General features: G+C 59.4%; 55 protein-coding genes and 3 pseudogenes (2 of these 58 only partly in view). 26 read left to right on the forward strand and 32 right to left on the reverse strand.

The window, feature by feature from the left end; all coding sequences use genetic code 11:
• From pnp to ISN39_RS36490, 3 genes and pseudogenes are all read left to right on the forward strand, one after another.
• Positions 1–129, forward strand: partial view of a polyribonucleotide nucleotidyltransferase gene (gene pnp, locus ISN39_RS19890; protein WP_074066216.1) — the end only. The gene continues 2,013 nt to the left of window position 1, outside the view; 129 of the gene's 2,142 nt are visible here — the last part of the coding sequence; its start codon lies off the left edge, out of view; its stop codon occupies positions 127–129.
• 73 nt (positions 130–202) lie between these two features.
• Positions 203–1,219 (forward strand): class I SAM-dependent methyltransferase, encoded by a 1,017-nt coding sequence (locus tag ISN39_RS19895; RefSeq protein ID WP_194728611.1) that lies wholly within the window; start codon positions 203–205, stop codon positions 1,217–1,219.
• 11 nt (positions 1,220–1,230) lie between these two features.
• Positions 1,231–1,502, forward strand: a pseudogene (locus ISN39_RS36490) (nucleotidyltransferase); the annotation flags it as partial.
• Positions 1,503–1,621: 119 nt separating this feature from the next.
• Here ISN39_RS36490 and fabI read toward each other — a convergent pair.
• Genes fabI through fabA form a run of 3 tightly spaced genes read right to left on the reverse strand, consistent with a single transcriptional unit; the run spans position 1,622 to position 4,231 of the window.
• On the reverse strand, positions 1,622–2,428 hold the full coding sequence (gene fabI, locus ISN39_RS19900; protein WP_194728612.1) for an enoyl-ACP reductase FabI: 807 nt from the start codon (positions 2,426–2,428) through the stop codon (positions 1,622–1,624).
• A gap of 4 nt (positions 2,429–2,432) precedes the next feature.
• The gene (gene fabB, locus ISN39_RS19905) at positions 2,433–3,656 is read right to left on the reverse strand and encodes a beta-ketoacyl-ACP synthase I (protein WP_074066219.1); all 1,224 of its coding nucleotides are present in this window, start codon (positions 3,654–3,656) and stop codon (positions 2,433–2,435) included.
• A 59-nt stretch (positions 3,657–3,715) separates the two neighbouring features.
• Positions 3,716–4,231 (reverse strand): 3-hydroxyacyl-[acyl-carrier-protein] dehydratase FabA, encoded by a 516-nt coding sequence (gene fabA, locus ISN39_RS19910; RefSeq protein ID WP_194728613.1) that lies wholly within the window; start codon positions 4,229–4,231, stop codon positions 3,716–3,718.
• A gap of 298 nt (positions 4,232–4,529) precedes the next feature.
• On the opposite strand from fabA, the gene irrA reads away from it, so the two are divergent.
• Positions 4,530–4,946, forward strand: coding sequence for an iron response transcriptional regulator IrrA (irrA, locus tag ISN39_RS19915; RefSeq protein ID WP_074066221.1), 417 nt, complete (start codon positions 4,530–4,532; stop codon positions 4,944–4,946).
• A 3-nt stretch (positions 4,947–4,949) separates the two neighbouring features.
• On the opposite strand, the gene ISN39_RS19920 is transcribed toward irrA, so the two are convergent.
• The gene (locus ISN39_RS19920) at positions 4,950–5,585 is read right to left on the reverse strand and encodes a trimeric intracellular cation channel family protein (protein WP_022713243.1); all 636 of its coding nucleotides are present in this window, start codon (positions 5,583–5,585) and stop codon (positions 4,950–4,952) included.
• A 118-nt stretch (positions 5,586–5,703) separates the two neighbouring features.
• On the opposite strand from ISN39_RS19920, the gene ISN39_RS19925 reads away from it, so the two are divergent.
• Positions 5,704–6,171, forward strand: a complete 468-nt coding sequence (locus ISN39_RS19925) for a hypothetical protein (RefSeq protein WP_194728614.1) — start codon at positions 5,704–5,706, stop codon at positions 6,169–6,171.
• A 4-nt stretch (positions 6,172–6,175) separates the two neighbouring features.
• On the opposite strand, the gene ISN39_RS19930 is transcribed toward ISN39_RS19925, so the two are convergent.
• Complete coding sequence (locus ISN39_RS19930) at positions 6,176–6,964, reverse strand: YdcF family protein (protein WP_194728615.1); 789 nt, start codon at positions 6,962–6,964, stop codon at positions 6,176–6,178.
• Positions 6,965–7,183: 219 nt separating this feature from the next.
• Between ISN39_RS19930 and ISN39_RS19935 the strand changes: the two genes are divergently transcribed.
• Together ISN39_RS19935 and ISN39_RS19940 are read left to right on the forward strand one after the other, a co-directional pair.
• Positions 7,184–7,420, forward strand: a complete 237-nt coding sequence (locus ISN39_RS19935) for a DUF2798 domain-containing protein (protein WP_194728616.1) — start codon at positions 7,184–7,186, stop codon at positions 7,418–7,420.
• Between the two features lie 165 nt (positions 7,421–7,585).
• On the forward strand, positions 7,586–8,389 hold the full coding sequence (locus ISN39_RS19940; protein WP_074066225.1) for a helix-turn-helix transcriptional regulator: 804 nt from the start codon (positions 7,586–7,588) through the stop codon (positions 8,387–8,389).
• On the opposite strand, the gene ISN39_RS19945 is transcribed toward ISN39_RS19940, so the two are convergent.
• Positions 8,386–8,604: a hypothetical protein gene (locus ISN39_RS19945; RefSeq protein ID WP_074066226.1), complete on the reverse strand. Its 219-nt coding sequence runs from the start codon at positions 8,602–8,604 to the stop codon at positions 8,386–8,388. The two genes, ISN39_RS19940 and ISN39_RS19945, sit on opposite strands and share 4 nt — an antisense overlap.
• Positions 8,605–9,006: 402 nt before the next feature.
• On the opposite strand from ISN39_RS19945, the gene ISN39_RS19950 reads away from it, so the two are divergent.
• Together ISN39_RS19950 and ISN39_RS19955 are read left to right on the forward strand one after the other, a co-directional pair.
• The gene (locus ISN39_RS19950; RefSeq protein ID WP_194728617.1) at positions 9,007–10,050 is read left to right on the forward strand and encodes a SagB/ThcOx family dehydrogenase; all 1,044 of its coding nucleotides are present in this window, start codon (positions 9,007–9,009) and stop codon (positions 10,048–10,050) included.
• A gap of 103 nt (positions 10,051–10,153) precedes the next feature.
• Entirely contained in the window at positions 10,154–10,510 is a 357-nt protein-coding gene (locus tag ISN39_RS19955; RefSeq protein ID WP_022713250.1) for a helix-turn-helix transcriptional regulator, read from the forward strand.
• Positions 10,511–10,590: 80 nt separating this feature from the next.
• Here ISN39_RS19955 and ISN39_RS19960 read toward each other — a convergent pair whose 3' ends face one another.
• Complete coding sequence (locus ISN39_RS19960; RefSeq protein WP_039843519.1) at positions 10,591–10,797, reverse strand: hypothetical protein; 207 nt, start codon at positions 10,795–10,797, stop codon at positions 10,591–10,593.
• Between ISN39_RS19960 and ISN39_RS19965 the strand changes: the two genes are divergently transcribed.
• The 4 genes and pseudogenes from ISN39_RS19965 (at position 10,796) to ISN39_RS19980 (ending at position 13,346) form a co-directional block, all read left to right on the forward strand.
• A complete protein-coding gene (locus tag ISN39_RS19965) occupies positions 10,796–11,170 on the forward strand; it encodes a hypothetical protein (RefSeq protein ID WP_194728618.1) in 375 nt (124 codons plus the stop codon). The two genes, ISN39_RS19960 and ISN39_RS19965, sit on opposite strands and share 2 nt — an antisense overlap.
• The gene (locus ISN39_RS19970; RefSeq protein ID WP_194728619.1) at positions 11,167–11,559 is read left to right on the forward strand and encodes a DUF2147 domain-containing protein; all 393 of its coding nucleotides are present in this window, start codon (positions 11,167–11,169) and stop codon (positions 11,557–11,559) included. Before ISN39_RS19965 ends, ISN39_RS19970 begins: the two co-directional genes overlap by 4 nt.
• Positions 11,560–11,595: 36 nt before the next feature.
• A pseudogene (locus ISN39_RS19975) lies at positions 11,596–11,815 on the forward strand (isoprenylcysteine carboxylmethyltransferase family protein); the annotation flags it as partial.
• Positions 11,799–13,346, forward strand: a complete 1,548-nt coding sequence (locus ISN39_RS19980; protein WP_194728620.1) for a DHA2 family efflux MFS transporter permease subunit — start codon at positions 11,799–11,801, stop codon at positions 13,344–13,346. The pseudogene ISN39_RS19975 and the gene ISN39_RS19980, both read left to right, overlap by 17 nt.
• A gap of 384 nt (positions 13,347–13,730) precedes the next feature.
• Here the strand turns inward: ISN39_RS19980 and dnaJ are convergent, their stop codons facing one another.
• From dnaJ to ISN39_RS19995, 3 genes are all read right to left on the reverse strand, one after another.
• Positions 13,731–14,873 carry a molecular chaperone DnaJ gene (dnaJ, locus tag ISN39_RS19985; RefSeq protein ID WP_194728621.1) on the reverse strand — a complete coding sequence of 381 codons (1,143 nt, stop codon included), beginning with the start codon at positions 14,871–14,873 and terminating at the stop codon, positions 13,731–13,733.
• Between the two features lie 78 nt (positions 14,874–14,951).
• Complete coding sequence (gene dnaK / locus ISN39_RS19990; RefSeq protein WP_194728622.1) at positions 14,952–16,862, reverse strand: molecular chaperone DnaK; 1,911 nt, start codon at positions 16,860–16,862, stop codon at positions 14,952–14,954.
• 278 nt (positions 16,863–17,140) lie between these two features.
• Entirely contained in the window at positions 17,141–19,426 is a 2,286-nt protein-coding gene (locus tag ISN39_RS19995) for a transglycosylase domain-containing protein (protein ID WP_194728623.1), read from the reverse strand.
• Between the two features lie 234 nt (positions 19,427–19,660).
• Between ISN39_RS19995 and ISN39_RS20000 the strand changes: the two genes are divergently transcribed.
• Positions 19,661–19,843 (forward strand): hypothetical protein, encoded by a 183-nt coding sequence (locus tag ISN39_RS20000; protein ID WP_194728624.1) that lies wholly within the window; start codon positions 19,661–19,663, stop codon positions 19,841–19,843.
• Positions 19,844–20,333: 490 nt separating this feature from the next.
• Here the strand turns inward: ISN39_RS20000 and ISN39_RS20005 are convergent.
• The 4 genes and pseudogenes from ISN39_RS20005 to ISN39_RS20020 form a co-directional block, all read right to left on the reverse strand.
• A pseudogene (locus ISN39_RS20005) lies at positions 20,334–21,050 on the reverse strand (SH3 domain-containing protein); the annotation flags it as partial.
• Positions 21,051–21,529: 479 nt separating this feature from the next.
• Positions 21,530–22,918, reverse strand: a complete 1,389-nt coding sequence (locus ISN39_RS20010) for a M20/M25/M40 family metallo-hydrolase (RefSeq protein ID WP_194728625.1) — start codon at positions 22,916–22,918, stop codon at positions 21,530–21,532.
• A 91-nt stretch (positions 22,919–23,009) separates the two neighbouring features.
• The gene (locus tag ISN39_RS20015; protein ID WP_074066233.1) at positions 23,010–23,426 is read right to left on the reverse strand and encodes a MarR family transcriptional regulator; all 417 of its coding nucleotides are present in this window, start codon (positions 23,424–23,426) and stop codon (positions 23,010–23,012) included.
• Between the two features lie 415 nt (positions 23,427–23,841).
• Positions 23,842–24,255 (reverse strand): hypothetical protein, encoded by a 414-nt coding sequence (locus ISN39_RS20020; RefSeq protein WP_194728626.1) that lies wholly within the window; start codon positions 24,253–24,255, stop codon positions 23,842–23,844.
• Between ISN39_RS20020 and polA the strand changes: the two genes are divergently transcribed.
• Together polA and ISN39_RS20030 are read left to right on the forward strand one after the other, a co-directional pair.
• Entirely contained in the window at positions 24,238–27,228 is a 2,991-nt protein-coding gene (gene polA, locus ISN39_RS20025) for a DNA polymerase I (protein WP_194728627.1), read from the forward strand. The genes ISN39_RS20020 and polA overlap by 18 nt on opposite strands.
• 165 nt (positions 27,229–27,393) lie before the next feature.
• Complete coding sequence (locus ISN39_RS20030; protein ID WP_194728628.1) at positions 27,394–29,673, forward strand: DNA translocase FtsK; 2,280 nt, start codon at positions 27,394–27,396, stop codon at positions 29,671–29,673.
• A gap of 6 nt (positions 29,674–29,679) precedes the next feature.
• Here the strand turns inward: ISN39_RS20030 and phnN are convergent, their stop codons facing one another.
• From phnN to phnG, 10 genes are all read right to left on the reverse strand, one after another.
• A complete protein-coding gene (phnN, locus tag ISN39_RS20035; RefSeq protein ID WP_074066237.1) occupies positions 29,680–30,279 on the reverse strand; it encodes a phosphonate metabolism protein/1,5-bisphosphokinase (PRPP-forming) PhnN in 600 nt (199 codons plus the stop codon).
• On the reverse strand, positions 30,276–31,415 hold the full coding sequence (locus ISN39_RS20040) for an alpha-D-ribose 1-methylphosphonate 5-triphosphate diphosphatase (RefSeq protein WP_194728629.1): 1,140 nt from the start codon (positions 31,413–31,415) through the stop codon (positions 30,276–30,278). Before ISN39_RS20040 ends, phnN begins: the two co-directional genes overlap by 4 nt.
• Before the next feature lie 11 nt (positions 31,416–31,426).
• The gene (locus ISN39_RS20045) at positions 31,427–32,122 is read right to left on the reverse strand and encodes a DUF1045 domain-containing protein (RefSeq protein ID WP_194728630.1); all 696 of its coding nucleotides are present in this window, start codon (positions 32,120–32,122) and stop codon (positions 31,427–31,429) included.
• 164 nt (positions 32,123–32,286) lie between these two features.
• Complete coding sequence (locus ISN39_RS20050) at positions 32,287–32,904, reverse strand: DapH/DapD/GlmU-related protein (RefSeq protein WP_194728631.1); 618 nt, start codon at positions 32,902–32,904, stop codon at positions 32,287–32,289.
• Positions 32,901–33,611, reverse strand: a complete 711-nt coding sequence (phnL, locus tag ISN39_RS20055; RefSeq protein ID WP_194728632.1) for a phosphonate C-P lyase system protein PhnL — start codon at positions 33,609–33,611, stop codon at positions 32,901–32,903. The genes ISN39_RS20050 and phnL overlap by 4 nt, the downstream gene beginning before the upstream one ends.
• A gap of 12 nt (positions 33,612–33,623) precedes the next feature.
• Complete coding sequence (gene phnK / locus ISN39_RS20060) at positions 33,624–34,400, reverse strand: phosphonate C-P lyase system protein PhnK (protein WP_194728633.1); 777 nt, start codon at positions 34,398–34,400, stop codon at positions 33,624–33,626.
• The gene (locus ISN39_RS20065; protein ID WP_074066241.1) at positions 34,397–35,275 is read right to left on the reverse strand and encodes an alpha-D-ribose 1-methylphosphonate 5-phosphate C-P-lyase PhnJ; all 879 of its coding nucleotides are present in this window, start codon (positions 35,273–35,275) and stop codon (positions 34,397–34,399) included. The genes phnK and ISN39_RS20065 overlap by 4 nt, the downstream gene beginning before the upstream one ends.
• Positions 35,272–36,378, reverse strand: a complete 1,107-nt coding sequence (locus ISN39_RS20070; RefSeq protein WP_194728634.1) for a carbon-phosphorus lyase complex subunit PhnI — start codon at positions 36,376–36,378, stop codon at positions 35,272–35,274. Before ISN39_RS20070 ends, ISN39_RS20065 begins: the two co-directional genes overlap by 4 nt.
• A 3-nt stretch (positions 36,379–36,381) precedes the next feature.
• The gene (gene phnH, locus ISN39_RS20075; protein ID WP_194728635.1) at positions 36,382–36,990 is read right to left on the reverse strand and encodes a phosphonate C-P lyase system protein PhnH; all 609 of its coding nucleotides are present in this window, start codon (positions 36,988–36,990) and stop codon (positions 36,382–36,384) included.
• On the reverse strand, positions 36,990–37,466 hold the full coding sequence (phnG, locus tag ISN39_RS20080) for a phosphonate C-P lyase system protein PhnG (RefSeq protein ID WP_194728636.1): 477 nt from the start codon (positions 37,464–37,466) through the stop codon (positions 36,990–36,992). The genes phnH and phnG overlap by 1 nt, the downstream gene beginning before the upstream one ends.
• 115 nt (positions 37,467–37,581) lie before the next feature.
• Here phnG and phnF point away from each other — a divergent pair, with 115 nt between their 5' ends.
• Positions 37,582–38,319 (forward strand): phosphonate metabolism transcriptional regulator PhnF, encoded by a 738-nt coding sequence (gene phnF, locus ISN39_RS20085; protein WP_194728637.1) that lies wholly within the window; start codon positions 37,582–37,584, stop codon positions 38,317–38,319.
• 50 nt (positions 38,320–38,369) lie between these two features.
• Here the strand turns inward: phnF and ISN39_RS20090 are convergent, their stop codons facing one another.
• The 6 genes from ISN39_RS20090 to mepA form a co-directional block, all read right to left on the reverse strand.
• Positions 38,370–39,005, reverse strand: a complete 636-nt coding sequence (locus tag ISN39_RS20090) for a 2,3-bisphosphoglycerate-dependent phosphoglycerate mutase (RefSeq protein ID WP_194728638.1) — start codon at positions 39,003–39,005, stop codon at positions 38,370–38,372.
• Positions 39,006–39,027: 22 nt separating this feature from the next.
• A complete protein-coding gene (gene dapB, locus ISN39_RS20095) occupies positions 39,028–39,852 on the reverse strand; it encodes a 4-hydroxy-tetrahydrodipicolinate reductase (protein WP_074066247.1) in 825 nt (274 codons plus the stop codon).
• An 18-nt stretch (positions 39,853–39,870) separates the two neighbouring features.
• Positions 39,871–41,658 carry an ABC transporter ATP-binding protein gene (locus ISN39_RS20100; RefSeq protein ID WP_194728639.1) on the reverse strand — a complete coding sequence of 596 codons (1,788 nt, stop codon included), beginning with the start codon at positions 41,656–41,658 and terminating at the stop codon, positions 39,871–39,873.
• Positions 41,659–41,753: 95 nt separating this feature from the next.
• On the reverse strand, positions 41,754–42,779 hold the full coding sequence (locus ISN39_RS20105; protein WP_194728640.1) for a glucokinase: 1,026 nt from the start codon (positions 42,777–42,779) through the stop codon (positions 41,754–41,756).
• 14 nt (positions 42,780–42,793) lie between these two features.
• Complete coding sequence (locus ISN39_RS20110; RefSeq protein WP_022713281.1) at positions 42,794–43,174, reverse strand: methylglyoxal synthase; 381 nt, start codon at positions 43,172–43,174, stop codon at positions 42,794–42,796.
• Between the two features lie 85 nt (positions 43,175–43,259).
• Entirely contained in the window at positions 43,260–44,315 is a 1,056-nt protein-coding gene (gene mepA, locus ISN39_RS20115; RefSeq protein WP_194728641.1) for a penicillin-insensitive murein endopeptidase, read from the reverse strand.
• 296 nt (positions 44,316–44,611) lie between these two features.
• Here mepA and ISN39_RS20120 point away from each other — a divergent pair, with 296 nt between their 5' ends.
• The 7 genes from ISN39_RS20120 (at position 44,612) to pncB (ending at position 53,363) form a co-directional block, all read left to right on the forward strand.
• Complete coding sequence (locus tag ISN39_RS20120; protein WP_194728642.1) at positions 44,612–46,447, forward strand: extracellular solute-binding protein; 1,836 nt, start codon at positions 44,612–44,614, stop codon at positions 46,445–46,447.
• Between the two features lie 147 nt (positions 46,448–46,594).
• Positions 46,595–47,680 (forward strand): microcin C ABC transporter permease YejB, encoded by a 1,086-nt coding sequence (locus ISN39_RS20125; protein WP_074066252.1) that lies wholly within the window; start codon positions 46,595–46,597, stop codon positions 47,678–47,680.
• On the forward strand, positions 47,680–48,828 hold the full coding sequence (locus ISN39_RS20130) for an ABC transporter permease (RefSeq protein WP_194728643.1): 1,149 nt from the start codon (positions 47,680–47,682) through the stop codon (positions 48,826–48,828). The genes ISN39_RS20125 and ISN39_RS20130 overlap by 1 nt, the downstream gene beginning before the upstream one ends.
• Positions 48,825–50,462: an ABC transporter ATP-binding protein gene (locus ISN39_RS20135; RefSeq protein ID WP_194728644.1), complete on the forward strand. Its 1,638-nt coding sequence runs from the start codon at positions 48,825–48,827 to the stop codon at positions 50,460–50,462. Before ISN39_RS20130 ends, ISN39_RS20135 begins: the two co-directional genes overlap by 4 nt.
• Positions 50,463–50,470: 8 nt before the next feature.
• A complete protein-coding gene (locus tag ISN39_RS20140) occupies positions 50,471–51,430 on the forward strand; it encodes a glyoxylate/hydroxypyruvate reductase A (protein WP_194728645.1) in 960 nt (319 codons plus the stop codon).
• Between the two features lie 97 nt (positions 51,431–51,527).
• Positions 51,528–51,893: a hypothetical protein gene (locus ISN39_RS20145; RefSeq protein ID WP_194728646.1), complete on the forward strand. Its 366-nt coding sequence runs from the start codon at positions 51,528–51,530 to the stop codon at positions 51,891–51,893.
• A gap of 165 nt (positions 51,894–52,058) precedes the next feature.
• Entirely contained in the window at positions 52,059–53,363 is a 1,305-nt protein-coding gene (gene pncB / locus ISN39_RS20150) for a nicotinate phosphoribosyltransferase (protein ID WP_074066257.1), read from the forward strand.
• A gap of 6 nt (positions 53,364–53,369) precedes the next feature.
• On the opposite strand, the gene ISN39_RS20155 is transcribed toward pncB, so the two are convergent.
• Both ISN39_RS20155 and ISN39_RS20160 read right to left on the reverse strand, forming a co-directional pair.
• Positions 53,370–54,341 (reverse strand): DUF72 domain-containing protein, encoded by a 972-nt coding sequence (locus ISN39_RS20155; RefSeq protein ID WP_194728647.1) that lies wholly within the window; start codon positions 54,339–54,341, stop codon positions 53,370–53,372.
• A 54-nt stretch (positions 54,342–54,395) separates the two neighbouring features.
• Positions 54,396–54,587, reverse strand: a complete 192-nt coding sequence (locus tag ISN39_RS20160; protein ID WP_039846570.1) for a DUF2735 domain-containing protein — start codon at positions 54,585–54,587, stop codon at positions 54,396–54,398.
• 408 nt (positions 54,588–54,995) lie between these two features.
• On the opposite strand from ISN39_RS20160, the gene ISN39_RS20165 reads away from it, so the two are divergent.
• Together ISN39_RS20165 and ISN39_RS20170 are read left to right on the forward strand one after the other, a co-directional pair.
• Positions 54,996–56,036 (forward strand): glutamine synthetase beta-grasp domain-containing protein, encoded by a 1,041-nt coding sequence (locus tag ISN39_RS20165; RefSeq protein WP_074066260.1) that lies wholly within the window; start codon positions 54,996–54,998, stop codon positions 56,034–56,036.
• 115 nt (positions 56,037–56,151) lie between these two features.
• Positions 56,152–56,233, forward strand: the start of a protein-coding gene (locus tag ISN39_RS20170) for a DUF763 domain-containing protein (protein WP_194728648.1). Its footprint extends 1,163 nt past the window's final position; only the first 82 of its 1,245 coding nucleotides appear in the window; it begins with the start codon at positions 56,152–56,154; the stop codon falls past the right edge of the window.

Genomic DNA, 56,233 nt, shown 5'->3' on the forward strand with positions numbered 1-56,233 from the left:
AAGGTCTGGGTCAAGCTCCTCGGCTTCGATGAGCGCGGCAAGGTCCGCCTGTCGATGAAGGTCGTCGACCAGACGACTGGCCAGGAACTCCCGGCTGCCGAAAAGAAGAAGGAGGAGGCGGCTGAGTAAGCCGCGCCTTTCCAACCGTTCATGGGCGCGGGATTTTTCTCGCGCCCTTTTTGTATGAAGTCGAGAAGAGATCATGAGCCGCGAAACGCTGAAGACCCTGCTCCATCCCTTTGCGAGCGGTACCATTGATCCGCCGCGCGAGGGTTCGCGCGTGCTGTTCCTGGGTGCCGAAGCAGGCTTTGTGCTGCCGGAGGGCTTTGCCGCGTCCCTCAGCGCCGTACAGGGCTTCCGGCCGCTCTACAGGCAGCTTCTGTCGCAGCGTATCGAAGCATCGCCTGAGATCGAGGGCGAAGATTATGATGTGGCGCTCGTGCTCTGCACGAAGCACAAAGGCGAGAACGAAGCGAATATCGCTGCAGCACTTTCCCGCTTGAGGGCCGGTGGCCTGATCGTCGTTGCCGGTGGCAAGGAAGACGGCATCCAGCCGCTGCGCAAGCATCTGGAAGGCTTCGGCCTCGATATCAAGCACATGCCGAAATATCACGGTGTTGCATTCTGGTTTACGCGGCCGAAGGACGTCAGCGAAGCTGTTTCGAAATTCGCCAAGTCACCGGTGCGCGTCGACGGACGCTTCAATGCTTCAGCCGGCATGTTCTCACATGACCGCATCGATGACGGCTCGGAGTTGCTCGCCTCGCGCCTTCCGACAAATTTCACCGGCGACGCGGCCGATTTCGGCGCAGGCTGGGGCTATCTCTCAGTCGAGCTTGCGGAGAAATCGCCGAACCTCGAGCGCCTCGACCTCTACGAGGCCAACCACGCGGCTTTGGAGGCCGCCAAGGCCAATCTGGCAGAGAACTGCCCGATCGCACCGGCACGCTTCTTCTGGCACGATCTGGCGGCCGAACCGGTCAAGGACAAGTACGATCTGATCGTCATGAACCCGCCCTTTCATGAAGGACACGCGGCGGAGCCTTCGCTCGGCCAAGCAATGATCAAGACGGCTGCATCGGCGCTACGCGGTGGCGGCCGTCTCATGCTCGTCGCCAATCGCGGTTTGCCCTACGAGCCGGTGCTTGCTGCAAATTTCAAGGAAAGCGGCGAAACCTGCCGAAACGCACGCTTCAAAGTGCTGTGGGCGAAGAAATAAGAAAGACGGCCAGTCCGCCATCCCACAACCTGAATTTCCTCCGGGGACTGGAGAAGAACAGGACCGCCGGCTGATTGACGCCTGGCCGCGCGATGAGCACCGCTATACAGCCGGTATACAACATCTTCAACGAAGCCCATGTGAAGGGGCGCTACCCGAAGCACTTCGACCGAAGAAACGCTTGGCTGGCTCCTTGAGCGGACCGAACCCTTTGCACCAGATTGTCGCGGCGATTTGTAAGCAGCGCCTTTCGGAATTGGAGAGGGAAAGCGGTGACAACTGACGGCTTTCCGAACTCTGTCCAGTAACAGAGCAGATACCCGCTGCAGCCGTTTCGCTGATAGAAAACCGGTGTCCTGCCGCCCGGAGCAACAGGCGTCGCCGGCGACCAATCTGCCTCGCTTACTCTACATCTGCCTTGCGCAGCGTATCCAGCGTCGGCATCGAGGTTATGTTGTAGCCGGCGTCCACAAAATGGATTTCGCCGGTCACGCCGGCGGACAGGTCGGAGAGCAGGTAGAGGGCGGAGTTTCCGACCTGATCGATGCTGACGGTCTTGCGCAGGGGAGCATTCCGCTGGTTCCAGGAGAGGATTGCACGGGCATCCGAAATGCCGGCGCCGGCCAGCGTACGGATCGGGCCCGCGGAGATGGCGTTAACGCGGATGCCGCGCGGACCGTAGTCGGCGGCGAGATAGCGCACGGAGGCCTCCAGAGCAGCCTTTGCAACCCCCATGACGTTGTAGTTCGGGATGACGCGTGTGGAACCGTTATATGTCAGCGTCAGCATCGAACCGCCCTCGGCCATCAGCGGTGCGCAGCGCCTGGCGATCTCCGTAAAGGAAAAGCAGGAGATGACCATCGTTCGGGTGAAGTTTTCGCGCGTAGTATCCGCGTAGAGACCCTTCAGCTCGTTCTTGTCGGAAAAACCGATGGCATGGACGATGAAATCCAGTTTGCCCCAACGCTCCTCGACTGCACCGACAACGCCGTCGACTGAGGCAATGTCTTCGACGTCGCAGGGTACGACGAAATCCGAGCCGACTTCCGCTGCGAGCGGTTTCACCCGCTTGCCAAGCGCCTCTCCCTGATAGGTAAAGGCAAGCTCGGCGCCTTGGGCTGCAAGCGCCCTTGATATACCCCAGGCGATAGAATGGTTGTTGGCGACGCCCATGATGAGCCCGCGCTTACCCTGCATGATTGCGGTCATGTTCTTATCCGTTGTAGCGCTGGAAAACGAGCGTCGCGTTGGTGCCGCCGAAGCCGAAGGAGTTGGAGAGGGCGATGTCGATCTTGGCGTTGTCGATGCGCTTGCGGACGATAGGCACTCCATCGAATTCTGGATCGAGTTCCTTGATGTGGGCGCTTTCGCCGATGAAGCCTTCCTGCATCATCAGGATCGAATAGATCGACTCCTGGACGCCGGCTGCACCCAGCGAGTGACCCGTCAGCGACTTGGTCGACTGGATGTGAGGCATCTTGTCGCCGAAGACCTCCCGGATCGCGCCGATTTCCTTGCTGTCGCCCACCGGCGTAGAGGTGCCGTGCGTATTGATGTAATCGATATCACCCTTCACCGTCGAGAGTGCCTGACGCATGCAGCGCACGGCGCCTTCGCCGGAAGGAGCGACCATGTCGTAACCGTCGGAGGTCGCGCCGTAGCCGACGATCTCGGCGTAGATCTTCGCACCGCGTGCCTTGGCACGCTCCAACTCTTCAAGAACGAGAACGCCGGCACCGCCAGCGATGACGAAGCCGTCACGGTTGACGTCGTAGGCGCGCGAAGCCATTTCCGGTGTGTCGTTGTACTTGGAAGACATCGCGCCCATGGCGTCGAAGAGATTGGACATGGTCCAGTCGAGGTCTTCGTGACCGCCGGCGAACATCACGTCCTGCTTGCCCCACTGGATCATTTCTGCGGCATTGCCGATGCAGTGCGCAGAAGTCGAGCAGGCCGACGAGATCGAGTAGTTGACGCCGTGAATCTTGAACCAGGTTGCAAGTGTCGCCGATGCCGTGGACGACATTGCCTTCGGCACGGCAAACGGGCCGATGCGCTTCGGGCTGTTGTTTTTGATGGTGATCTCGGCAGCTTCGATCAGCGTGCGGGTGGACGGACCGCCGGAGCCCATGATGATGCCGGTGCGTTCGTTGCCGCTGATCACGGACTCTTCGAGACCGGAATCGGCAATCGCCTGCTTCATGGCGACATGGTTCCAGGCGCCGCCTTGCGACAGGAAGCGCATTGCGCGGCGATCGACCAGATCGGTCGGATCGAGGCTGGGACGACCCCAGACCTGGCACTTAAAGCCATGCTCGGCAAAATCGTTGGAGAAGGAAATGCCGGACTTGGCATCGCGCAGCGAGGCCGTGACCTCAGCGGCATCTTTGCCGATCGAGGAAACAACGCCCAGACCCGTGACAACTACCCGTCTCATGTGTTTCGACCTTTTCGTTTTTTCTATCTTGGAATACCGGGCCGTTTCGCCCGGTAGAGTCAGGCGGCCTTTTCCTGGAAAAGGCCGACGCGCAGATCGGTAGCCTTGTAGATGACCTCACCGTCGGCCTTCATCCAGCCATCGGCGATGCCGAGAACGAGACGGCCGCGCATGACGCGCTTGAAGTCGATGCCGTATTCGACAAGCTTCGTCTTCGGCGTCACCATGCCGGTGAACTTCACCTCGCCGGTAGAGATTGCACGGCCCTTGCCAGGCTCGCCCAGCCAGCCAAGGAAGAAGCCGGTCAGCTGCCACATGGCGTCAAGGCCGAGGCAGCCCGGCATCACGGGATCGCCCAGGAAGTGACAGGGGAAGAACCAGAGGTCCGGCGTGATGTCGAATTCGGCGCGAATGAAACCCTTGCCATGCGGTCCACCGTCTTCGGAAATCTGCGTAATGCGATTGAACATCAGCATCGGCGGCAGCGGCAGCTGCGCATTACCCGGGCCGAACATTTCGCCGCGGCCGCAGGTCAGGATTTCCTCATAGGTGAAGCTGGATTGTTTCGTTGTCATCAAAATTCTGTTTCCCCCGCACGTGCCAATGGAGTGAGTGTTTAGTCCAAGTTCCAAGGAAAATGAAGCATAACCATGGCTAGTTCTACCCCGCCCTTGAACTGACTTGTCGCCTTATTTGGTGGTCGCATACAGGAAGGCCAAGGCCCCGGCCAGACCCAATTGCGTCAAAAGCCCGATTTTCCGGCGTTTCGAGGGCCATTGTCCCCATTGGAACTATTGAAAGGCTTCCGCGCAAAAGATATATGGCTTAGGAAACCTGATTGATTGACGCTAGAATAACCGGAGTTCTTCCCTTATGGCGGCTGCAGCCCCGATCGCAATCGAAGCCAGACTGCGCAGCGCAGGCCTGCGACCGACGCGTCAACGCGTTGCGCTCGGCGATCTGCTTTTTGCGAAAGGCGACCGGCATCTGACTGTCGAGGAACTGCACGAGGAAGCAGTTACCGCCGGCGTCCCGGTTTCTCTGGCGACCGTCTACAACACGCTGCACCAGTTTACCGAAGCCGGCATGATCCGTGTTCTCGCCGTCGAGAGCGCCAAGACCTATTTTGACACCAACGTCTCCGATCATCATCACTTCTTTGTCGAAGGCGATAATGAAGTGCTGGATATTCCGGTCAGCAACTTGACGATCGGCAATCTACCGGAGCCGCCGCAGGGCATGGAAATCGCCCATGTCGACGTTGTAATCCGCCTGCGCCCGAAGCGCTGAATTTCACATTACATCGTCAGGGTGGCGACCGGGCTTATGCCTGTAGGTCGGGAACGTCCATCCGAACCACAATGCGCCGCCGCGTACGGCGAAGGCTGCGACAACGCCAAGGGCGGATGCGCCATAAAGCGGCAGGCCGAGTTCAGTTGCACCAGTAAAGATGCCCGCACCGAAGAGTGCCGCAGTGATGTAGATTTCGGGTCTCAGGAGCACGGAAGGCTCGTTAGCCATCAGATCGCGCAACACGCCCCCGAAGGTTGCCGTCAGTGTCCCCGTCACGATCGCGATCGTCGGCGAGCCTGTCGCGGCAAGTCCCTTGGCCGCACCCATGACGCAATAGGCGGCGAGGCCCACCGCATCGAGCCAGATCAGCAGCCGGTAACGCGACTCCACGAGATGGGCGGTGAAGAAAACCACGATGCCTACCAGACAGCAGATGACGATATAGGCTGGGTTCAGCACCCAGAATACGGGCACGCGGCCAAGCACGATATCGCGCACCGTGCCGCCGCCGGTGCCTGTTACCATCGCGAAGAAAAGGAAGCCGATGAGGTCGAGCTGCTTGCGCGAGGCGGCGAGTGCACCCGTCGCGGCAAAGAGTGCGATGCCAGCATAATCGAGATAGACGAGCAGAGACATTGATTGGCCCCCAGAGCCGGCAGACGATACTGAACTGAATCACGGCGGCAAGGGCGGCGCAAGGCGGATCGTCCAGAATGGGCGCCTGTCAGTGTCCATCCGACAAAAGAGGAAAGCCGTGAAAGCGCTTCTCATCGTCCTGAACTTCATAGCCCTCCTTGTGGCTCAGTCGGCCTCTGCGCAGCAATCGCTGATCTCGGACCCGGAAATCTACGAGAAGAAGCATTTCACCGAGCAATGCACGAAGGCCGAATTTTCCGACGCTTACATCACGCGCCAGGACATCAACAATGACGGCCTTATCGACGCCGTGGTCAATGAGGGCGAATTGACCTGCGACGGAAAGAAGGGGCCGCAGTGCAACGACGATGGCTGCACCTATAATTTCTACCTGCAGGTGGCCGAGGGCGGCTATTTCATGATCGCGACGGCGCAGATTTACGGCTACGATTTCATCAAGCGCTTTGGCAATATGGTGCTGGCCATGAAGATGCATCCGCGCTTCTGCGATCGCACCGATGGCGGTCCCTGCATCGTAACGGCGCGTGTTCGCGGCACGAAGTTTGTCACCATTTCAAAGAAATAATGCTTCAGGCTGGATAGAGCTCGGACGTTCGACCAGCAAAGTAATAGCCGACGAGACCGAACCATTCGCGCACGGCGGTCGCCATGTTCAGGGCATTGAGGCTCGGCTGCGTGAAGTCGATGCCCAGCGCTACATGACCATCCGTCCGGAAATCCGTCGGCCACGGCACGACATCGATGCCCTGCTTGCGGAAAATGCCGACCGAACGCGGCATGTGATAGCCGGATGTGATCATCAGGCAGTTCGAAAGTCCCTGGCTTGCAAGCAGTTCCTTGGTATTAATCGCATTTTCGAAGGTCGTGCGGGATGTTCTGTCTTCGACAAGCCGTTCACGCGCAATCCCGAAAAGCGGAAAGAAGCGCGCCGAGGCGGCCGCATCGCCTTCATATTTTCCAGACATCGAGCCATCCCCGCCGGAAATCAGAATACGCGATTGCGGATATCGCTGCGCCAGCCGTAGCGCTTCGATAAAACGGTCCGCGCCTGCATTGAACTCGATTCCGTGGCTGGTCGTATTCACTTCATTTTCAAACGCGCCGCCGAGAACGATCATGCATTGCAAATTATCCGGATCACGGTCCGGCTTTGGAAACCGCAATTCCAGATCCTGGAGGAGGTAATTGCCTGTTGTGGTGAAAAGGATGACGAAGAGCAGCAGTGTGCCGAGCGCCGAGAAAAATACGGCGAGGCTCCTGAAGCGGAGAACGACGGCAAGGAATGCGAAGAGAATTAGGAAGAACACCAGCGATAGCGGCTGGCCGAAGACCCAGACTAACTTCGAGAACAGAAACAATGATACCCCCCATGTCAAAACCAGCGGCATCTTATCCGATTCGATTGTGACGGGAATGACGGACGCATGGCACGATCAAAAGCTTGTATTGGGATGGGGCTTTCGGCATAGGAACACCGTTGCTTCAAGCAAAGCTCCGTAAGCGTTTACGTCAATCAACGCGCAATCCGCCACCTGGGCATTCGCATTGGTTCGTCCGATATCTTACGGAGAAATTCAATGCCCTATGGCAAACTCTCCACACGCAATAACACGATTGCCGTGCCGTTTATCTTGTCGATGCTGATGACAGGCGTCGTCTCCGCCATCAGTATCGTCGCCATGCAGGGCGTTGGCCCGCTTGCTTTGGCCATGTGGCCATCCGCATGGGTGCTGTCTTGGGTCGCCGCTTTTCCGGTGCTGTTGCGGGTCACGCCGGCTGTCCGGCGCATCGCTTCATTCATCGTTGAATCATAACGAAAAAAATACCGGCAGAGCACATGGCCTGCCGGCACTGTGTATCGCCGCCGCGCAGATCAGGCTCAATCGGATCATCCCCGGATTTGTCTTGCCGCCCGTTTGTGTTCCGTCTTTTGAGCCGCTAGTTTGAGGCCGACTCATCTCCTGGAAGCCATCGCGGACATGTCTGCACTTGAGAATTTCGCCGAAAATCTGCGGCGCCTCTGCCTTGCCAAGGCAGGCAGCATCAGCGCTGCCGCGCGCGGTATGCAAATCGGCCGCTCGCAGATTGAATCCTATCTTCAGGCGCGGCGCGCACCGGGCCGGGCCTCTGTAAAGAGGATCTGTGAATATCTCGGTGTGACCGAGGAAGAGATGTACCAGCGGCCGGTTGCGGTCGATTTGGACCACGGCCGTCCATCGGCGCAACGCATCTTGTCTGCGGCGAGGGATGCCCTGGAACCGCTCCTCTTTGCCGATCCTTCCGCCGGTATCGCACCCGGCATTTATCATGCCTACATGACGATCCCTGGTACGCCGGAGAGCCTACTTTGTGCCGTTGTTGTTATTGCCAAGCAGGGAAGCGCCACGACTTTCCGGCGACTTACCAATCGAGCGATCAAGAAGGGCGAATATTGGTCCCGCTTCACCGGCGATCACAAAGGCATCGTCGTCGAGCGGCTCAATTGCCTTTCCTTCGTCGCAGCCAATCAGATTGGTACACAAGAGCCGACGCTGATGCGCCTTCGGTGGCTGCCATTCTCCGAGAAGCTGCTTGGAGGGCACGCCATGATTTTTACGCCTGCTGGACCGTCCTTCAGCGCCGTTGTGATGGTGCCGCTGAGCACGAAGATAAACCTCAGAACGGCGCTGCGCCTCGCGAAAGTCTACCGAACGGCCGATGAGGCCGTTCCGCGGATCGTACGGGACATGATTACCCAGCAGCGTGCCGATTTCATCTCTTCGGTCACACGCGATCTCGGTTAGTTGAGCGACAGCCCGGCTTCATGGGTCGCGGGCGCGTGATCGACGTTGACGCGGTGCGCCTCGATCAGCGCCATTGACAAGAGGTAGGTCAGCATCGGCTGCCGGGCGCTGCGGCTTTGCGCGATCAGCGTGTTCAGCATGTCGATCGTATAGTCACCGACCCCGTCATCCAAATTCAGCGTTTGTTCGGCTTGTGCAGTCTTTTTATGGGCCATCGTGCTTTCTCCGGCGTCTTGTCGAGTTCATTCGCGCATTATGATTGGCATAGTTCACGTTTTTCGGCTAGATATTTCTGTATAAACACAAAAATAACGATTTTAATTCAGAAATTCCAGGATTTTGACTTAAATTGAAGCAATACGCCACTGTGATGTATCAAACTAATATTTGCGAATTAATCGAATATTTTCAGTTGGCGCCTCATTGTTCGGGCTGCGATCAACACCGATTGCTTTCGAACCGAGGAGATGGAGCATGCAGAAGAAGAGCAAGCCGAACCTTAAGGTTACCGCAGCCAAGGCTAAGCCGACTTTTGTCAGCCGCGGCATGATGTTCCGCATCGATTAAGCGATGAGATGCCTGCCGCGCGAATGAGTTGCGGCGGGCATTTTTCTGCGATGCGCTATCGTTCCTCCCGCACGCTCGTCTTCCATAATGATGGTGCCGAGTTCGTAGCCTGTAATTTCCTCACCAAGGCTGTCTTCGAGTGCAGTCCGGACCTTCTGGATTTTTTGGGCGCTATTGCCGAGTGGAGTGATCGCGCCGCGATCCGCGATCAAGCGCCCGGCCATAGTGAGGACGAACTCGATGAAACGCTTGTGGCGCTTGTCGAGATGTCCGCACTCGTCGTCGAAGGATCCGAACTTGAGATGCGAGAGGACGCCTTCCGTCAGCATTGGAAGTGGGGCGTGCCCGCCGCCCTGATGCATTTTTGCGTTCAGGACCCCGATTACATGTCCCTTAATGAGGCCGAAGATCTGCAGCGCGCTGCGCTCGCAAGCGATGGCGAGATCGAGCTCTACAGCCTCAATTCGGGGCAAGGCGATGTCATTTCGTTATCCGCCGAACCCTCCGGAAATTCCTTGCTGGAGCTGATGGCGAGGCGGCGGACTCAACGCAAGGGCCTTACGAAAGCCGTGTCATTGCACGCGCTCTCCGAAGCGCTTTTCGCAGGCCTTGGGATTACAGGTACTGCACGAAATTCGGTGGTGACGCTGCCGCTGTCGATGACACCGTCCGGCGGCGCACGCAACCCTTATGAAGCCTATGTTTTTGTGAAGGCGGTCGACGGGCTGGCGCCAGGAATCTATCACTATTCGGCCTTCGAGCATTCGCTGGCAAAGATATCGGACGCTTCGCCCTCTTTCGGCGATCTGGTGGGCGGCCAGGAGTGGGCGGATACCATGCCCTGCATGATCGTACTCGTTGCCCATATGGACCGCAGCATGTGGAAATATAGCGATGCCAACGCCTACCGCGTGGTTTTGATCGAGGCCGGGCACATTGGGCAAAACATCATGCTTTCGGCCACGGCGCACGGCATGACGGCTTGCCCAACCGCGGCTCTGAGCCATACGCGGATAGGCGAATTGGTTGGTCTGCGCAATCCTGCTCATGCGCCGATCTACGCACTGACGCTTGGTTTCCCTGACGTAGCGTAAAGCCCAAAAAAAGTCGGTTGAATTTTGCAACTATCGGGTTGAGTTCTGCTCAAGAACCGGCATAGTATCGTTAGCAATTCGTTAATATATGAGGGAATGCTAGGTGCCTGATCCCGTAGATATCCTCGTCGGTCGCAATGTCAGACAGCTCCGCGCCCGCCGCCGTGTCTCGCAACTGGAGCTGGGGGAAGCTCTTGGTTTGACGTTCCAGCAAATTCAGAAATACGAAAAAGGCACCAACCGGGTCTCCGCCAGCAAGTTGCACCAGATCGCGGTCTTTCTTGGCGTTGAGATCTCCGCACTCTTTGAAGGCGCGGAAACGTCGCAATTCCCGTCAAAAGTTGCGCTAAGCCCCGAGGCTTATGAACTGGCTGTCAATTATGACAGGCTTCACTCGCCCGCGGGCAAGGAAGCGGTCAAAACCATTCTGACGCTGATGAGCGCGGAAAAGGCTGCCTGACGCTCCGATTCCGGCGATAGCAAAAGAGTATCCCGGTACCTTATGCCCGCCGCAGGCGGGTTTCTTTTTGTTTCGGGATTCTAATGAAGTTCGCGCTCGTGCAGCGCGACAAGCAAGTCGTCCTGCGTGTGATGCCCGGCGTGATAAAGGTCGATCGCGATGCTGGCGATCGAAAGGCCCTGCTGGCTGCGGAGCTTGATGTTGCGCTCGGCACACCAAGTATAAAGCGCGCCGGCAAGGACGTCGACGTCATCCGGCTGAAAGGACAAGGAGGCTGCTGCCGTCATGGAAGTGACCTTCAATTGGTTTGTTCCCCAGAATTATGCGGGTAGTAGTGATGGCATTTCAGCAGGTTGCAAGCGGCATCCGCAGCCTGCGTTAACGCAGGACGTATTGCCGGTTTTCTCTGTTTCAAATTGGAACAGAAATGGCCGGCTCTACGGAGCGGTTCTGGATTCGTGTGGTTTTGAGACATGCCGCCATGTGCCGGGTGGCGGTTTACCGTCTATCGGCCGCTCCAAAATTAGGCTCCAAAGCGGCGCGCGTGCTTCGATCACGGCCAGCTTGGGGATCATCCGATCAAAAATCACGCTCAGTCGCGACGGTGAGAGCACTGACATTTTGCACTATAGCCTATCAGAAGTCCGAGGAACTCGATGACGCTATTGCCGTTACATATCAGCAGAGATCGCAATGGGAGTTTCCAAGTGACGATCAGGACTGTTTTTGTAACAATCTTCATATTGATAGCCAGCGTCGCGAGTGGTGCCGATACAGTGGTGGGAACCTGGAAGACGGAAAACGGCGAGACGTCGGTGATCGACCATTGCGGAGCGAATTATTGCATTGTGGCAAAGAGCGGGCGATATGCGGGACAGCAGATCGGTTTCTTTTCAGGCAGGGCGGATACATATACCGGCCGGCTCACAGATCCCCGGACCAAAACAACCTATAGCGGCAGGCTCACCGTATCGGGAAACAGCCTCAAACTCCGGGGCTGCGCGACGAGCGTATTGTGCAAGACCCAGATTTGGACCCGCCTGAACTGAGATAGCGCTATCATCAGACCGTTTTGTTTTCCGAGCATCATTGTGGCGCTGGGCGGAACGATTGTTTCCAAGGGCCCGTATCGCTTCTTGCGCTATCCGAACTATGTTGTCGTGATGGGCGAGATCGCGGCACTCCCACTCGGTTTTGCCACTTTATGCACTTCTGTTTTCCATCGCCAATGCAATCATTGTGACTATTCGCGTCAAGGCCGAGAATGCCGCACTTGCAGGATTGTCCCATGCCGAACCGGCTTGATTCTGATCTTACCGATCGCCGCCAGAGCGTCATTTGGATCGGTTTCTTCGCCATGTGCATCGGCATGTTTATGGCGATCTTGGATGTGCAAGTTGTGGCGACGTCGTTGCCAACGATCCAGGCTGCTCTCGACATCGATCCCGAGCAGATGAGCTGGATTCAGACCGTCTATCTGATTGCCGAGGTAGTCGCCATCCCGTTAACCGGGTTCCTGACGCGTTTTCTCACCATGCGATGGCTGTTCGTGACGTCGCTGGTCCTGTTCGTGATCGCGTCGGCGGGGTGTGCGATCAGCAGCGGCTTCCGTGAACTCGTCGCCTGGCGGGTTCTGCAGGGCTTTTCAGGCGGAACGCTGATACCCGCTGTCTTCTCGGCGGTGTTCATTCTGTTTCCAAACGAGCGCCAAGCCCTTGCCACGACCATTGCCGGCGTTCTTGCCGTCCTCGCTCCGACTGTCGGGCCGATTGTCGGTGGCTGGCTGACAGAGACCTACTCCTGGCATTGGCTTTTTTTGATCAATATCATTCCTGGAATTCTTGCCGCTCTTGTTGCAATGCGATCGCTCCCTCAAGAGCGCGTCGACGTCTGGGAACTTCGCGGGCTTGACGGGGTTGGATTGGTCACGATGGCCGTCGCTCTGATTACGCTGGAGCTTGGATTGAAGGAAGCGCCCACGAGCGGCTGGATGTCAGCATATGACAGTGGCCTGTTCGCCGTCTCAGCCCTATCAGCATTGGCATTCATATGGCGATCGCTCCACCGGGCCCGGCCGTTGGTAGAGCTTCATAATTTCCAAGATCGAAACTTTATGGTGGGCTCGACGCTAAGCTTCATCCTCGGCTTCGGTCTATTCGGTTCTGTCTATCTGATGCCTGTGTTTCTGGCCTTTGTCAGAGGACATAACGCATTCGAAATCGGTATGACAATGCTCGTAACCGGCATCGCGCAATTATGTACAGCGCCAATTGCTGTTGCGCTCGAAAAGCGAATGGACCCCCGCCTGCTGTCCGCGGTCGGCTTCGCGCTCTTTGCAATCGGCATCGGTATGAGTGCTTCGCAAAACCCTCGCTCAGATTATGACGCAATGTTCTGGCCACAGATCATAAGAGGCGTCTCCATCATGTTTTGCCTTCTGCCGCCGACCCGTCTGGCGCTCGGCACGCTGCCGCCCGAGCGTGTTCCAGATGCAAGTGGTCTGTTCAATTTGATGCGAAACCTTGGCGGCGCAATTGGGATCGCGCTCATCGATACCATACTATATACCCGCTCGGAGCCGCTTGGACAAAAGCTCTGGGATCGCTTGCAGGCAGGGAATTTGGAGGCTGCCGAGTTCATCGGCGCGCCGGCCCAGATCGTTGCCGGCCACACTGGCGCTTTTGATGCGGACACGACAGCAATATTGAACCCCCTTGTTCAGACCGCGGCAACCGTCCAAGCGCTCAACGAAGCGTGGATGATGGTCGCAATCATCACGGCATGCGCTGTCATATGCCTCCCTTTTGCAAAGCCTGTTTTGCCGACGCAGTCGTGACCGAGGTCCCGCGTGATGCGCGCACATCAGAGCCCATGGAGCCGGCGGTGAGCACGAGGCCAGCAATGAGCTTCTACTTCGTGCTGCATCCACAAGGTTTTCGATCGCAGATACGCACCCGCCGATCCTGATTTGCGCTTTGTCGTAAGCGGGCGCCTGAAGGAGTTCTTCCAGAACGGGAAGCACTATCATGACCTGAGGGTCAGTCGCTGCGTCTGCCTAACCAACCGAGACTGCACCCAGCATGGATGCCCAGAACTGGCATCGGGAGGAGCGTTTCCTCGACTAACGTGAGCGAACATGTCTGGGCGACCCCTTGCAGGGCATGAAAAAAGCCGGGATGAAACCCGGCTTTCAACCTGCGCTGTGTTTGCGTGCCAGTCCTTATCCCTCGAAGAATTCCTTCATGCGCGCAAAAAAGCCTGTCGATTCCGGGTTGTTCTCCTTCGAGGAAAGCTGCTCGAACTCCTGGAGCAGTTCGCGCTGCCGCTTCGAGAGCTTTTGTGGCGTCTCGATCTGGATCTGGATGTAGAGATCGCCCGTCTGGCTGGAACGCAGCACCGGCATGCCCTTGCCCTTGAGGCGGAACTGCTTGCCGGCCTGTGTGCCTTCCGGAACGGTGACCCGCGACTTCGTGCCGTCGAGCGTCGCCACATCGAAAGTGCCGCCGAGCGCTGCCGTCGTCATCGAGATCGGAACGGCGCAATAGAGGTCGGCTCCATCGCGCTGATAGAATTCGTGCGGCTTCACCGACAGGAAGATATAGAGATCGCCCGCCGGTCCGCCGCGCGCGCCGGCCTCGCCTTCGCCCTGCAAGCGGATGCGCGTGCCATCTTCGATACCAGCCGGAATATTGACCGAGAGCGAACGCTCTTCTGTTACGCGGCCCTGGCCATGGCACTTGGGGCATGGATCGGGAATGATCTGGCCGCGGCCATGACAGGTCGGGCAGGTTCGTTCGATCGAGAAAAAGCCCTGCGCCGCGCGAACGCGGCCGGAGCCCTGACAGGTGCCGCAGGTTTTCGGTTGCGTGCCGGGCTTGGCGCCGGAACCCGAGCACATATCGCAAGTGATCGAGGTTGGAACACGAATCTGCGCCGTCTTGCCGGAGAAGGCCTCTTCCAGCGAAATTTCCATATTGTAGCGAAGGTCGGCGCCACGCTCGCGTCCGCCCGATGAGCGCTGCCGTCCCCGGCCACCACCCATCATCTCGCCGAATATGTCTTCGAAGATGTCGGAGAAGCCGCCGCCACCGGCGAAGCCCGCACCGCCGCCGAAGCCGCCAGCACCCATGCCGCCATGCTCGAAGGCTGCGTGACCATAACGGTCGTAGGCCGCACGCTTCTGCGGGTCCTTCAGCGTTTCATAGGCTTCGTTGATTTCCTTGAATTTGATTTCGGCGCTCTTATCGTCCGGGTTCTTGTCCGGATGATATTTCATTGCCAGTTTGCGGAAGGCGCTTTTCAGCTCTTTTTCATCCGCCGTTTTGGCGACGCCCAGAGTTTCGTAAAAGTCCGCTTTTGCCAATTTAAACCCCGGAAATGGATTTCCGGCTGCCCTCGGGCAGCCGGATTGCAGTGTTTAGCATAACCGCTTCGCCGCGGATTATGCGGACTTCTTGCGGTCGTCGTCCTTGACTTCTTCGTAGTCGGCATCAACGACATTGTCATCACCTGCCGAAGCATCTGCCGTACCGGCTTCCGCCTGCTGGGCTTCGTAGATCGCCTGACCGAGCTTCATGGACACTTCCATGAGGGTCTGCGTCTTCGCCTTGATATCCTCGGCGTCCGGGTCGGTCGCCTCGGCTGCAGACTTCAGAGCCGCAATCGCATCGGAGATCGCGGTGCGGTCGGCCTCGGAAACCTTGTCACCGTAATCCTTCAGCGATTTTTCCGTCGAGTGAACCAGGCTTTCGGCTTGGTTCTTGGCCTCCACGGTTTCGCGGCGCTTCTTGTCTTCCGAGGCATGCGATTCTGCATCCTTGACCATCTTTTCGATGTCGGCGTCCGAAAGGCCGCCGGAAGCCTGGATGCGGATCTGCTGTTCCTTGCCGGTACCCTTGTCCTTGGCCGAAACCTGCACGATGCCGTTCGCGTCGATATCGAAGGTAACTTCAATCTGCGGAACGCCGCGCGGCGCCGGCGGCAGGCCGACGAGGTCGAACTGGCCGAGCAGCTTGTTGTCGGCAGCCATTTCGCGCTCGCCCTGCGAAACACGGATGGTGACGGCCTGCTGGTTGTCATCGGCAGTCGAGAAAGTCTGCGACTTCTTGGTCGGGATCGTCGTGTTGCGCTCGATCAGACGGGTGAAGACGCCACCGAGGGTTTCGATGCCCAGAGACAGCGGGGTCACGTCGAGCAGCAGGACGTCCTTGACGTCGCCCTGCAGAACGCCGGCCTGGATGGCAGCGCCGAGCGCAACGACTTCATCCGGATTGACGCCCTTGTGCGGCTCCTTGCCGAACAGCTGCTTGACGACTTCCTGAACCTTCGGCATGCGGCTCATACCACCGACGAGAACGACTTCATCGATCTCAGCCGGGGTGACGCCGGCATCCTTGAGGGCTGCCTTGCACGGCGCGATCGTGCGCTGCACGAGGTCGTCGACCAGGCTTTCAAGCTTGGCGCGCGTCAGCTTCAGCGTAAGGTGCTTCGGGCCGGAAGCGTCAGCCGTGATGAAGGGCAGGTTGATTTCGGTCTGCTGCGAGGACGAGAGCTCGATCTTGGCCTTTTCGGCAGCTTCCTTCAGGCGCTGCAGTGCGAGCTTGTCGTTCTTGAGGTCGATGCCGTTGTCCTTCTTGAACTCTGCAACGAGGTATTCGACGAGACGCATGTCGAAGTCTTCACCGCCGAGGAAGGTGTCGCCGTTGGTGGACTTCACTTCGAAGACGCCGTCACCGATTTCGAGGATCGAAATATCGAAGGTACCGCCGCCAAGGTCGTAGACGGCAATCGTCTTGCCTTCCTTTTTGTCAAGCCCGTAAGCGAGGGCCGCTGCGGTCGGCTCGTTGATGATACGCAGAACCTCAAGACCCGCGATCTTGCCAGCATCCTTGGTTGCCTGGCGCTGCGCGTCGTTAAAGTATGCCGGAACCGTGATGACGGCCTTCTCGACTTTTTCACCGAGGTAGGATTCAGCCGTTTCCTTCATCTTCTGAAGGATCATCGCGGAGACCTGCGCGGGCGAATAGCCCTTGCCATTGGCTTCGACCCAAGCATCGCCATTGTCACCCTTCGAAATACTGAAAGGGACAAGACCCTTGTCCTTCTCGACGGTCGGATCTTCGTAGCGGCGGCCGATCAGGCGCTTGACGGCAAAGAGCGTATTCGTCGGATTGGTGACGGCCTGGCGTTTTGCCGGCTGGCCGACAAGGCGTTCGCCGTCGTCGGTAAATGCTACCATGGAAGGAGTCGTGCGCGCGCCTTCCGCGTTCTCAATGACCTTCGCGTCCTTGCCGTCCATGACAGCGACGCAGGAATTTGTCGTTCCGAGGTCGATACCAATTACTTTTGCCATGTCATTTACTCCTTGAAGCAAGCTGTCGGAACCCCGAGAAGGCGTTTCCCTGACAGCCCCTTACGGGATGTGGGTCTTCGGAATTAACGCAATCGTGATTGCGGTGATGCGGCGTATATAAGGAGCGGTTTTCTTGACTGCAAGGCGAGAATGAGCCCGAAATCCAGCAAAACGAACGTGTTGCATTCACTTTCTACAGTGAGCGAAAAAAGTCCGCCGTCCTTCGCATCTCCGTGGACTTACCAAAGCCGGCTTGCACCGAGCATGAGCGGCTTCGCTCATTGGCCCATGATCAGGTCAAGCAGCGTGGTGCGGCGCGGCTGGACGGAAGAGGTGGCCGCAGGGCTGCCGACATCTCCCGGTGGAATCGGTCCTCCCGGGACGGCCACGGCCTGTTGCTGCTGACCGGGTGCCGGTGGAAACGATGTTTGCGCCTCCGTGCTGCTCCCACCTCCGAAAACGCCGGAAATGATGCCGCCGATCGTTGTCGGCTGCTCCTGCATCGGCTGCGGTTCAGCCTGCGCCATCGGCTGATTGCCGAACCCATTCGGGTCCGCAATGAACTGGCCGTTGCCGAAAAGCGGAGCTGGAGAAAGACCCTTGTGCGCGGCAATCATGAATTCCTGCCATGCCTTCGCAGGCAGGCCGCCGCCCGTAACCTTCTTCATCGGCGTGCCGTCGTCATTGCCGAACCAGACACCGGTCGTCAGATTGCTGGTGAAACCGACGAAGAGCGCATCGCGCGAATTCTGGGTCGTGCCTGTCTTGCCGGCCGCCTGCCAGCCAGGAATCTTGGCGCTTTTGCCCGTGCCGGTCTCGATCGTGCCCATCATCATGGCATTCATGTTGGCGGCGACCGTTTCAGAAACAACGCGCGGCGGGTTGTCATATGTGTTCTCATAGAGAACCTTGCCCTCGGCGGTCGTCACCCGGCGGATCACATGCGGGGTTGCCTTATAGCCGCCGTTCATGAAGGCGGCGTAGGAAGCGGTGAGCTCCGTGAGCGACACTTCAGACGTGCCAAGCGCGATCGAGGCATTCGGCTGCAGCTCGGTCTCGATGCCGAGTCGGTGCGCAAGCTTGATCACCTGCTCCGGCCCGTCATACATGACGAGCTGGGCGGCGACGGTATTCAACGACTTCGCAAGCGCGGTCGCGAGTGTCACCTCGCCATTGTATTTCTTTTCATAATTTTCAGGCGTCCAGTTGCCGATGCGAATCGGTGCGTCGTTGAAGACGGAATAGGGCGTCAGACCCTTTTCGAGTGCGGCGGCATAAACGAAAGGTTTGAAAGAGGAGCCCGGCTGGCGCTTCGCCTTGACCGCGCGGTTGAACTGGCTTTCGGCATAATCCCTGCCGCCGACAAGCGCTCGGATCGCGCCAGTCCCGTCGATCGAGACGAGGGCGGCCTGGGACGCATCGAGCTTTGCGCCGTCCTTGCCGAGAATGTCGTTGAGCGACTGCTCAGCCTTTTTTTCCAGCCCCTTGTCGATCGTCGTATCGACGATGAGGTCCTCTTTCACCTCGCCGACCAGCCCGGGTAGCTCGTCCATAACCATGTCGGCCACATATTGACCAGCGCCCGACCAGTAACTCTTCGCCTTGGACGGCGTCTGCGTCATCGCCGTCTTCACCTCGTTGTCGGTGATATAGCCCTGGTCGCGCATGGCCTGCAGTACGACCTGGGCACGGGCGTTTGCGGCGTCTGGGTCGCGGGCCGGAGAGAGACGTGACGGCGCCTTGACGAGACCGGCGAGCAAAGCCGCTTCCCCGAGGTTCACGTCACGCGCGGACTTGTTGAAATAGCGGCGGGCGGCGGCCTCGACGCCGTAGGCATTCGAGCCGTAGAAGACGCGGTTCAGATACATCGCCAGGATCTGATCCTTCGTATATTTCTGCTCGAGCCAGAAAGAGAGCAGCACTTCCTGCACCTTGCGCTCCAGAGTGCGATCCGGCGAAAGGAAGAGGTTCTTGGCGAGCTGCTGCGTCAAGGTGGAGCCACCCTGAATCGGCTGGCCCGTCAGGTTGTTGACGACGGCGCGGGCAAGCCCCATTGGGTCGACGCCGAAATGCGAGTAGAAGCGCTTGTCTTCTATCGCGATGATCGCTTCAGGGATGTAGGGCGACATCTGATCGAGCGATAGCGCCTCGCCGCCGGTGGCGCCACGATTGGCAATCACGCTGCCATCGACAGATGTGATCTTGACGTTCGGCGGCCGTTCAGGGATCGCCCAGGTGCTGGCGCTCGGCATGCGCGAGCCGTAGTAGAAAACCAGCCCAGCTGCGCCGATGCCGGCCCAAATACCAAGAACGATGCACCAATAGACCACGCGGCGGATGAAGCTGAAGAGACCGCCATCCTGGCGTTCCGGCGGCTCGCGTCTGCTGCGCCTTTTCCTGTCGGGTGCGCGGGTTCTTGTTGCGTCCGAGGAAGAACGTTTGGTTCCGCGTCGGCCCGCGATACGATCGTCGTCATCCAGCGAGAAATCGTCGTCCTCTTCAAAGCGGCTACGGCCGCTGAAGGACGGTTCGATTCTATCGCGTGATCTGCCCCTACCTGCCATCGTGGACCGGCCGCACCCCATATGTCGCAAGCGCTCTTTGCGCAATCATCCGGGTGGACTTTAAATACGGCGATTTAAGGGGTGGTTAAGACTGCAGGCAAGCGGTCCCGACGGCGCTTCAGCCCTGCCGTTTGCGCATGGCTGCCATTCGTTGCGGCTGTCACGAAACTGACATATATCGCGCAACCTTACGCCGAAGAAAAAAGCAATAAGCGTAGTAGCTAGGCATTTAATATGAGCATTGACCTTAAGAGAATAGACGAGACCTGGCTTCGCGAGATCTGGAGCATCCATGAGTTTGCCCGGCAGCATCGGCTGAGCAAGATGGAGGAAAGCCGCCTGAAAATGCTGCATGGTCCGTTTGCAGAGATGCGTGAACTCGTGGCAGGCTCTGATCGCAAAGCTTCCGTTTGGTAATTTGGAACCTTTAGCTGTCCCGCTAGTTTCCTTATATAGCGGGACAGCCCTCAAGTCCCGTTATGGATCGGTCGTCTCCCCTCAACACGGCCGATCGAAATCAGGCCCGGCGCCTCCGTCTTGGAGCGTCGGGCTTTTTCTATGCAGCCTATCGCAAAAGAAAGGGCGGCATCTCTGCCGCCCCTGGGCCACGTTAGTTCCGGCAACCCGGTTCGCCCGGTTGGCAGGCACCTCGCTGCGGCCTGCGGCGATCATTGTCACCACCGCCGCGGTTACGATTGTCGTCGCCACGGACGCGATTATTGCCATCATCGCCTCCACGTTCGAAGTTCCGGCGGTCATTGTCACCACCTCGGCGGTTACGATTGTCGTCGCCGCGGACGCGATTATTGCCATCATCGTCTCCACGTTCGAAGTTCCGGCGGTCATTGTCACCACCTCGGCGGTTACGATTATCGTCGCCACGGACGCGATTGCCATCATCGCCTCGACGTTCGAAGTTCCGGCGGTCGTTGTCACGATCGCTGCGGTTACGATTGTCGTCGCCGCGGCGGATGACGCGATTGCCATCATCGTCTCGACGTTCGAAGTTCCGGCGATCGCGATCGCGATCGCTGCGGTTACGATTGTCGTCGCCGCGGCGGATGACGCGATTGCCATCATCGTCTCGACGTTCGAAGTTCCGGCGATCGCGATCGCGATCGCGATCGCCGCGGCGCAGATCACGGTCAAAGTCCGGCAGGCGATCCCGACGATCGTCAAAGTCCCGGCGTCTTTCACGGCGATCCGAGTCGCGATCGAAGTCCGGTCCGCGGCGCCAGCGATCGCGGTCGCGATAGAAGTCACGGTCGCGGTAGTTACGATCCCAATAGCTGCCGAAGCTGAAGGCAACGACGGGAATACCGAGCGGGCGATAATATTGAGGCCCGACATAAACGCGGCGCTGTTGATAAAGTGCCTGGACATATCCGCCGTGCACCCAGCCACGGCCGCCGTAGAACTCCACGTCGCACCATGGCACGTCGGCAAGACAGCCGTAGATTTCGATGGATTCGCCGGCCGGAATTACGGTGACCGCCGGATATGCAGTGCTTGGGCCGGCCCGCATATTGACGTTCGTCGTCGCGAAGCCTTCTGCCGCCTGAGCGATCGCCGGAGCAAACAAGAGCATACCGGTCGCGGCAATTTTCAAGAGGGTGCGTTTCACGTTTTCAACTCCCTGGGAGGCAGCGTCAAGCCACATCCGGTATTTGTTTTTAACTCCGGCTTTTGCCGGTTCCGGGCATAGCCGGAGGCTCGCCGACTTTTGTTAGCCGGCAATCATTCGACTAGTCTTCCAATGGTTTATAGCGCGTGTTGCATGAATGCAGCTTGAACGGAAGAATCGGGGCTCTGGGCCTTGGAAGTGGCGGAGCGATTTCCGATATGACGCTCAACAGATCGCAGCCAAGTGGATGCTGTGCGCGCCTTAAGCGTTTGCCGTTTTCCATATCATTCCGACTGCTGGGGCGCTTTAACGGCGTGTTAACCTTTCGGGATCAATCTTGGCTGCAAAGTCCGCCTTTTCCTTGACCACGGATGTACTGGCATTGAAGCGAAGCGGATGATGAAGGCCGGTTTATCCGGCCTTTGTTTTTTGTCTGAATGCGTGCCCCGCGTAAATCATCGCGAGGGACGCTTTTTTGTTCAAGCTGCCAATGCGTCGAGGATGCGCACCCAGGAGCGGATGCCCTTGTGGTAGGAGGCGAGTTCGTATTTCTCATTGGGCGAATGGATCCGGTCATCTGCGAGGCCGAAGCCGACGAGCAGCGATTCCATGCCGAGCATTTTCTGGAAATCGCCGACGATCGGGATCGAGCCGCCCATGCCGATAACGACGGCGGGCTTGGGCCATTCGTCGGAAAGCGCGTTCTTCGCTTTCGTGATCACCGGAGAATCATAGGCAAGGTGAATTGCCGGCGAAGCGCCATGGGGATGGAACTCGACCGAGCAATCGGCCGGAATCTTCGAGCGGACATAGTTTCGGAACGTCTCTCGAATCTTTGCCGGATCCTGTTTGCCGACGAGGCGGAAGGAAACCTTGGCCGACGCCTTGGCGGCAATCACTGTCTTGAAGCCCTCGCCAGTATAGCCGCCCCATATGCCGTTGACTTCAGCCGTCGGGCGCGCCCAGGTGAGTTCCAGAACGGAACGGCCTTTTTCACCAGACGGCACCGAAAGGCCGACTTGGCCCAGTAAGTCCTCAGCGGTCTGGCCGAGCTTTTCCCATGAGGCCTTGATGTTTGCAGGCGTTTCCTCGACGCCTTCATAGAACTTCTCGAGTGTTATGCGGCCGGTTTCGTCGTGGAGACCGGCAAGCGCTGTTGTCAGGACATGGATTGGATTGGCTGCCGCGCCGCCGAAAAGCCCGGAATGCAGATCGCGGTCGGCCGCCGTAACGACGACTTCTTCACCGACAAGGCCGCGAAGGGCAGCAGCAATCGCCGGGGTCTCGCGGTCCCACATGCCGGTATCGCAGACAAGCGCATAGTCGGCCTTCAGTTCTGCCGCATTTGCCTCCAGAAAGGGCTTGAGCGACGGCGAGCCGGATTCCTCTTCGCCCTCGAAAAGGATAGTGATGCGGCAAGGAAGCGCGTCGTTGACCTCTTTATAGGCCCGGCAAGCTTCGACGAAGGTCATGAGCTGGCCCTTGTCGTCGGCGGTGCCGCGGCCCGTCAGGATCTTGCGGCCATTGTTCATGTCCTTGACGGCTGGTTCGAAGGGATCGTTTTCCCAAAGCTCGATGGGATCGACCGGTTGAACGTCGTAGTGGCCGTAAAACAGCACATGCGGCGCATCCGCGCTGGCGCCGGCATGATGCGCAACGACCATCGGGTGACCGGGAGTATCGCGAACGGAAGCTTCGAAACCCAGTGTCTTCAAATAGGCGACCAGCCATTCGGCAGCCGTGCGGCACTCGACTTTGTACGCCGGGTCAGTCGAGATCGATTTGATGCACAGCAACTCGAACAATCTGTCCAGGCTTGAACCGAGGTTCTGATCGGCGCGCGAAAGCACCGGGGTTACGTCTGTCATTTCCGACTCCTTTCGAGATTCGGCCGGACGATAGACCAAAGGCGGGGACGTTTCGAGGAAGAAAAATCGAAACAAGGGAGGGCGTAGACGGTCAGATTTTCTTCGCGTTTTCGAGGAGGCGGCGGATATATTCCAGCATCAGTTCGCGTTCGAAGGTCTTGAAGCCTTGGAAAAGCGCCAGATCGGCTTCACGTGCGATCTTGACCGCTTCATCTTCGATGGCCCGCGCATTGGGCGTCAGGAAGATCAGTTGCGCTCGTTTGTCTGAAGGATGGGGACGGCGCTCGATGAGGCCATCGCGCGCCATCCGCGCAAGCGTATTGGCCATCGTCGCCTGTTCGATATCGACGCGTTCGAGCAATTGCTTCTGCGTGAGGCCGTCTTCCGCCCAAAGTTCGAGAAGGATCGGGAATTGCCCGGGAGAAAAACCAAGCCGCGCCGCGCGCTGCTGCAGCGAGCGGGCAAAACCCTTGGCCAACTGGCTGGCAAGGTATGCTCCCGAATCCATCCTGTTAAATCCCATGATTGCAGTTAGGCTCAAAAACTGACGCGAAACAATGCAACAAATCGCATGCGATGGATTAAAACTTGTCCTTTAGCTTCATAAATGTGCATCTTCGCCAAAAAACAAAGCCGCCATGGCCTGGAGGTTGGCCATGGCGGCTTGAAAATGGGGACAAAGGCCCGGAGAGGGGGATAAGGCCTTTGTCCAAGCCTGATGCGGCGGGGGACAAGCCGGTAATCAGACCCTCGGCGCGATCAAACGCCGGTACACCTGATTTGTGACCGCGAATGTGGTTTTTCAAGGGAAGCCGGCCGAGCCGACAATTACAAATTGGTAACAGTTCGGTGAAGCACTAATTCCCGCGCCCTCCGGCGATCATTCCAGAAAAACGCAAGGTTCCATCCGGCAATCAATATGGTCATGCCTCCAAAGGGCGCAGATCAGCGCAATGATGCCAAGGTGCCTCGTAAGGGCCGACCGATATCAAAAAGGCGGAAAGAAGGAGGGCGTTCAGCAGCTGGAATTCTGCTTGGCTACCGAAGCTTCGTATGCGATCCAGATGCTGCGGAAAAAAAGGTTCGCAGACCTTGATCGCCAGCAGGAACACCGGCGCGAAGAGCACTTTGCGAAAGACAGCCGTAGGGCCGTCGTGTGTAGGAGCCGGCAATGACGTTGCCATGGTACGGCATAGGCGGCCGCGCACCTGCGCTTTTCCAGAGGCAGCTCTTTCCGAAGGCGAGGGGTCAGCAATAAATAGTACCGCAAACTGCATGTGCAATGGACGTTTCCATTCCGCCACGCTATCCATGCAGCCATGAAAAAAGGCGATCATCTTTTCCTTATTGACGGTTCGGGTTTCATCTTCCGGGCGTTTCACGCCCTGCCGCCGCTGACGCGCAAGTCCGACGGCTTGCCGGTCGGCGCAGTCTCTGGCTTCTGCAATATGCTCTGGAAGCTGCTGACCGATGCGCGTGACACCTCCGTCGGCGTCACGCCGACGCATCTTGCAGTTATCTTCGACTACTCGGCAAAGACCTTCCGCAAGGATTTGTATGATGCTTACAAGGCCAATCGCTCGGCACCGCCGGATGAGCTGATACCGCAATTCGGGCTGATCCGCGAGGCGACGCGCGCCTTCAACCTGCCCTGCATCGAGACTGAAGGGTTCGAGGCCGACGATATCATCGCCACCTATGCCCGGCAGGCGGAAGGGACCGGCGCCGATGTGACGATCGTCTCCTCCGACAAGGATCTGATGCAGCTTGTGACGCCGAACGTCCACATGTACGACAGCATGAAGGACAAGCAGATCGGCATCCCGGACGTCATCGAGAAATGGGGCGTACCGCCTGAAAAGATGATCGACCTGCAGGCTATGACCGGCGATTCGGTCGATAATGTCCCGGGTATTCCCGGTATCGGCCCGAAGACCGCCGCGCAGCTTCTTGCAGAATACGGCGATCTCGACACGCTGCTGGACCGTGCGCATGAGATCAAGCAGGAAAAGCGCCGCCAGGCGATTCTCGAGAATGCCGACAAGGCAAGGCTCTCGCGCGAATTGGTTCGGCTGCGATCTGATGTGCCGCTGGTGCTTGGTCTGGACGACCTCGTTCTCGAAGTGCAGAACGGCCCGAAGTTGATCGGCTTCCTGAAGGCGCTGCAATTCACGACGCTGACGCGCCGTGTGGCGGAGGCCTGCAATTGCGATGCCAGTGCCATCGAGGCGGCCGACGTAAAAGTCGAGTGGGGTACTGCTGCGCACGGCCCCGATCTCGATGCCGCTGAACCGGAGCCGGTTGCGGGCGGCATCCCGGATGTCGAGGGCGCTGCCGTTCCGATTCCCGTCAAGGCCAAGCCCGCCGGCAAAGGCTTTACGCCCGCCGAACTTGCCAAGGCGCGCGCCGAAGCCTTTGCAGTGCTGCCATTTGATCATTCTACCTACGTGACGATCCGCGATCTCGCGACGCTCGACAAATGGATTGGCGATGCGCGGGCAACCGGCCTGGTCGCCTTCGATACCCAAACCAATTCTCTTGATGCAATGCAGGCGGAGCTGGTTGGGTTCTCGATGGCGATTGCCGACAACGACAAGAACCCGGCGGGCGTCAAGACCCGCGCCGCCTATCTCCCGATCGGCCATAAGAACGGCGTCGGCGATCTCCTTGGCGGCGGGCTTGCGGACAATCAGATACCGATGCGGGATGTGCTGCCGCGGCTGAAGGCGCTGCTCGAAGACGAGTCCGTCCTCAAGGTCGCGCAGAACCTGAAATATGACTATCTGCTGATGAAGCGATATGGCGTCGAGACAATGAGCTTCGACGATACGATGCTGATGTCCTACGTGCTCGACGCCGGCACCGGCGCGCACGGGATGGACTCGCTCTCAGAGAAATTTCTCGGCCATAAGCCCATTGCCTACAAGGATATCGCAGGAAGCGGCAGGGCGAATGTCACGTTCGACCTTGTCGATATCGACCGTGCTACGCATTACGCTGCCGAAGACGCCGATGTGACATTGCGGCTCTGGATGGTGCTGAAGCCACGACTTGCCGCAGCAAAACTGACGGCTGTCTACGAGCGTCTGGAGCGCCCGCTGCTGCCGGTACTGGCGCGCATGGAAGAACGCGGCATCACGGTCGACCGTCAGATCCTGTCCCGCCTCTCCGGTGAACTGGCGCAAGGCGCTGCGCGCCTGGAGGACGAAATCTATGCGTTGGCCGGTGAGAAGTTCACGATAGGCTCGCCGAAGCAGCTTGGCGACATCCTCTTCGGCAAGCTGGGGCTTGCCGGGGGCAGCAAGACGAAGACCGGGCAGTGGTCGACCTCGGCAAGCGTGCTGGAAGATCTTGCCGCCGCGGGTTTCGAGCTGCCGCGCAAGATCGTCGATTGGCGCCAGCTGACCAAGCTGAAATCCACCTATACAGATGCGCTGCCGGGTTACGTGCATCCGCAGACGAAGCGCGTCCACACTTCCTATTCGCTGGCTTCGACGACGACAGGGCGGCTTTCGTCGTCCGAGCCGAACCTGCAGAACATTCCGGTGCGAACGCTGGAAGGCCGGAAAATCCGCACCGCTTTCATCTCCACGCCCGGGCATAAGCTGATCTCGGCCGATTACAGCCAGATCGAACTGCGCGTGCTCGCGCATGTCGCGGAAATTCCGCAGCTGACCCAGGCTTTTGCCGAAGGCATCGATATTCACGCGATGACGGCCTCCGAAATGTTCGGCGTTCCTGTCGATGGCATGCCGGCCGAAGTGCGCCGCCGCGCCAAGGCGATCAACTTCGGCATCATCTACGGGATTTCCGCCTTTGGCCTTGCCAACCAGCTCTCGATCGAGCGCTCGGAAGCGGGTGACTACATCAAGAAATACTTCGAGCGTTTCCCCGGCATTCGCGACTATATGGACAGCCGCAAACAGATGGCGCGCGACAAAGGCTATGTCGAAACGATCTTCGGGCGGCGAATCAACTATCCGGAAATCCGCTCCTCCAATCCTTCGGTGCGCGCCTTCAACGAGCGGGCTGCGATCAACGCACCGATCCAGGGCTCGGCAGCCGATGTCATCCGCCGGGCAATGATCAAGATCGAACCGGCACTCGCCGAAGCCGGCCTTGCGGATCGGGTGCGCATGCTGTTGCAGGTGCACGATGAACTGATCTTCGAAGTCGAAGATGCCGACGTCGAAAAGGCGATGCCGATCATTGTATCCGTCATGGAAAACGCCGCCATGCCGGCGCTTGAAATGCGCGTGCCGTTGAAGGTCGATGCGCGCGCCGCGACCAATTGGGACCAAGCGCACTGAGCGCTTCGTCCTTCCGGCCCCAAAGATTTTTCTTGATGACTTAACTCGTTGGCAAATCTAGGTTTTTTGTTCCAGAGGTGTGCCGTTTAGATGCGGCTGGAAGGAACTTGTTAACCTTCATTTTCTAATCCGGTTGGGTCAGAAATTGAGTGAGTAGCGGGTCGCATGCGTTTTCCCAGAACGAATTTGACGGATGCCGGTGATTTTTCCTCGGAAATAGACGTACAGCATGCGGGTGATGACATAAATGTCGCTCCCGCAGCGCCGGTTTGGCAAAGCAATTTCTCGCTTGCACCGAACGTGCGTTTTACCCGCACGCCGGAAAACCTGATCAGTAAACGCCGCGCGCCGGCCGAATCGGAACAGTCGTCTCGCGAGGAGACCGTCAGCGAAGGGCCGGCTGTTGATGTCGAGCCAAGCGCCCCGATGATGATTGACGTGCCGTTCGACATCTATCTGCCGGAAGCCGCTCCATCCGTGTCCGAGATCGATCATCCCAAACATGTCGCCGAAATTCAGGTCGAGCCGGAACTTCGCGCTTCGTCCGAGCTGACCGACATTTCCGATTTCGCCTTCTGGGAAGTCATGGCCTTCGAGGAAGCGACTGCGGCCCCGATTACCCTCCCGGTTGCTTTCCTGCCGAAGGTTGAGGTCACGCCGGAATCGATCATCCAACATTTCCGCGTGATGGAATGGCGCCCGGGAGGGAGACCGCAGAAGCCCGACGCACCAGCCACGGCCACGGCCGCTCCAGCGCCTGTAAGGTCTATATCGAACGTGGCTCCGGCAGCTCGACCGGCCGCCCCACCGGTGACCGCGAAAACGCAGCCGATCGCGCCGATGCCGGTTCGCGTGCAGGCCGCTGCACCCCTGGCGCCCGCACCCCGGGCTGTAACGCAGAAGACAATCCCGGCGAATATCGATCCATCCGGCTACGAGTTTCCGCCGCGCTCGCTGCTGCAGGAACCACCGGAGCGTCTTGGGGAGATCATGCCGCAGGAAACGCTCGAGCAGAATGCCGGGCTGCTGGAAAGCGTGCTGGAGGACTTCGGCATCAAGGGCGAGATCATTCATGTCCGCCCGGGTCCGGTCGTAACGCTTTACGAATTCGAACCTGCACCCGGAGTGAAGTCGTCGCGCGTCATCGGCCTTGCCGACGATATAGCCCGCTCCATGTCGGCGCTGTCGGCCCGTGTCGCCGTGGTGCCCGGCCGCAATGTCATCGGCATCGAATTGCCGAACGCGATGCGCGAGACGGTCTATTTCCGCGAGATGATCGAGAGCCAGGATTTCGAGAAGAGCGGCTACAAGCTGGCGCTCGGCCTCGGCAAGACGATCGGCGGCGAGCCGGTGATCGCCGAGCTTGCGAAGATGCCGCACCTGCTGGTAGCCGGCACCACCGGCTCCGGTAAATCCGTCGCCATCAACACGATGATCCTCTCGCTGCTCTATCGCATGACACCGGAACAGTGCCGTCTCATCATGGTCGATCCGAAGATGCTGGAACTGTCCGTCTATGACGGCATCCCGCACCTATTGACGCCCGTCGTCACCGATCCGAAGAAGGCCGTGATGGCGCTGAAATGGGCGGTGCGCGAAATGGAGGAGCGCTACCGCAAAATGTCGCGCCTCGGTGTGCGCAACATCGACGGCTACAACGGCCGTGTCGCGCAGGCCCGCGAAAGGGGCGAGACGGTCCACATCATGGTCCAGACCGGTTTCGACAAGGGCACAGGTGCGCCGATCGAAGAGCAGCAGGAAATGGACCTGACGCCGATGCCCTATATCGTCGTCATCGTCGACGAAATGGCCGACCTCATGATGGTCGCCGGCAAGGAGATCGAGGGCGCGATCCAGCGACTGGCCCAGATGGCGCGCGCCGCCGGCATCCATCTCATCATGGCGACACAGCGTCCGTCGGTCGATGTCATCACCGGCACCATCAAGGCGAATTTCCCGACTCGAATCTCCTTCCAGGTCACATCGAAGATCGACAGCCGCACGATCCTTGGCGAGCAAGGCGCCGAGCAGCTGCTCGGCCAGGGCGACATGCTGCACATGCAGGGTGGCGGCAGGATTTCCCGTGTCCACGGCCCGTTCGTCTCCGACCTCGAAGTCGAAAAGGTCGTCGCGCATCTGAAGACGCAGGGCCGTCCGGAATATCTGGAGACGGTCACGGCTGACGAAGAGGAGGATGCCGAGCCGGAAGAGGGCGCCGTCTTTGACAAGAGCGCGATCGCGTCCGAGGATGGCAACGAGCTTTACGATCAGGCGGTCAAGGTCGTGCTGCGCGACAAGAAGTGCTCGACCTCCTACATCCAGCGCCGCCTCGGCATCGGCTACAACCGCGCGGCATCGCTTGTGGAGCGCATGGAAAAGGAAGGCCTCGTCGGTCCCGCGAATCATGTCGGCAAACGTGAGATCGTGTCGGGGCGCGAAGAATGAAGCCGGCTAACTAATTTTCGTGAGGAAGCCGTTGAGCGTCTCGATGATCTTGCGCCCGGCTTCTTCCAGCGAGCTGCTGTTGTCCAGTTCGGTGACGTCGTAGTCGCCCCGTACGGTCAGCGGGCCGCGGGCGAGGCGGGCCATAATGTCTTCGTGCGTCTCGCGGCCGCGGGCTTCGAGGCGGCCTGCCAGCACTTCCGGGCGGGCGGTCACGTTGATGACCTTGAGGCGGGGAAAAACGGCCTGGAAGAGGTGGAGTGCCGAGCGGGAGCCGTTGGCGATTACCAGGTGTCCCTTGGCGAGCGCGACGGAAACCTCTGCTGGAATGCCGTATTTCAGGCCATGCGCCTCCCACCATACGGCGAAGTTGCCGGATTGCTCCATAGAGACGAAGCCTCCGTCGGAAACGGACAGATGATCTTCGCCGCCGGCATCGCGGTCCCGTGTGATGACGCGGCGGACGAAATGCACGTCGGGACGGCCGGCAAAATGCTTTGCCGCCAAGTTTATCAGCGTGTCCTTGCCGGCGCCGCTCGGGCCGACGACGACGACCATGATGCCTCGCTCTGTGCCGGGTACCAAGTGTGGCTCGTGCGAGGGGATCATGCGACCCGGCGCCCTTCGCGCCAGACGGAACGGGTCACCGGCACGCCCTCGTCGCGGAAGACGCGGACAAGATCGGCACGAAGGCCGATCTCGATTCGGCCGCGATCATTGAGGCTGACGGTGCGCGCGGGCGTGGCGGTCACCATCGCGATGGCCTTGGACAACGAAATGGTCTCCACCTCGTCGGCAAGAATGAAGGGTGCGTAAAGCAAGCTGAGCGGCACGTAATCGGAAGAGAGCACGTCGAGGACGCCGAGCTCTGCAAGATCGCGAGCGGCAATGTTGCCTGAGTGAGACTTGCCGCGCACGACATTGGGAGCGCCCATCAGCACGCTCATTCCGTGCGCGTGCGATGCCTTGGCGGCGTCGAAGCTCGTTGGAAACTCCGCAAGGCGCACGCCGTTTTCAATCGCCTCGTCGACATGGGCAAGTGTCGCATCGTCGTGGCTCGCAACGGTGATACCACGCTCCTTGCAGACCGTGGCGATCGCGGTGCGGTGCGGCGTCGAATTGCGAGCGGATTCGCCGAGGCGCTTTTCGATGAAGCGCGCGAACGCCTCGTCCGAAAGGCCGCGCTTCTTCTGATAGTAGAAGACGTACTGGTCCATCGTCTGGAACTGACGCTGGCCCGGCGCGTGGTCCATGAGCGAAACGAGGCGGACATAGGGATCGTCCTCGAAGTCTGCGAAATGCGCCAGGACGTTGTCGGCCGAGACTTCGCATCGCAGGTGGATCAGGTGTTCCGCGCGAAGCCGGCCTTCCTGCTCGGCCTTCTGGATGGCGTCAGCCATCTCGCGCATTTCGCCATGTTCAAAGCCACCGTCCTCGTCCGCGCCCATGCGCAGGCAGTCGAAAACGGTGGTGATGCCGGAGGTGACGATCTGGGCGTCATGGGCCTGGATGGCCGCCGTCTTGTTCCAGCGCAGGCCCGGGCGAGGCGAATAGTGGCCTTCCAGGTGGTCGGTATGGAGTTCGACGAGGCCGGGGATCAGGTAATCGCCTTCGAAATCCTCTCCGTTTGCCGAATTGCCTTCGGAGATATCGGCAATCCTGCCGTCGCGGATCAAAAGCGAGCCACTCACGATCTCGTCTTCAAGAACGATGCGGGCGTTGGAAAGGACTGTCTCTGTGGTCATCTGCGGATCTCTTAGAGTTTGGCGCCAGCAAGCGGCAGCCAGGAATGAATCTTGAACGGCCCGCCGCGCTCTTCTTCGGTGAAGACCGCGAGGCCGGAAATGGAAAGCGGCCGGCCGATGAAGGAGGCAAAACGCTTCTCCAGGATCGATTTCATCAGTGCTGAGCGCTCTTCCGGCATCTGGCCGGTCAGCGTCATGTGGAAACCGAAATCCTCCATTACATAGGGATAACCCCAGCGCATGAGGTTGGCACGCTGGCTTTCCGTCAATTTTTCAGGCTTTCGCCTTGCAATATCGGCCTCGCAAAGCGCTGCGCGAAACGGCTCGAAGGACTTTACCACGCTTGCCGCGAAATCCTGAAGCGGCGCATGCAAAAAACCCGGAACGAGCGCAAAGAAGCGGCCGATCTGCCCGAGGACAAGTTCGGGGATTTCGAATGCCGGTGTTCGGCCGGTGAAATCCTCGACGACAGCCATCAAGTCTCTCTCGTTGACCGAAGAGGCAAGCGCAAAAGGCGCCTTTATAGTCGCATGAAAGCCGTAACGGCGCGGATCGGCGGTCAGCTCGAACTGCTCTGCGGCCGTCATCCCATCTTCCTCTGGAGCCGGATAAGTTTCGCCCGCAAATGCGTCGCGCCCAAGCCAGACGGAGGCAGCGCCAGTCAGGGGATCGTTCTTTGGCGGCGTGAAATAAAGGGCGTAGCGCAAAAGTTCTTGTCCTGAAAAAATGGTCGAGCGGAGCCGCAATGTCAGCGATTTAGCGACGGACTGCAAGCAAGCTCCCCGGCTAAAAGATTTCCGTGACAGAACGATGATCAAGCGGCGACATAGAACTTTCAGCAGGCCTTGCCTGCGCCCTTCTGAACAGAGCTTTAGCCATCATGCCGGCAAAGGAAGTCTTCGGCCGACAGCGCCCGGAAATCCTCGAGCGCTGCGCGCAACCTTGAATGCTCCCAGTCCCACCAGGCAAGTTTGTCCATCCGCTCACCGATTTCCTTGGGGAAGCGTTCACGGATAAGCTTTGCGGGAACGCCGCCGACGATCGTGTAGGGTGCGACATCGTTCGAGACGACGGCGCCGGCGCCAACCACCGAACCATTGCCGACGGTGACGCCGGGCAGGATGGTGGCCCCGTGGCCGATCCAGACGTCATGGCCGATGACGACGCGGTTGGAACGTCGCCATTCGAAGAATTCCGTCTCCATATTCGCATCCGGCCAGTAGTCCGCGGCGCGATAGGTGAAGTGATGCAACGTCGCACGCCATGTCGGATGGTTGGTCGCGTTGATGCGAACTGCGGCGGCAATATTTACGAACTTGCCGATCGTCGCGCACCAGATGGAGCCGTCCTGCATGATGTAAGAATAATCGCCGAATTCGACTTCGCTAATCCGGCAGCGTTCGGATATTTCCGTATAACGGCCAAGTGTGGCATCGCTGACGGAGGCGGTCTCATGAATATAGGGCGTGTCGCCCAGCTTCCGGCTCATGCTGCAACCGCCTTTCGCGGCGAAAACTGCTGGACGTCGAGGATGCGATCGGCGACCGCCCCTCGCACCTCCTCGTCATGGAATATGCCGAGAAGGGCAACACCCGCCTTTTTTTTCTCCGCGATCATGCCGACGACCACGGCGCGATTTGTTGCATCGAGAGAAGCGGTAGGCTCATCGAGCAGCAGCACCGTATGCTCTGTGATAAAACCACGAGCGATGTTGATGCGCTGCTGCTCGCCACCCGAGAAAGTCGCAGGCGGCAGTTGCCATAACGCTTCGGGAAGATTGAGCTTTTCGAGCAGTGCTGCCGCTTTTTCGCGAGCGCCGGCTGCGGCCACTCCGCGGGCAACCAGTGGTTCGGCAACGACATCGATCGCGGCAACGCGCGGCACGGTGCGCAGGAACTGGCTGACATAGCCGAGCGTATGACGGCGGACATCGATAACGGTGCGTGGGTCCGCAGCGCCAAGATCGACAACCCGGCCCTTGTGGCTGATCAGGATCTGGCCGGTGTCGACGGCGTAGTTGCCGTAGATCATCTTGAGCAGGGAACTCTTGCCGATGCCCGAAGGGCCGCCAAGGACGACGCATTCGCCGGCAGCAACGGAGAAGGCGACATCGGAGATGACCGGCAGCTTGATGCCATCGCGCAAATGCATGGTGAAGCTCTTCGAGACTTCGGAAATGACGAGGGGCGTTGCCATGATTGTTGCCTTTCAGACCTGCAGGATCGATGAGACGAGCAATTGCGTGTAGGGCTCGCGCGGGTCATCGAGCACCCGATCGGTCAGACCGTGCTCAATGACATAGCCATCCTTCATCACCATCATGCGATGCGAGAGCAGACGCGCGACGGCGAGGTCGTGCGTGACGATGATGGCCGAAAGGCCGAGATCATTGACGAGACCTCGAACCAGATCGAGCAGGCGCGCCTGAACCGAGACGTCGAGGCCGCCGGTCGGTTCGTCCATGAAGACGAGCCGCGGGCTGGTGACGAGATTGCGGGCGATCTGCAGGCGCTGGCGCATGCCGCCCGAAAAAGCGCGGGGCTGATCATCGATGCGGCCGGCGTCGATTTCGACACGCTCCAGCCAGTCGATGGCAGTCGAGCGGATTTTGCCATAGTGCCGGTCGCCGATCGCCATCAGCCGTTCGCCGACATTGGCGCCGGCCGACACCGTCATGCGCAGGCCGTCGGCCGGATTCTGGTGCACGAAACCCCAATCGGTGCGCATCAGGAAGCGACGCTCTGCCTCGTTCATGCGGTAGAGATCGCGATAGCTTCCGTCGCGCATATGATATTCGACGCTTCCGGTCGTCGGCATCAGGCGCGTCGAGATACAATTGAGTAGCGTCGTTTTGCCGGAACCGGACTCGCCGACGACGGCCAGCACTTCGCCCGGCCAGAGCTCGAAAGAGGCATTCCGGCAGCCGATACGATTGCCATAGAATTTCGAAACGTCGTTGACTTTGAGAAGAGGGGTGTCGGTCACTCCGCAGCCTCCTTTGGCGCAAGCATCTCGCCTGCATGTCCCTGCTCGCGGCGGTCTTCGCAATGGTCGGTATCGGAGCAGACGAACATCCGGCCGCCCTTGTCGTCGAGGATCACTTCGTCGAGATAGACATCCTCCGCGCTGCAAAGCGCGCAGGGTTTGCCGAAGCGCTGGATCTCGAAAGGGTAGTCTTCGAAATCGAGGCTGACGACTTCAGTATGGGGCGGCACGGCATAGATCCGTTTCTCGCGGCCGGCGCCGAAGAGCTGCAGCGCGTCCGACAGATGCATCTTCGGATTGTCGAATTTCGGCGTCGGCGAAGGATCCATCACGTAGCGGCCGGCGACCTTCACGGGATAGGCATAGGTCTTGGAGATGCGGCCGTTATGGGCGATGTCCTCATAGAGCTTCACATGCATGAGGCCGTATTCTTCTAGCGCATGCATCTTTCGCGTTTCGGTTTCACGTGGCTCGAGGAAGCGGAGCGGTTCGGGGATCGGCACTTGGTAGACGAGCACTTGGTTGGCTCCGAGCGTTTCTTCCGGGATGCGGTGGCGCGTCTGGATGATCGTCGCATCCTTGGTGCGGGTGGTCACCGCGACGTTTGCGACCTTCTGGAAGAAGGCGCGGATGGAGACAGCGTTTGTGGTGTCGTCGGCGCCCTGGTCGATGACCTTGAGCACGTCGTCCGGCCCGATGATCGAAGCGGTCACCTGCACTCCACCGGTGCCCCAACCATAGGGCATGGGCATTTCGCGCGAAGCAAAAGGCACCTGATAACCGGGAATCGCAATCGCCTTCAGGATGGCGCGGCGGATCATCCGCTTGGTCTGCTCGTCGAGATAGGCGAAGTTGTAGCTGGCAAGATCGCTCATTCGGCCGCCTCCTTGATGGTGTCGCCGCCGGCTCGGCTTGCCTCGAAGTCGCGGCGCATGCGGCGGACAAGGTCCAGTTCGGCCTGGAAATCCACATAGTGCGGCAATTTCAGGTGCTCGACGAAGCCGGTCGCCTGGACATTGTCGGAGTGAGAAATGACGAATTCCTCGTCCTGTGCCGGCGCCGTGATGTCTTCCCCGAGCTCTTCGGCGCGTAGCGCGCGATCGACCAGCGACATCGACATCGCCTTCCGTTCGCTCTGGCCGAAGACGAGGCCGTAGCCGCGCGTGAACTGCGGCGGTGCCTTGGCCGAACCCTTGAACTGATTGACCATCTGGCATTCCGTCAATTGGATAACGCCGAGCGACACGGCAAAGCCGAGTTCGGGAACGTAAAACTCCACTTCGACCTCGCCAATGCGGATTTCCCCCGTGAAGGGATGATTGCGGCCGTAGCCCCGTTGCGTGGAGTAGCCGAGTGCCAGGAGGAAGCCCTCGTCGCCGCGGGCGAGCGCCTGCAGGCGAAGGTCGCGGCTCATCGGAAATTCCATCGGTTCACGAGTAAGGTCACCGATCTCGTGATCCTCCGGCATATCGCCGTCGGCCTCGATCAGCCCCTCCTGGCCAAGGATCTCCGACACGCGCATCATGCGGCCGGCTTCGGCAGGGCGTTGCGCCGGTTCTTCAACGGTCTCGTCGGAAAGCAGCGAAGGATCAAGCAGTCGGTGGGTGTAGTCGAAGGTCGGACCGAGAAGCTGGCCGCCAGGCAAATCCTTGTAGGTCGCCGAAACGCGGCGCTCGATCTTCATCGCCGCGGTGTCGAGCGGTTTCGAATAGCCGAAGCGTGGCAGCGTCGTGCGATAGGCGCGCAGCAGGAAAATTGCCTCGATCATGTCGCCGCGCGATTGACGGACGGCAAGTGCGGCGAGCGTGCGGTCGTAGAGCGAGGCTTCCGCCATGACACGGTCGACGGCAAGAGCCAGCTGTGCGACGATCTGGTCGATGCCAATCGCAGGCAGCGAGCGGTCGCCGCGACGGCGGTCGGCAAGTAGGCGATGGGCATTCTCGATGGCGGCCTCACCCCCTTTGACGGCAACATACATGGCTCACATCTCCGTTGCGATGATCTTGGTGGTGCGCGGCAAGCAGAGGAAACGGCTGCCTGCCGTCAGCATGAGGTCGATGCCACGCGGAAAGAGGGCGTGGTTTTCCGCCCAGAGCCGCAGGAACGCCTCCGGCAGGCCGACAGGCGCAATCTCGTTCACGCCTTGAATGCCGGGGCCCGTCAAGGCCAGCCGGCGGCCCCCTTCGAGTCCTGCAAGTTCGACGATCAGCGTCGTCGAGCGATCAGGATATTCCTGCGTGCCTAAGGCAAAGAGTCCAAACGAGGAAAGCGTCACGCCGTGCTCAATAAAGGCAAAGCGGGCTTCGGCCCTTTCCGGCACCACGGGCGCGCCGGTGTGAAAGCCGAGCCAATCGAGCATTGCGGATTTCGCGAGCCCGGAAGATAGCCAGACCGGTGTATCATGGTCGCACAGCGTCAGCGCAATTGCGCCTGCGGCTACGCCAAGTGGCGCAGGTGGCGCGACTTCGGGCGCGATGGTCTGGATCGTGCCGGGGCGCGCCATGCCATCCATCATGGTCTTGAAGACCCTTTGGGCGTGGAAGACCGGTTCGGCAAAACCACCCGTCAGGGCTTCTGTCTTGAGGCTCATCAGTCGTCTCCGCGCACCATGGTGAAGAAATCGACCCGTGTCGCCGCCGTCTCGTCCGCCTTGCGCTGATCGACCCCAGCGATCCGCGCCGCGATTGGCGAAAGCAGCCTCTCCTCGACGAAATCCTTCATCGCATCGTCCTGCCACAGTGCGTCGAAGATCGCGGCAAGCCTTACCTTTTCGCGGTCCGTGCCGAGCGCCTGTGCATGACCCACGGCGCCGGAACCAAGCCGTATTGTTGCGCGCGTAACCGTGACCTCGCCGAGATTGAAGGGGGCGCCGCCGCCGCCGATGCGGCCGCGCACCATCACGAGACCGGTTTCCGGCCCGCGCACCGGTTGAGCCGCTGGCTTTTCAGCGAGTCCGTCAAAGGCTTCAACGAGTTCGTGCCGTTCAGCCCGCGCGAGAAGATCGGCAACGCGCTTGCGGTCAATCTCGGGCTGGCTTGCAAGGTCCTTCTGTTTCGCTGATGTCATCGCCGTTCCCTAAATGTCTATTGATATAGACAACCATACAAGGTACTTGTAGCCTTAAGGTGAGGACGTGACAAGCGTGTGACATCACTCAAGTGAAAGTGCAGGGCGGGAACGAATGGCCGGACTGAACCAGGTACAGAGACAGACGGGCGTGGCGCTCTGGCGCCAGATCGCGGACCGTATTCGCGACGCAATCAGTGCCGGGGCGTATGACGAGACCGGCATGGTGCCGCCGGAAACTGTTCTGGCGCTGCGATTCGGCGTCAATCGCCATACGGTCAGAAGCGCGCTTGCCGCCCTTGCTCAGGAAGGTATCGTGCGCGCAGTGCAAGGCCGCGGCACCCTGATCGAGCGGAAGGAGCGGCTGAATTTCCCGATCACGCGGCGTACGCGCTTCACTGCCGGTATTGGCGCTCAGGCGCGCGAGATGCGCGGCCTGCTGCTCGACCATGCGGAAGAGAGGGCTGATGCTGACGTTGCGCGCTGGCTGAGGCTTAGGTCCGGGACGGCGGTGATCCGTCTCGAAACATTGCGTCTGGCCGACAAGCGGCCGGTATCTTGCGCAACGACATGGTTTCCGGCCGACCGGTTTGCCGGTATCGACGAAGTCTATCGCAAGACGGAATCGATCACCAAGGCCTTTGCCGAACTCGGCCTGCCGGATTACGTCCGCGCAACGACCGAGATTACCGCCGCTCACGCCGATTCACACGACATCGCCACGCTGGAATTGACGCCGGGCGCCATCCTGCTCATCGCCAAGGCAATGAATACCGATCTTGACGGCGTGCCGGTTCAGTACTCGATCAGCCGCTTTGCAGCCGACAGGGTGCAGTTCACGATAGAGAATTGAACTGAAAAAGCCGGGCAGCGAGCCCGGCTTTTGAATGAGATGTCGAAGGCTTAATGCGCCCCGGACATATCGCCGAGCACTTCCTTGGAAGCGACGGTGGAGTCGGCATTGAGCTTGTAGACCATGGGAACGCCGGTCGCGAGGTTGAGTGCCAGGATCTGTTCCTTGGTCAGGCGGTCCAGCACCATGACCAGCGAACGCAGCGAGTTGCCGTGGGCAGCGACGAGCACTTTTTCACCGCGCAGCACGCGTGGCAGAATCTCGGTGAGATAGTAAGGCCAGACGCGCGCGCCGGTGTCGCGCAGGCTTTCGCCGCCAGGAGGCGGGGCGTCGTAGGAACGCCGCCAGATATGAACCTGCTCCTCGCCCCATTTGGCGCGGGCATCGTCCTTGTTGAGGCCCGAGAGGTCACCGTAGTCGCGCTCGTTCAGCGCCTGGTCGCGGATCGTCTTGAGGTCCGGCTGGCCGATTTTGTCGAGAATGAGCGTCAGCGTGTGCTGCGCGCGCACGAGCGCCGACGTGAAGGCGATATCGTATTTTATGCCGTAGTCGGCAAGCGCCTGCCCTCCCGTATTGGCTTCTTCGATACCGAGTTCCGTGAGATCCGGATCCTTCCAGCCGGTGAAGAGATTTTTCAGGTTCCAGTCGCTCTGGCCGTGGCGAACGAGGACGAGGGTGCCGCTCATGAAATATGCCTCCGTAGTAAGATCAATGTGAGGAGAGCCCGAGCACGTCGAGCATGGAGTAAAAGCCGGGCTTCTTGTCGCGCGCCCAGAGCGCCGCCTTGATGGCGCCGCGCGCGAAGATCGAGCGGTCAGCGGCGCTGTGCGACATCGATACTATCTCGCCTTCTCCGGCGAAGAGAACGGAATGTTCGCCGATCACCGAACCGCCGCGTAGCGTCGCAAAACCGACCGTACCCGTCTCGCGCGCGCCGGTATGGCCGTCGCGGACGCGCACGGATTGCGACGACAGGTCGATATTCCGGCCTTTGGCGGCAGCTTCTCCCAGAAGCAGGGCGGTGCCCGACGGCGCATCGACCTTGCGCTTGTGGTGCATTTCGAGGATTTCGATATCCCAATCGGCAGCATCGAGCGCTCGTGCAGCCTGCTCCACGAAAACGCTGAGGAGGTTCACGCCAAGGCTCATATTGCCCGATTTCACGATACGCGCATGACGCGATGCTGCCGCGATCTTGGCATTATCCGCATCCGAACACCCGGTCGTGCCGATGACATGGACGATGCGCGCCTGAGCGGCGAGTGCAGCAAATTCGTTTGTCGTCGCGGGCGTTGTAAAATCCAGGACGCCGTCGGCATGAAGAAAGGCCGCGAGAGGGTCGTCCCCAATGGTGACGCCGTTTGGTCCAAGGCCTGCGATTTCGCCTGCATCCTTGCCGACGAATGGCGAGCCGGGCCGGGCCACGGCCGCATGCAGCGTGACACCCTCCATGGAATCGATAAGCCGGATCAGCGTTTGTCCCATGCGACCCGCTGCCCCAACCACCACCAGCTTCATCGCAGCATCGCTCATGTCAGCTCATAATCCGTGTCAAAAAGAATCCGAGGCGGCGGGCCGCTGAAGATTGTTGAGGCGAGCGTAAAGTCCGTCGTTGCGCTTCGCAAGCGTCTCGTGATTGCCTTCTTCGACGACACGGCCCTGCTGCATCACGACCATCTTGTCGGCACGTACGACCGTCGAAAGACGATGGGCGATGACGACGACGGTGCGGCCGGTCATCGCTTCATCGAGCGCCCTCTGCACGGCCGCTTCGGATTCCGTGTCGAGTGCCGATGTAGCCTCGTCGAGAAGCAGGATCGGCGCTTTCCGGACGAGCGCCCGGGCGATCGACAGTCGCTGGCGCTGGCCGCCTGACAGCGTCACGCCGTTTTCGCCGACAGGTGTGTCGTAGCCCTGCGGCTGCGCCAGGATGAATTCATGGGCGTAGGCAAGCCGGGCGGCCTCTTCCACCTCGGCGTCCGGCGCTTCCGGCCGCCCATAACGGATGTTTTCGCGGATCGTGCCTTCGAAGAGATACGGCTGCTGCGACACATAGGCGAGTTGCTGGCGAAGCGACTGTTTGGTGACGTGTGCAATATCCTGACCATCGATGAAAATCTGCCCGCTCTTCGGGTCGAAGAAGCGCGGAATGAGATTGATGACCGTTGATTTGCCGGCACCGGACGGGCCCACAAGCGCCGTCGTCTTGCCGCCCTCTGCAACAAAACTCACGTTGTTGAGGATCGGATCGGCACTGTAAGCAAAGGACACGTCACGGAATTCGATGCGGGCATCCGTCACATTCAACGGCTTGGCATCAGGAAGATCGCGCTGACGCGGCTCCATGTCGAGCAGTTCGTAGATCATGCGGGCATTGACGACGGCGCGCTCCAGCTGAACCTGCAGTCTTGCAAGACGGCGGGCCGGATCGTAGGCGAGCAGCAATGCAGTTACGAAGGAGAAGAATGCGCCCGGCGGCACGTTATGATAGATCGAACGGTAAGCGGCATAGGCAAGGATGCTGGCGACGGCGAAACCGGCGAAGGTCTCCGTCATCGGCGCATTGCGCTCCGAGAGGCGCGCGATCCGATTTGCGCGGTTTTCCGCAGCCCCGACAAGCTTGTTGAGCTTGCGTACCAGTTCGCCCTCCATTGTGAAGGCTTTGACGATCGCAATTCCCTGGATCGTTTCCTGCATTGCGCCCAAGACATGGCTGTTGAGATGAATCGCTTCCCTGGTCACCTGACGCAGACGCTTAGACAGATATCGCAAGCCGTAAAGGAGCGGCGGAGCCAAGATGAAGACTGCTAGACTTAGCAGCGGATCCTGAAAAACCATCACGCCGAGCAGCGCGATGAAAGTGAGCAGGTCTCGCGCAGTCGACGTGATGGTCAGATTCATGACATCGCGGATGCCGCCGACATTCTGGCTGACTTGCGCTGCGATGTGCGCCGAGCGGGCTTCGTTGTAGAAGCCGACGGACAGCGTCATCAGGTGGGCATAAAGGCGCCGCTGGTAGCGCGCCACGATGTTGTTTCCGATCCTAGACAGAGCCACCGCTTGGCCGTAGCTCGCAAAGCCACGCAGTACGAATGCGACGAAGATCGAAAGACAAATGATCCAGACCATATCCGCACGGCGATTGGCGAAGGCTTCGTCAATGATTACCTTCATGATCCAGGCGGTGAACGCAGTAGAAAGTGCGACAACAACGAGGCAGCTGATCGCGAAAGCATAGCCCCCAATATGATCACGGCCGTTTTCGGCGATGATGCGCTTCAAGACGCCGGTGATGGTATCGCTGCTGACGGTGCGCTTTTTGTTCGCGGACGATTCCAAAAATAAAGCTTCCTGTCTCGGACTACGTGCGCCACATGAGCCGCGCGCTTGGGGCGGCTCTATAAAGAGTTGGCGCGCCTTTGGCTAGAGCGGCGCTATCGGCGCCAGCGGCGGCCCTCGGTTGAGACGCCGAAGCTTGCGGGCTGGCGTGCATAGAAGGAAAGCCCGGCAAGAGCTGCAAGCGGGTGAGTCACCACATAAGTCGGAATCGCCCTCAGCCAGTGCGAGTGCGGCGCTTTGTCCTCGAACGCAGCGCGGAATTCCGACCGTCTCAATGCCGGCAGGATCTTCTGCGAGATGCCGCCTGAAAGATAGACGCCGCCTTTGGCCATGAAGATCATCGCCAGATCGCCCGCGAGACGGCCGAGGTAAGTTGAAAAAAGCGAGATGGTCTCCACGGCCGTCTTGTCAGTTCCAGCAAGTGCATGAGAGGTGATATCGGCCGGATCGTGGTACTTGGAATCAATGCCGTCCGCCTTGCATATCGCGCGGTAGAGATTGACGATGCCGCGTCCGCACAGGATCTGCTCGGCCGCGACGCGGCCCTCGATCGTCTCGATATATGGAAAGATTTCCAGGTCGCGTCTGCTGCGTGGTCCGAGATCGACATGGCCGCCTTCGCCCGGCACGGGAATCCATGAGCCTTGCGCGTGCACGAGCCCGCCAACGCCGAGGCCGGTTCCGGGACCGAGCACAACACGGGAAGCGACAAGTTCTCCGGATGCAGCGCCAATGCGCTCGCGATCGTTTTCACCGAGCGCGGAAATCGCCAGTGCCTGCGCCTCGAAGTCGTTGATGACAATCACGTCCTCGATGCCGAGACCTTCAAGCATCGTGTGAGGACGGACGATCCAGTCGCAATTGGTCAGCGGAATTTCATTGCCGTTGATCGGACCGGCAACGGCGAGAATAGCCGCACGCGGGCGCATGTCCGTCTTTGCAAAAACGCCCTTCAGGATCGCTTCATCGATGGTTCCGAAATCGGCTGTGCGAACGTTCGGGAAATTGACGGCCTCGGCCGAGGCGTCCGCAAGAATGGAGAAGCGCGCATTCGTTCCGCCGATATCGCCAATCAGAATCGGAAAAGGCAGGTGGGCATCGCTGGTGTTGAGCATGGACATAGCCGGTTCCGTGTCTAGGCGTGCAGAGTCGGGATGAGTTTTTCGGCGGTCGCTTCGTTCAGCGCCATTGGAATATCGTAAACGATCGCAAGCCGCATCAATGCCTTCACGTCAACATCATGCGGCATCGGCGTCAATGGATCGACAAAAAAGATAAGTGCGCCGACTTCACCGGTCGAAATCAATGCGCCGATCTGCTGATCGCCGCCGAGCGGTCCGCTCTTCAGCCGGGTGACATCGAGATCGGGCACCGCATCGAGGACGCGGCCGCCGGTTGTTCCGGTTGCCACGATCTTCCATTTGGAAAGCTGATCTTTGTTGCGGCGGGCAAATTCCGCCATCTCATTCTTCTTCTGGTCATGCGCAATCAATGCGAGGCATTTGCCGCCGGCCATGAAAAAGAACCTCCATCCCGTGAATTCAATCGATTTGGCCGCTTCTATACCAAGCCCACGATTTGAAAAACAAGCATTTCCACTCTTATTGCACCAAGGGCTTGTCGGTGGGGACCGGACCAACGGCAGGAAGAAGGTCTCCGGCTGCTGCCGGTACGGCCGGTGCGACTGTCAGGGCGGTTGCGGCTGAGCCGCCATCAGTCGTCGCCATGGATGCAGCGGCCGGCGCATCCAGAACGGCGGCGCAAGATTTGGGAAGATCGGACACCATCATTTCGCGCGGGGGCTTAGGTGGCCGGGCATTGGGCTTCGGTGCGGCCCACGGCTCCTTGGTGAACCACCAGGCCAGCGACTTGCCGCAGCCATCGCCGTCGGTAATTGGCGCTTGCGGCTTGCAGGCCGCAGCGCCCGGCGGGCATTTCATACGAATGTGGAAATGCGAATCGTGGCCGTAAATCGGGCGCAGCTTGCCGAGGTTCGTGCGGTCGCCCGTCCAGGTATCGCACATCTTTTTCTTGATTGCGGGGTTGACGAAAATGCGCTCCACCTCCGGATAGCTTGCCGCAAGCATCAACAGTTTGGCATGGGATTGCGTCCAGACCTTGGGGTCGATTGTCAGGAACTTCCCCTTCTGCAGCGTCGTGGTGAAGGGAAGATCTTCGCGCTCCTGCGCCGTCATCCGGCGTGAAGGCATCGGCGTCAGCCAGACGTCGGCATCGAGGCCGATCTGATGCGAGGCGTGGCCGTTAAACATCGGCCCGCCGCGAGGTTGGGCAATATCGCCGACCAGCAGCCCCGGCCAGCCGATCTTCAGTTGCGCATCGCGGGACAATTGCTCAAGCAATGCAATCATCGCCGGATCGCCCCAACGGCGGTTGCGGGAAAGGCGCATCGCCTGCCATGTCGGACCATCCACGGGCAAGGCAACGCCGCCCAGCATGCACCCTTTCGAATAAAAGCCGATCGGTTTGGCCGGGCCCTGCGCGGGCAGCGAAGCCGAACCGAAGAGCGCTTTGGCGCTGCCGGGACTCGGCTGTTTCTGCTGTGCTCCCGCATCGCCCGCAATCAGGCTTGCACCGATAATACCCGCCAAAGCGAGTCTGCCGATTGTCTGGAAAGGCGGAGCGAGGCGGAATGTCATGCGGTATCCTGAATGTCTGCCGGAGTGATTTGCGTCGAATCTACCGTGAAAAGCAATTTTGGTGAATCGATGTTCTGCCAGCAGGGTCGGGATGGCATTCGTGGAGCGGGCGATCCGCAGCTCGTCTCGGAACTGCGCGGCATACTGCGAAGGCGGCTTGAGGAAGCCGCGCCCTAACGGCTGCCATCCGGTCAAAATTTTGCGAGATGGCCGAAAACTGCACACTCTCCTGTTTTTTGCCCCTATTTCCCGTATTCTCTTCTCGGTGAAAGCTAAAATAACATGGGGTTTGGTGAATGGTATCGTTGAGGGCGAAGCTTGTTTTATGCGCCGTGGGTTCCGCACTGTTTGCATGGAGTGCCGGCGCGCAGGATGCGGATGGATGGCGGACCGGTATCTCCACCGTCGGCGACCTGAAGCATCCGTCCGGCTTTGCCCATTACGACTATGTCAATCCGCAGGCGCCGAAGGGCGGAACCCTTCGTCTATCCGACGAAGGTAGCTTCGATACGCTCAATCCCCTTCTAGCTAAGGGAGAGGCAGGCGCCGGACTAGCTCTCGTTTTCGAAACGCTGATGACGCCTGCGCTCGATGAAGTCTCGTCGAGTTATGGCCTGCTTGCAGAGGCGGTAAAGTATCCGGACGACATGTCTTCCGCGACTTTTCGCCTTCGAGCCGAGGCAAAGTGGGCGGATGGTCAGCCTGTGACTCCTGAGGACGTGGTCTTCAGTTTCCAGCAGGCGACGAAGAACGACCCGCAGCAGGAATTTTATTACCGGCATGTCAAATCCGTCGAAAAGACGGGCGAGCGCGAAGTCACCTTCCAGTTCGATGAGGCGAATAATCGCGAATTGCCGCAGATCGTCGGGCAGCTCGTCGTCGTTCCTGAGCATTGGTGGAAGGCGAATGGGCCGGACGGCAAGCCGCGCGATATCTCGCGAACGACGCTGGAAATACCGATGGGTTCTGGCCCCTACAAAATAGCCTCTGTCGCACCCGGCTCCACCATCCGCTATCAATTGCGGGACGACTATTGGGGCAAGAACCTGAACGTAAACATCGGCCAGAACAACTTTGGCGCCATCGAATACACCTATTATGCGGATCGTGACGTGATGTTCGAGGCTTTCCGCTCCGGTAATACCGACTACTGGTGGGAAAATGCCGCAAAGCGCTGGGCAACAGCCTACAATTTTCCGGCCGTTTCCGACGGGCGTGTAAAGCGCGAGGAAGTCGAAAACGAAATGCGCACGGTCGGGGTGATGGTGGGCTTTATCTTCAACCTTCGCCGGGAAAAATTCGCCGACGAGCGCGTGCGCCAAGCGCTGAACTACGCCTTTGATTTCGAGGAGCTGAAACGAACTATTTTTTACGGCTCGTACGACCGTATCGACAGTTTCTTCTTCCGCACCGAGCTTGCTTCTTCCGGACTTCCGGAAGGAAGAGAGCTGGAAATTCTCAATGAAGTAAAGGATCTCGTTCCGCCGAAGGTCTTCACGGAGCCCTACAAAAACCCCGTCAACGGCGATCCGGCAAGACTGCGCGACAATCTCCGTACAGCGATCGGCATGCTCAAGAATGCGGGCTACGAACTGAAAGGCAGCCGGATGATGAGCGTCAAAACCGGCCAGGCGCTTTCCTTCGAAATATTGCTGAACGGCCCGACGATCGAGCCTATAGCGCTGTCTTTCTCCCAAAATCTGCGGAAAATTGGCATCGAGGCGACAGTTCGCAGCATCGAGCCCTCGCAGTTTACCAACCGCTGGCGGTCGCGGGATTTCGACGTGATCTACAGCGGATGGGGGGAGTCGATGAACCCCGGTAACGAACAGGCCGAGTATTGGGGCTCGGATGCCGCAAAACGCGATGGCTCACAGAACTATAGCGGCATCAGCGATCCCGGTATCGACGCGCTGGTGAAGAAAGTGATTTTTGCCAAGAATCGCGAGGATCTGGTAGCCGCGACCAAGGCGCTGGACCGGGTTCTGCTGGCCCACCACATCGTCGTTCCGAGTTATGGCTCCAGAACTTCGCGGGTTGCCTACTGGAACGGGATCACACACCCACCCGAGCTGCCTGAATACTCGCTTGGAATGCCCTCCGTCTGGTGGTCGGCGAATGCCGGCAAGTGAAGACGTCTTGCCATTCCGGCCGGGAAGCGTTCACAGTGAACCCGCGAATCAAGGACGGGTTCGCGACAGAATGATTGAAAGGAAGATCGCATTGGGGAAGCTTGGACGCCGTAAGACGGTGATCGCCCGCGGGACTGGCAAGCGTTAATGGGAGCTTACGTACTTCGACGCCTGCTTCTGATGATACCGACGATTATCGGCATCATGGCAATTTCGTTTACAGTCATCCAGTTCGCACCGGGCGGCCCTGTCGAGCAGGTCATCGCGCAGTTGACCGGCCAGGCAGATGGTGCCGACCAGCGCCTCTCCGGCGGCGGGGATGCCGGACAGCAGTTCGATGACAGTGGTTCCAGTTACCGCGGCGCCCAGGGCCTGGATCCGGAACTGATCGCCAAGCTCGAGAAGCAGTTCGGCTTCGACAAGCCGCCGCTGACGCGCTTTCTGGAAATGATGTGGAACTACATCCGTTTCGATTTCGGCGAGAGCTTCTTCCGCAATACCTCCGTGCTCGATCTGATCAAGGAAAAGCTGCCGGTCTCGGTCTCGCTCGGCATCTGGATCATGATCTTTTCGTATGCCATCTCCATTCCGCTTGGCATCCGCAAGGCGGTGAAGGATGGCTCGACCTTCGACGTGTGGACGTCCGGCGTCATTATCGTCGGTTACGCCGTGCCGAGCTTCCTATTCGGTATCCTGCTGATCGTGCTTTTCGCCGGCGGCTCGTTCTATGACTGGTTTCCGCTCCGCGGACTGGTGTCGGATAACTTCGACCAACTCGCCTGGTGGCAAAAGCCGCTCGATTATTTCTGGCACCTGACGCTGCCACTGATCTCGCTCTCGCTTTCCGCCTTCGCGACGACGACACTGCTGACGAAGAATTCCTTCATCGAGGAGATCAAGAAGCAATACGTCACGACCGCCCGAGCCAAGGGGTTGAATGAGCGGCAGGTGCTTTATGGTCATGTCTTCCGCAATGCCATGCTGATCATTATCGCCAGTTTTCCGGGCGCCTTCATTTCCGCCTTCTTCACCGGTTCGCTGCTGATCGAGAATATCTTCTCGCTCGACGGACTCGGCCGCCTCGGCTATCTCTCGGTCGTCAATCGCGATTATCCCATCGTCTTTGCGACACTCTATATCTTCTCGCTGCTTGGCCTTTTCGTCAGCCTGCTCTCCGACCTGATCTATACCTGGATCGACCCGCGCATCGATTTCGAGCGGAGGGATGTCTGATGGATACGGCTGCCAATCCGACGTCTGTCACGCCAGTCAAGCCGCCGCGCAAGGGCCTGCTTTCCCCAACGAACATCCGCCGCTGGCGGAATTTCAAGGCAAACCGACGCGGCTACTGGTCTTTCTGGCTGTTCATGGTGCTGTTCGTCCTCACCCTGTTTTCGGAATTCATCGCCAACGACAAGCCGATCATCGCATCCTACAAGGGTGAAATCCTGTTTCCGGTGCTGGTGGATTATCCGGAGGAAAAGTTCGGCGGCTTCCTGGCGGAAACGGATTACCGCTCCGATGTGATCGCCGATGAGATCAAAGCCAATGGCTGGATGATCTGGCCGCCGATCCATTATTCCTATCGATCGGTGAATTCCAACATCCCGCATTCCGCGCCGACGCCGCCGTTCTGGCTGATGAGCAAGGAGGAGCGCTGCTCCGGCTATCCGCAAGGCGTCAACGACCCCGATTGCAACTACGGCAATCTCAACTGGCTCGGAACCGACGACCAGGCGCGCGACGTGCTGGCGCGTATCATCTACGGGTTTCGCGTTTCCGTGCTCTTCGGCTTGGTATTGACCATCTGCTCGGCAGTTGTCGGCGTAACGGCCGGCGCCGTGCAAGGCTATTTCGGCGGTTGGACGGACCTGCTTCTGCAGCGCTTCATCGAGATATGGTCGTCGATGCCTGTGCTCTACATCTTGCTGATCATCGCCGCGATCCTGCCGCCGGGCTTTTTTGTGCTGCTCGGCATCATGCTCCTCTTCTCCTGGGTGGGGTTCGTCGGTGTCGTGCGCGCGGAGTTCTTGCGCGCCCGCAACTTCGAATATGTCCGCGCCGCCCGCGCGCTCGGTGTCAATAACCGGACGATCATGTGGCGCCATATGCTGCCGAACGCCATGGTGGCGACCCTGACGTTCCTGCCCTTCATCCTGTCCGGCTCGATCACGACGCTCACTTCGCTCGACTTCCTGGGCTTCGGCATGCCGCCCGGCTCGCCGTCGCTCGGCGAGATGATCGCGCAGGGCAAGGCCAATCTTCAGGCGCCATGGCTGGGGCTGGCGGCCTTCTTCACCATGTCGATCATGCTTTCCCTGCTGATCTTCATCGGCGAGGCCGTGCGCGACGCGTTTGACCCGAGAAAGACCTTCGCATGAGCCAGATGCCTGAACCACTTCTGTCCGTCCGCGATCTTTCCGTCGCCTTCCATCAAAGCGGTGAAACATCGCTGGCTGTCGATCGCATCTCCTTCGACATCAAGAAGGGCGAGGTCGTCGCGCTGGTCGGCGAATCCGGGTCGGGCAAGTCCGTCTCCGCAAATTCCATCCTGCGGCTTTTGCCTTATCCTGCAGCAAGCCATCCGACTGGCGAAATCTTCTTCAAGGGCAAGGATTTACTCAAGGCATCGGAGAAGGCGCTGCGCGAGGTGCGCGGCAACGACATCACGATGATCTTCCAGGAGCCGATGACCTCGCTCAATCCGCTTCACACGATCGAAAAGCAGATCGCCGAAATCCTCGATCTGCACCAGGGCGTGACGGGCCAGGCGGCCCGCACGCGGGTGCTGGAACTCTTGAACCAAGTCGGCATCCGCGAGCCGGAAAAGCGGCTGAAAGCCTATCCGCACGAGCTTTCCGGCGGCCAGCGCCAGCGCGTCATGATCGCGATGGCACTCGCCAACCGGCCCGAACTGCTGATCGCCGACGAGCCGACGACGGCGCTCGATGTCACGGTCCAGGCACAGATATTGGACCTGCTGCGCAAGCTGAAAGGCGCGCACGGCATGTCGCTGCTCTTCATCACCCATGATCTCGGCATCGTCCGCAAATTCGCTGATCGCGTCTGCGTCATGACCAAAGGCAGGATTGTCGAGACGGGCACGGTCGAAGAGGTCTTCAGCAATCCGAAGCATGACTACACGCGCCATCTGCTCGCCGCGGAGCCGCGCGGCGAGCCACCTGTTGCCGATCCGTCCAAGCCGTTGGTGATGGAGGGCTCCGACATCCGGGTCTGGTTCCCGATCAAGGCCGGATTGATGCGCAGGGTTGTTGACCATGTGAAGGCTGTCGACGGCATCGATCTCTCGCTGCGCGCCGGCCAGACGCTCGGGGTTGTCGGCGAATCCGGCTCGGGCAAGACGACGCTTGGCCTGGCGCTCACCCGGCTGATTTCCTCCAAGGGGCGCATCAGCTTCGTCGGCAAGGATATAGCGGACTTTTCGTTCACCGAAATGCGGCCGCTGCGCAACCAGCTTCAGGTCGTATTCCAGGATCCTTACGGCTCGCTCAGTCCGCGCATGTCGGTCGGAGATATCATCGCGGAAGGGCTGAAAGTGCATGAGCGCTCGCAGTCGCATGAAGAACGGGACCAGCGCGTCTGCTGGGCGCTGGAAGAGGTTGGCCTCGACCCGCTGACCCGCTGGCGCTATCCGCACGAATTCTCCGGCGGCCAGCGTCAGCGTATCGCGATTGCCCGCGCCATGGTGCTGAAGCCGCGCTTCGTCATGCTCGACGAGCCGACATCGGCGCTCGACATGAGCGTCCAAGCGCAGGTCGTCGATCTGTTGCGCGACCTGCAAAAGAAGCACGATCTGGCCTACCTCTTCATCAGCCACGACCTGAAGGTCGTCAAGGCGCTCGCCAACGACGTCATCGTCATGCGTTTCGGCAAGGTGGTGGAGCAGGGGCCGTCTGCAGAAATTTTTCGCGCGCCGAAAGACGACTACACCAAGGCGCTGATGGCAGCCGCTTTCAATATCGAGGCAGTGCCGACGCCTGCCGTCCAGCAGTAAAAAAGATCATGCCCGCAAGACCTCCTGTTCTCATCGATTTGAAGTTCAACCCCGAAGGCATCGCCCGTATTCTGAAAACCGCCTTTCCGGATCGAGGCAGCATCAATCTTGCCGATCCGGCGGCCAAAAGCCGCGATTTGAGCGCGATCGACTATGCGTTGCTATGGAAGCCGGATACCGACCTGTTCGAACGCGCACCGAACTTGAAGGTCATCTTCTCGGGCGGTGCCGGCGTCGATAGCTTCATGAACCTTTCGGGGTTGCCGGACGTGCCGATCGTTCGCTTCGTCGACAGCAGCCTGACGGTTCGCATGAGCGAATGGGTGGTGCTGCAGTGCCTGATGCACCTGCGCCAGCAGCGCGAACATGACCGGCATCAGCGCGATCGGATCTGGAGCCAGATGGCGCCGCCGGAAGCTGCGGAAATCACCGTTGGCGTTATGGGACTTGGGGTATTGGGGCAGGATGCCGTTCGCAAGCTGAAGGTCATGGGCTTCAACGTCATTGGCTGGTCGCGAAGCCGCAAACGGCTTGAGGGGATCGAAACCTTCGATGCAAGCGAACTCGATACCTTCCTGTCGAAGACCGATTTCCTCGTTGGCCTGCTGCCGCTAACGCCGGAAACCACGGGCCTTTATAATGCGCGGCTGTTTGCGAAGCTCCGTCGGGGCGGTGCACTCGGAAAGCCGGTCTTCATCAATGCCGGCCGCGGCAGGAGCCAGGTGCAACGCGACATCGTTGCGGCGATTGAAAGCGGTGTGCTCGGCGGCGCATCGCTCGACGTCTTCGAGGTCGAGCCGCTTCCGGCGGACGATCCGCTCTGGGGTTTGGAGTGTGTCTTCATAACCCCGCATGATGCCGCAATCTCCGAAGAGAATGCGCTCTTCCGCCATGTCGAGGCACAGATCGCCCGCTACGAGCGCGGTCAGTCGCTGGAGTTCGTGGTGGACCGGAAGGCAGGCTACTAAGGCGGGGTGGAACCATGCCGCCGCATAGCCGTTGCTCCTACCGACAGTTCTAACGCGGGCCGGCATACGGCCCGCGAGACATCGAAGGGAGACGAAGATGGCTCGTCAGATGGAAAAGGGCTGGGAAAACGCCGATGGAAAGCGGCATGCCGAAGAGCAGATCTCTGCGGTGAAGGCAAAGCAGGGCCGCACCGGTGCCCGCATCCTGATGGTTCTGGTCGTTGCGCTCATTCTTGCATTCGTCGTTTGGATACCGGTCGAGATCTGGGGCAACCGCGAAGCCGATGAAGTAGCGCCACAGCAGCCCGGTCAGGAAATGCAGTCCCAGTCGCCGGCACCGGCTGCGCCGCCAACCACGCAAAATGGCGGTGCGGTTCCCACGGAGACGCCGAATACGCAGCCGGCACCGAACGCTGAGCCCGTGACGCCTGCCACACCAGCGCCGTCTCAGCCGGCGCAATAGGCTTCAGTCCAAGGCGATCATTGAAAGAGGCCCTGCCGCCTGGCTGCGGCGGGGCTTTTATTTGCGCTGGACATTACCCGCTGATTTTTCGATAAGAAGGCGCACGAGCCGGTCGTCGTGTGCTGGCCTTTTGCGGCACCCGACCGGATTGGGACGGGATGGAGCATGGCCAAGACAGATATTGCAAGGCGCGTTTACAATCACGCCTGGAAGCTTGATCCCATCGTCCGTAGCCTCATCGATACGGACTTCTACAAGCTTCTGATGCTGCAAATGATCTGGAAGCTTTATCCGGATGTCAGCACCACATTCACGCTCATCAACCGCACCAAGCGCGTCCGTCTCGCCGAGGAGATCGACGAGGGGGAACTGCGCGCTCAGCTCGATCATGCCCGCACGCTGCGGCTCTCCAAGAAGGAGATGATCTGGCTCGCCGGTAACAGTTTTTATGGCCGTGCGCAGATTTTCGAGCCGGAGTTCCTCGCCTGGCTATCTCATTTCCAGCTGCCGGAATACGAGCTGTCGAAGAAGGACGGCCAGTACGTGCTCGATTTCCATGGCTCGTGGAAAGAGACGACGATGTGGGAAATCCCGGCGCTTGCGATTATCAACGAGATGCGCTCGCGTTCGGCGATGAAGGCGCTCGGACCCTTCACGCTTGATGTGCTTTATGCACGTGCCAAAGCCAAGATGTGGGCAAAGGTAGAGCGGCTGCGCGAATTGCCTGGCCTGCGTATCTCCGATTTCGGCACACGCCGCCGCCACAGCTTTCTGTGGCAACGCTGGTGCGTTGAGGCACTGAAGGAAGGTATCGGCCCTGCTTTCACCGGCACAAGCAATGTATTGCTCGCTATGGATTCCGATTTGGAAGCGGTAGGAACGAACGCCCACGAGCTGCCGATGGTAGCCGCCGCACTTGCCGACACCGACGAGGAGTTGCGCAACGCGCCCTACAAGATCCTGCGGGATTGGAACAGGCTCTACGGCGGCAACCTCTTGATCGTCCTGCCGGATGCCTTCGGCACCGCGGCCTTCCTGCGTGACGCGCCCGAGTGGGTCGCTGATTGGACCGGCTTCCGCCCGGACAGTGCGCCGCCGATCGAGGGCGGCGAGAAGATCATCGATTGGTGGAAGAAAATGGGCCGCGATCCGCGCCAGAAGCTGCTGATTTTCTCGGATGGACTCGATGTTGACGCGATCATCGATACCTACAAGCACTTCGAGGGCCGTGTTCGCATGAGCTTCGGCTGGGGCACCAACCTGACCAACGATTTTGCGGGCTGCGCGCCGACCGAAATTTCCGGCCTCAACCCAATCTCGATCGTCTGCAAGGTCAGCGAGGCAAACGGCCGCCCCGCGGTCAAGCTCTCCGACAATCCTCATAAGGCAACCGGAGACCCGAAAGAGGTCGAGCGTTACCTCAAATTCTTCGGCGCGGAGGACCGCACTGAGCAGACGGTTCTCGTCTGATGAAGGTTACGGGGAGGGCCAGTGCGGCCTCGCCTCCTCCTTTTCGCTCCGCCGGCTTTTTCTGCGTGGTTTTGTTGACATGGCCGCTTCCTCAAATGGCGTGGCAACGCCAAGCCTCTCGGCAAGCGAGCGTGCATCTGTCGGCGCGCAAACCTTCACGTCGTTGTCGAAATAGACGAAGACGTCACGGCCTTTGGCTGACGTCTTGAGCGGCGGCAGTACGCGATTGGCATCTTCCGGCTCGTGTCCGCGCGCCCATGCCGCGATACGTTTGGCCCATGCATCGAGCGCCGCATCGTCGTATCCGCTGACATAAAGCTCCTCGGATCCATGAAGGCGGCAATAGACGAAGTCGGCAGTGACATCCATCAGAAGCGGCCATTCGACCGTGTCGGCGCAGACGAGCCCCACGTGATGTTTTCGCAGCAGTTCGATGAATTCCTTGGCGCAAAAACTGTCGTGGCGAATTTCCAGCGCGTGACGAAGCGGCTGCTGCACATCGCTTTCCAGCCAGTCACGGCCGTTCAGCCGGTCATCATGCCGCTTTGCAAGTTTTGCCGCGTCATCCGTATCTTTCGGCAGCATTGCCAGAAATCGCGCGAAAAGTTCTGCGTCGAATTTCATGGTCGGCGGAAACTGCCAAAGAATGGGGCCGAGCTTTGGCCCCAGCCGCAGGAGGCCGGACGCCATGAAATTGGCAAGCGGCGTCTCGACGTCGCGAAGCCGCTTCAGATGCGTGATGTAGCGTGAACCTTTAACGGCGAAGACAAAGCCGTCGGGTGTCGCCTCCCGCCAGCGCGCGAAGGCGTCAGGCTTTTGCAATCCGTAAAACGTGCCGTTGATTTCAACGGAGGCAAAACTGCGCGCGGCAAAATGCAATTCGCGCTTCTGCGGCAGGCGCTCAGGATAAAATACCCCGCGCCACGGCGCATAGGTCCAGCCGGATATGCCGATACGGATGGTGCCGTTCCTTGCCATGAAAGACAAACTGACCGCGCGGCCGCTTGTTCCCCCGCCGCGTCGGTCAGATATTCAGGCTTGCGGTTTTCGCTTTTCTTCAGCTTCGCGGATGGCGTCTTCGTGGTACCAGGTATCGAAGGCGGCGTCGCAGACATCGGGATCGATGTCGAGCGGCTGGCGCGCACCAAAGCGTTCGTCCGACCTGCGGAATTTTACTGGGAACTGATAGATCTTCGCGGTTTCGCGATGGACATTTGCTGGCATCAAATTGCCTTCCATTATCTTCGCACACCGGTTACCCGGATATTTATAGTAACAGAGTGCACATCATTTGCGCAAATCGCCTAAAAAAGCGCCAATAACTGTGGGATTCATAAGCATTTGATAAATCGAATAAAATGCCCCGCAATGCCTGCATCTTTTTGAGGCGTTGGGTGTAGATCAAAAAAACGTCCCGCGCGCCGATGAGTTCCATGGCCCTAAACCCTCGCTTTCGTTGAAAGTTGACGATTGTCTGAAGGTTGATTCCCGCCGCCGTCTCATGGCAGTCCTTTATGTCTACTCGAAACTGGCACGCCACGTGCTTGGTATCTGGCATCCGGTGGTGATCAAGCACGCGCTTAGCGGTCGCTTCGGAAATTGCTCACACCCTTACGTTTGAGAGACTGGCCAATGACAAAGTATAAGCTCGAATACATCTGGCTCGACGGTTACACACCGACGCCGAACCTGCGCGGCAAAACGCAGATTAAGGAATTTGACGCGTTTCCTGCTCTTGAGCAGCTTCCGCTCTGGGGCTTTGATGGTTCCTCCACGATGCAGGCCGAAGGCCGCAGCTCCGATTGCGTGCTGAAGCCTGTTGCCGTCTACCCGGACCCGGCCCGTAGCAACGGCGCTCTCGTCATGTGCGAAGTCATGATGCCCGATGGCGTCACGCCGCATCCGTCGAACAGCCGCGCAACCATCCTTGATGATGAAGACGCCTGGTTCGGCTTTGAGCAGGAATACTTCTTCTACGAGAATGGCCGTCCGCTCGGCTTCCCGGAGCAGGGTTACCCGGCTCCGCAGGGTCCGTACTACACCGGTGTCGGCTACAAGAACGTCGGCAGCGTTGCTCGCGAAATCGTTGAAGAGCATCTCGACCTCTGCCTGGCTGCTGGCATCAACCACGAAGGCATCAATGCCGAAGTGGCCAAGGGCCAGTGGGAATTCCAGATCTTCGGCAAGGGCTCCAAGCGCGCCGCCGACCAGATCTGGATGGCTCGCTACCTGCTTCTCCGCCTCTGCGAAAAGTACGGCATCGACATCGAGTTCCACTGCAAGCCGCTCGGCGACACGGACTGGAACGGCTCGGGCATGCATTGCAACTTCTCGACCAAGTTTATGCGTGAAGTCGGCGGCAAGGCCTACTTCGAAGCGCTCATGGCGCAGTTTGACAAGAACCTGCAGGCTCACATCGACGTTTACGGCCCGGACAACCACCTGCGCCTGACCGGCAAGCACGAAACGGCCCCGTGGAACAAGTTCAGCTATGGCGTTGCCGACCGCGGCGCGTCGATCCGCGTTCCGCACTCCTTCGTCAAGAACGACTACAAGGGCTATCTGGAAGATCGCCGCCCGAACTCGCAGGGCTGCCCTTACCAGATCGCTTCGCAGGTCCTGAAGACGATTTCGGAAGTTCCGACTTCCGGCTTCGCTTCGGCTGCTGCCTAAGCCTCAGGCTTTCCTCCCAAGGGCGCCGGTTGCCTCGCAACCGGCGTTTTTTATTTGCCGAAGCGTCTCCAAGGAAAACATTCCTTCACGTCGTCCGCCGCGCTATAGTCGCAGCATGGCACAACGAGCAGGCAGCGCTGATCTTCCATTGCATGGCGGCAGAGTTCCGAAGTGGCTCGGCGAGCGGATGACGAAGC

The organism is Rhizobium sp. 007, from assembly GCF_015353075.1.
Classification (GTDB): Bacteria; Pseudomonadota; Alphaproteobacteria; order Rhizobiales; family Rhizobiaceae; genus Rhizobium.

Bases quoted from the DNA above. Each gene is read 5' to 3' on its own strand.
- ISN39_RS19895 (WP_194728611.1), top strand. From the start codon at position 203: ATGAGCCGCGAAACGCTGAAGACCCTGCTCCATCCCTTTGCGAGCGGT.
- fabI (WP_194728612.1), bottom strand. From the start codon at position 2,428: ATGACCGCAATCATGCAGGGTAAGCGCGGGCTCATCATGGGCGTCGCC.
- fabB (WP_074066219.1), bottom strand. From the start codon at position 3,656: ATGAGACGGGTAGTTGTCACGGGTCTGGGCGTTGTTTCCTCGATCGGC.
- fabA (WP_194728613.1), bottom strand. From the start codon at position 4,231: ATGACAACGAAACAATCCAGCTTCACCTATGAGGAAATCCTGACCTGC.
- irrA (WP_074066221.1), top strand. From the start codon at position 4,530: ATGGCGGCTGCAGCCCCGATCGCAATCGAAGCCAGACTGCGCAGCGCA.
- ISN39_RS19920 (WP_022713243.1), bottom strand. From the start codon at position 5,585: ATGTCTCTGCTCGTCTATCTCGATTATGCTGGCATCGCACTCTTTGCC.
- ISN39_RS19935 (WP_194728616.1), top strand. From the start codon at position 7,184: ATGCCCTATGGCAAACTCTCCACACGCAATAACACGATTGCCGTGCCG.
- ISN39_RS19940 (WP_074066225.1), top strand. From the start codon at position 7,586: ATGTCTGCACTTGAGAATTTCGCCGAAAATCTGCGGCGCCTCTGCCTT.
- ISN39_RS19945 (WP_074066226.1), bottom strand. From the start codon at position 8,604: ATGGCCCATAAAAAGACTGCACAAGCCGAACAAACGCTGAATTTGGAT.
- ISN39_RS19950 (WP_194728617.1), top strand. From the start codon at position 9,007: ATGCGCTATCGTTCCTCCCGCACGCTCGTCTTCCATAATGATGGTGCC.
- ISN39_RS19965 (WP_194728618.1), top strand. From the start codon at position 10,796: ATGGAAGTGACCTTCAATTGGTTTGTTCCCCAGAATTATGCGGGTAGT.
- ISN39_RS19960 (WP_039843519.1), bottom strand. From the start codon at position 10,797: ATGACGGCAGCAGCCTCCTTGTCCTTTCAGCCGGATGACGTCGACGTC.
- ISN39_RS19970 (WP_194728619.1), top strand. From the start codon at position 11,167: ATGACGCTATTGCCGTTACATATCAGCAGAGATCGCAATGGGAGTTTC.
- ISN39_RS19980 (WP_194728620.1), top strand. From the start codon at position 11,799: ATGCCGAACCGGCTTGATTCTGATCTTACCGATCGCCGCCAGAGCGTC.
- dnaK (WP_194728622.1), bottom strand. From the start codon at position 16,862: ATGGCAAAAGTAATTGGTATCGACCTCGGAACGACAAATTCCTGCGTC.
- ISN39_RS19995 (WP_194728623.1), bottom strand. From the start codon at position 19,426: ATGGCAGGTAGGGGCAGATCACGCGATAGAATCGAACCGTCCTTCAGC.
- ISN39_RS20000 (WP_194728624.1), top strand. From the start codon at position 19,661: ATGAGCATTGACCTTAAGAGAATAGACGAGACCTGGCTTCGCGAGATC.
- ISN39_RS20010 (WP_194728625.1), bottom strand. From the start codon at position 22,918: ATGACAGACGTAACCCCGGTGCTTTCGCGCGCCGATCAGAACCTCGGT.
- ISN39_RS20015 (WP_074066233.1), bottom strand. From the start codon at position 23,426: ATGGATTCGGGAGCATACCTTGCCAGCCAGTTGGCCAAGGGTTTTGCC.
- polA (WP_194728627.1), top strand. From the start codon at position 24,238: ATGAAAAAAGGCGATCATCTTTTCCTTATTGACGGTTCGGGTTTCATC.
- ISN39_RS20020 (WP_194728626.1), bottom strand. From the start codon at position 24,255: ATGATCGCCTTTTTTCATGGCTGCATGGATAGCGTGGCGGAATGGAAA.
- ISN39_RS20030 (WP_194728628.1), top strand. From the start codon at position 27,394: ATGCGTTTTCCCAGAACGAATTTGACGGATGCCGGTGATTTTTCCTCG.
- phnN (WP_074066237.1), bottom strand. From the start codon at position 30,279: ATGATCCCCTCGCACGAGCCACACTTGGTACCCGGCACAGAGCGAGGC.
- ISN39_RS20040 (WP_194728629.1), bottom strand. From the start codon at position 31,415: ATGACCACAGAGACAGTCCTTTCCAACGCCCGCATCGTTCTTGAAGAC.
- ISN39_RS20050 (WP_194728631.1), bottom strand. From the start codon at position 32,904: ATGAGCCGGAAGCTGGGCGACACGCCCTATATTCATGAGACCGCCTCC.
- phnL (WP_194728632.1), bottom strand. From the start codon at position 33,611: ATGGCAACGCCCCTCGTCATTTCCGAAGTCTCGAAGAGCTTCACCATG.
- ISN39_RS20065 (WP_074066241.1), bottom strand. From the start codon at position 35,275: ATGAGCGATCTTGCCAGCTACAACTTCGCCTATCTCGACGAGCAGACC.
- ISN39_RS20070 (WP_194728634.1), bottom strand. From the start codon at position 36,378: ATGTATGTTGCCGTCAAAGGGGGTGAGGCCGCCATCGAGAATGCCCAT.
- phnH (WP_194728635.1), bottom strand. From the start codon at position 36,990: ATGAGCCTCAAGACAGAAGCCCTGACGGGTGGTTTTGCCGAACCGGTC.
- phnG (WP_194728636.1), bottom strand. From the start codon at position 37,466: ATGACATCAGCGAAACAGAAGGACCTTGCAAGCCAGCCCGAGATTGAC.
- phnF (WP_194728637.1), top strand. From the start codon at position 37,582: ATGGCCGGACTGAACCAGGTACAGAGACAGACGGGCGTGGCGCTCTGG.
- ISN39_RS20090 (WP_194728638.1), bottom strand. From the start codon at position 39,005: ATGAGCGGCACCCTCGTCCTCGTTCGCCACGGCCAGAGCGACTGGAAC.
- dapB (WP_074066247.1), bottom strand. From the start codon at position 39,852: ATGAGCGATGCTGCGATGAAGCTGGTGGTGGTTGGGGCAGCGGGTCGC.
- ISN39_RS20105 (WP_194728640.1), bottom strand. From the start codon at position 42,779: ATGTCCATGCTCAACACCAGCGATGCCCACCTGCCTTTTCCGATTCTG.
- ISN39_RS20110 (WP_022713281.1), bottom strand. From the start codon at position 43,174: ATGGCCGGCGGCAAATGCCTCGCATTGATTGCGCATGACCAGAAGAAG.
- mepA (WP_194728641.1), bottom strand. From the start codon at position 44,315: ATGACATTCCGCCTCGCTCCGCCTTTCCAGACAATCGGCAGACTCGCT.
- ISN39_RS20120 (WP_194728642.1), top strand. From the start codon at position 44,612: ATGGTATCGTTGAGGGCGAAGCTTGTTTTATGCGCCGTGGGTTCCGCA.
- ISN39_RS20125 (WP_074066252.1), top strand. From the start codon at position 46,595: ATGGGAGCTTACGTACTTCGACGCCTGCTTCTGATGATACCGACGATT.
- ISN39_RS20130 (WP_194728643.1), top strand. From the start codon at position 47,680: ATGGATACGGCTGCCAATCCGACGTCTGTCACGCCAGTCAAGCCGCCG.
- ISN39_RS20135 (WP_194728644.1), top strand. From the start codon at position 48,825: ATGAGCCAGATGCCTGAACCACTTCTGTCCGTCCGCGATCTTTCCGTC.
- ISN39_RS20140 (WP_194728645.1), top strand. From the start codon at position 50,471: ATGCCCGCAAGACCTCCTGTTCTCATCGATTTGAAGTTCAACCCCGAA.
- ISN39_RS20145 (WP_194728646.1), top strand. From the start codon at position 51,528: ATGGCTCGTCAGATGGAAAAGGGCTGGGAAAACGCCGATGGAAAGCGG.
- pncB (WP_074066257.1), top strand. From the start codon at position 52,059: ATGGCCAAGACAGATATTGCAAGGCGCGTTTACAATCACGCCTGGAAG.
- ISN39_RS20155 (WP_194728647.1), bottom strand. From the start codon at position 54,341: ATGGCAAGGAACGGCACCATCCGTATCGGCATATCCGGCTGGACCTAT.
- ISN39_RS20160 (WP_039846570.1), bottom strand. From the start codon at position 54,587: ATGCCAGCAAATGTCCATCGCGAAACCGCGAAGATCTATCAGTTCCCA.
- ISN39_RS20165 (WP_074066260.1), top strand. From the start codon at position 54,996: ATGACAAAGTATAAGCTCGAATACATCTGGCTCGACGGTTACACACCG.